The 57671-nt window shown below is 37.0% G+C and carries 59 protein-coding genes and 1 pseudogene (2 of these 60 cut by a window edge); 34 read left to right on the top strand and 26 right to left on the bottom strand.

Annotation, left to right across the window (positions count from 1 at the left end; all coding sequences use genetic code 11):
* Positions 1-2850, bottom strand: the 5' portion of a protein-coding gene (locus O4O04_RS09270) for an RHS repeat-associated core domain-containing protein (RefSeq protein WP_272535601.1). 4368 nt of this gene lie to the left of the window's left edge; the window shows 2850 of its 7218 coding nt (coding positions 1-2850); its start codon is at positions 2848-2850; its stop codon lies beyond the left edge, outside the window.
* Between the two features lie 118 nt (positions 2851-2968).
* Between O4O04_RS09270 and O4O04_RS09265 the strand changes: the two genes are divergently transcribed.
* The 4 genes from O4O04_RS09265 (at position 2969) to O4O04_RS20470 (ending at position 6368) form a co-directional block, all read left to right on the top strand.
* Positions 2969-3877: an LA_3334 family protein gene (locus O4O04_RS09265; RefSeq protein WP_272535599.1), complete on the top strand. Its 909-nt coding sequence runs from the start codon at positions 2969-2971 to the stop codon at positions 3875-3877.
* Positions 3874-5286, top strand: a complete 1413-nt coding sequence (locus O4O04_RS09260) for a Kelch repeat-containing protein (RefSeq protein ID WP_272535597.1) — start codon at positions 3874-3876, stop codon at positions 5284-5286. The genes O4O04_RS09265 and O4O04_RS09260 overlap by 4 nt, the downstream gene beginning before the upstream one ends.
* A complete protein-coding gene (locus tag O4O04_RS09255) occupies positions 5283-5870 on the top strand; it encodes a hypothetical protein (RefSeq protein WP_272535596.1) in 588 nt (195 codons plus the stop codon). The genes O4O04_RS09260 and O4O04_RS09255 overlap by 4 nt, the downstream gene beginning before the upstream one ends.
* 393 nt (positions 5871-6263) lie before the next feature.
* Complete coding sequence (locus tag O4O04_RS20470) at positions 6264-6368, top strand: STAS-like domain-containing protein (protein ID WP_442915957.1); 105 nt, start codon at positions 6264-6266, stop codon at positions 6366-6368.
* 630 nt (positions 6369-6998) lie between these two features.
* On the opposite strand, the gene O4O04_RS09250 is transcribed toward O4O04_RS20470, so the two are convergent.
* From O4O04_RS09250 to O4O04_RS09230, 5 genes are all read right to left on the bottom strand, one after another.
* Entirely contained in the window at positions 6999-7364 is a 366-nt protein-coding gene (locus tag O4O04_RS09250) for a hypothetical protein (RefSeq protein ID WP_272535595.1), read from the bottom strand.
* A 40-nt stretch (positions 7365-7404) separates the two neighbouring features.
* Positions 7405-7677: a hypothetical protein gene (locus O4O04_RS09245; protein WP_272535594.1), complete on the bottom strand. Its 273-nt coding sequence runs from the start codon at positions 7675-7677 to the stop codon at positions 7405-7407.
* Entirely contained in the window at positions 7670-9145 is a 1476-nt protein-coding gene (locus O4O04_RS09240) for a transposase (RefSeq protein ID WP_272535593.1), read from the bottom strand. The genes O4O04_RS09245 and O4O04_RS09240 overlap by 8 nt, the downstream gene beginning before the upstream one ends.
* 456 nt (positions 9146-9601) lie before the next feature.
* Positions 9602-9967, bottom strand: a complete 366-nt coding sequence (locus tag O4O04_RS09235; RefSeq protein ID WP_272535592.1) for a hypothetical protein — start codon at positions 9965-9967, stop codon at positions 9602-9604.
* Positions 9968-10014: 47 nt separating this feature from the next.
* Positions 10015-11136 (bottom strand): Lcl C-terminal domain-containing protein, encoded by a 1122-nt coding sequence (locus O4O04_RS09230; protein ID WP_272535591.1) that lies wholly within the window; start codon positions 11134-11136, stop codon positions 10015-10017.
* Between the two features lie 88 nt (positions 11137-11224).
* On the opposite strand from O4O04_RS09230, the gene O4O04_RS09225 reads away from it, so the two are divergent.
* The 3 genes from O4O04_RS09225 to O4O04_RS09215 all read left to right on the top strand — a co-directional run bounded on the left by O4O04_RS09225 (position 11225) and on the right by O4O04_RS09215 (position 13364).
* Positions 11225-11578, top strand: a complete 354-nt coding sequence (locus tag O4O04_RS09225) for a hypothetical protein (RefSeq protein ID WP_272535590.1) — start codon at positions 11225-11227, stop codon at positions 11576-11578.
* Between the two features lie 81 nt (positions 11579-11659).
* On the top strand, positions 11660-12430 hold the full coding sequence (locus O4O04_RS09220) for a hypothetical protein (protein WP_272535589.1): 771 nt from the start codon (positions 11660-11662) through the stop codon (positions 12428-12430).
* A 49-nt stretch (positions 12431-12479) separates the two neighbouring features.
* Positions 12480-13364, top strand: coding sequence for an NADase-type glycan-binding domain-containing protein (locus tag O4O04_RS09215; RefSeq protein WP_272535588.1), 885 nt, complete (start codon positions 12480-12482; stop codon positions 13362-13364).
* A gap of 21 nt (positions 13365-13385) precedes the next feature.
* Here O4O04_RS09215 and O4O04_RS09210 read toward each other — a convergent pair whose 3' ends face one another.
* Entirely contained in the window at positions 13386-14510 is a 1125-nt protein-coding gene (locus tag O4O04_RS09210) for an LBF_2804 family protein (protein ID WP_272535587.1), read from the bottom strand.
* A gap of 141 nt (positions 14511-14651) precedes the next feature.
* Between O4O04_RS09210 and O4O04_RS09205 the strand changes: the two genes are divergently transcribed.
* Genes O4O04_RS09205 through O4O04_RS09195 form a run of 3 tightly spaced genes read left to right on the top strand, consistent with a single transcriptional unit; the run spans position 14652 to position 16666 of the window.
* Complete coding sequence (locus O4O04_RS09205) at positions 14652-15044, top strand: hypothetical protein (protein ID WP_272535586.1); 393 nt, start codon at positions 14652-14654, stop codon at positions 15042-15044.
* Positions 15044-16051, top strand: a complete 1008-nt coding sequence (gene argC, locus O4O04_RS09200; RefSeq protein WP_272535585.1) for an N-acetyl-gamma-glutamyl-phosphate reductase — start codon at positions 15044-15046, stop codon at positions 16049-16051. Before O4O04_RS09205 ends, argC begins: the two co-directional genes overlap by 1 nt.
* On the top strand, positions 16052-16666 hold the full coding sequence (locus O4O04_RS09195) for a nucleoside phosphorylase-I family protein (protein ID WP_272535584.1): 615 nt from the start codon (positions 16052-16054) through the stop codon (positions 16664-16666).
* Here the strand turns inward: O4O04_RS09195 and O4O04_RS09190 are convergent, their stop codons facing one another.
* A complete protein-coding gene (locus O4O04_RS09190; protein WP_272535583.1) occupies positions 16667-17050 on the bottom strand; it encodes a hypothetical protein in 384 nt (127 codons plus the stop codon).
* A 94-nt stretch (positions 17051-17144) separates the two neighbouring features.
* On the opposite strand from O4O04_RS09190, the gene O4O04_RS09185 reads away from it, so the two are divergent.
* Both O4O04_RS09185 and hisC read left to right on the top strand, forming a co-directional pair.
* On the top strand, positions 17145-18647 hold the full coding sequence (locus tag O4O04_RS09185; RefSeq protein WP_272535582.1) for a 2-isopropylmalate synthase: 1503 nt from the start codon (positions 17145-17147) through the stop codon (positions 18645-18647).
* Positions 18648-18653: 6 nt separating this feature from the next.
* Entirely contained in the window at positions 18654-19727 is a 1074-nt protein-coding gene (hisC, locus tag O4O04_RS09180; RefSeq protein WP_272535581.1) for a histidinol-phosphate transaminase, read from the top strand.
* A 41-nt stretch (positions 19728-19768) separates the two neighbouring features.
* On the opposite strand, the gene O4O04_RS09175 is transcribed toward hisC, so the two are convergent.
* Complete coding sequence (locus O4O04_RS09175; RefSeq protein ID WP_272535580.1) at positions 19769-20158, bottom strand: Hsp20/alpha crystallin family protein; 390 nt, start codon at positions 20156-20158, stop codon at positions 19769-19771.
* 16 nt (positions 20159-20174) lie between these two features.
* Positions 20175-20621 carry an Hsp20/alpha crystallin family protein gene (locus O4O04_RS09170; protein WP_272535579.1) on the bottom strand — a complete coding sequence of 149 codons (447 nt, stop codon included), beginning with the start codon at positions 20619-20621 and terminating at the stop codon, positions 20175-20177.
* 159 nt (positions 20622-20780) lie between these two features.
* Here O4O04_RS09170 and O4O04_RS09165 point away from each other — a divergent pair, with 159 nt between their 5' ends.
* Both O4O04_RS09165 and O4O04_RS09160 read left to right on the top strand, forming a co-directional pair.
* Positions 20781-21239, top strand: coding sequence for a RidA family protein (locus O4O04_RS09165; RefSeq protein WP_272535577.1), 459 nt, complete (start codon positions 20781-20783; stop codon positions 21237-21239).
* On the top strand, positions 21236-21775 hold the full coding sequence (locus tag O4O04_RS09160) for a hypothetical protein (protein ID WP_272535576.1): 540 nt from the start codon (positions 21236-21238) through the stop codon (positions 21773-21775). The genes O4O04_RS09165 and O4O04_RS09160 overlap by 4 nt, the downstream gene beginning before the upstream one ends.
* Positions 21776-21817: 42 nt before the next feature.
* On the opposite strand, the gene clpA is transcribed toward O4O04_RS09160, so the two are convergent.
* From clpA to O4O04_RS09130, 6 genes are all read right to left on the bottom strand, one after another.
* Complete coding sequence (gene clpA / locus O4O04_RS09155; RefSeq protein ID WP_442915956.1) at positions 21818-24103, bottom strand: ATP-dependent Clp protease ATP-binding subunit ClpA; 2286 nt, start codon at positions 24101-24103, stop codon at positions 21818-21820.
* Complete coding sequence (locus O4O04_RS09150) at positions 24103-24432, bottom strand: ATP-dependent Clp protease adaptor ClpS (protein ID WP_272535574.1); 330 nt, start codon at positions 24430-24432, stop codon at positions 24103-24105. Before O4O04_RS09150 ends, clpA begins: the two co-directional genes overlap by 1 nt.
* Positions 24425-25588 carry a GNAT family N-acetyltransferase gene (locus O4O04_RS09145; RefSeq protein ID WP_272535573.1) on the bottom strand — a complete coding sequence of 388 codons (1164 nt, stop codon included), beginning with the start codon at positions 25586-25588 and terminating at the stop codon, positions 24425-24427. The genes O4O04_RS09150 and O4O04_RS09145 overlap by 8 nt, the downstream gene beginning before the upstream one ends.
* Positions 25589-25626: 38 nt before the next feature.
* Positions 25627-26424, bottom strand: coding sequence for a hypothetical protein (locus O4O04_RS09140; protein WP_272535572.1), 798 nt, complete (start codon positions 26422-26424; stop codon positions 25627-25629).
* A 74-nt stretch (positions 26425-26498) separates the two neighbouring features.
* The gene (locus O4O04_RS09135; protein WP_272535571.1) at positions 26499-29621 is read right to left on the bottom strand and encodes a SpoIIE family protein phosphatase; all 3123 of its coding nucleotides are present in this window, start codon (positions 29619-29621) and stop codon (positions 26499-26501) included.
* Positions 29622-29754: 133 nt separating this feature from the next.
* Positions 29755-30396 carry a DedA family protein gene (locus O4O04_RS09130; protein WP_272535570.1) on the bottom strand — a complete coding sequence of 214 codons (642 nt, stop codon included), beginning with the start codon at positions 30394-30396 and terminating at the stop codon, positions 29755-29757.
* A 63-nt stretch (positions 30397-30459) separates the two neighbouring features.
* Here O4O04_RS09130 and O4O04_RS09125 point away from each other — a divergent pair, with 63 nt between their 5' ends.
* The 5 genes from O4O04_RS09125 to O4O04_RS09105 all read left to right on the top strand — a co-directional run bounded on the left by O4O04_RS09125 (position 30460) and on the right by O4O04_RS09105 (position 35050).
* A complete protein-coding gene (locus O4O04_RS09125) occupies positions 30460-30903 on the top strand; it encodes a hypothetical protein (protein ID WP_272535569.1) in 444 nt (147 codons plus the stop codon).
* 4 nt (positions 30904-30907) lie between these two features.
* Complete coding sequence (locus tag O4O04_RS09120) at positions 30908-32032, top strand: AI-2E family transporter (RefSeq protein ID WP_272535568.1); 1125 nt, start codon at positions 30908-30910, stop codon at positions 32030-32032.
* Between the two features lies 1 nt (position 32033).
* Positions 32034-33314: an exodeoxyribonuclease VII large subunit gene (xseA, locus tag O4O04_RS09115; RefSeq protein ID WP_272535567.1), complete on the top strand. Its 1281-nt coding sequence runs from the start codon at positions 32034-32036 to the stop codon at positions 33312-33314.
* Positions 33304-33579, top strand: a complete 276-nt coding sequence (locus O4O04_RS09110) for an exodeoxyribonuclease VII small subunit (protein ID WP_272535566.1) — start codon at positions 33304-33306, stop codon at positions 33577-33579. Before xseA ends, O4O04_RS09110 begins: the two co-directional genes overlap by 11 nt.
* Positions 33580-33664: 85 nt before the next feature.
* On the top strand, positions 33665-35050 hold the full coding sequence (locus O4O04_RS09105; protein ID WP_272535565.1) for a high affinity choline transporter 1: 1386 nt from the start codon (positions 33665-33667) through the stop codon (positions 35048-35050).
* Here the strand turns inward: O4O04_RS09105 and O4O04_RS09100 are convergent.
* On the bottom strand, positions 34992-36110 hold the full coding sequence (locus O4O04_RS09100) for a D-alanine--D-alanine ligase (RefSeq protein WP_272535563.1): 1119 nt from the start codon (positions 36108-36110) through the stop codon (positions 34992-34994). The genes O4O04_RS09105 and O4O04_RS09100 overlap by 59 nt on opposite strands.
* A 59-nt stretch (positions 36111-36169) precedes the next feature.
* Between O4O04_RS09100 and O4O04_RS09095 the strand changes: the two genes are divergently transcribed.
* From O4O04_RS09095 to ptsP, 6 genes are all read left to right on the top strand, one after another.
* The gene (locus O4O04_RS09095; RefSeq protein ID WP_272535562.1) at positions 36170-37585 is read left to right on the top strand and encodes a hypothetical protein; all 1416 of its coding nucleotides are present in this window, start codon (positions 36170-36172) and stop codon (positions 37583-37585) included.
* The gene (locus tag O4O04_RS09090; RefSeq protein ID WP_272535561.1) at positions 37582-38358 is read left to right on the top strand and encodes an MlaE family ABC transporter permease; all 777 of its coding nucleotides are present in this window, start codon (positions 37582-37584) and stop codon (positions 38356-38358) included. Before O4O04_RS09095 ends, O4O04_RS09090 begins: the two co-directional genes overlap by 4 nt.
* Before the next feature lie 5 nt (positions 38359-38363).
* Complete coding sequence (locus O4O04_RS09085; protein ID WP_272535560.1) at positions 38364-39134, top strand: ABC transporter ATP-binding protein; 771 nt, start codon at positions 38364-38366, stop codon at positions 39132-39134.
* A 56-nt stretch (positions 39135-39190) separates the two neighbouring features.
* Entirely contained in the window at positions 39191-39973 is a 783-nt protein-coding gene (locus O4O04_RS09080) for an MlaD family protein (RefSeq protein WP_272535559.1), read from the top strand.
* A gap of 230 nt (positions 39974-40203) precedes the next feature.
* Positions 40204-41109 carry a UDP-3-O-acyl-N-acetylglucosamine deacetylase gene (gene lpxC / locus O4O04_RS09075; protein WP_272535557.1) on the top strand — a complete coding sequence of 302 codons (906 nt, stop codon included), beginning with the start codon at positions 40204-40206 and terminating at the stop codon, positions 41107-41109.
* A 48-nt stretch (positions 41110-41157) separates the two neighbouring features.
* A complete protein-coding gene (gene ptsP / locus O4O04_RS09070) occupies positions 41158-42897 on the top strand; it encodes a phosphoenolpyruvate--protein phosphotransferase (protein WP_272535556.1) in 1740 nt (579 codons plus the stop codon).
* Here the strand turns inward: ptsP and O4O04_RS09065 are convergent.
* Complete coding sequence (locus tag O4O04_RS09065; protein ID WP_272535554.1) at positions 42875-44044, bottom strand: deoxyguanosinetriphosphate triphosphohydrolase; 1170 nt, start codon at positions 44042-44044, stop codon at positions 42875-42877. The two genes, ptsP and O4O04_RS09065, sit on opposite strands and share 23 nt — an antisense overlap.
* A gap of 94 nt (positions 44045-44138) precedes the next feature.
* On the opposite strand from O4O04_RS09065, the gene O4O04_RS09060 reads away from it, so the two are divergent.
* Together O4O04_RS09060 and O4O04_RS09055 are read left to right on the top strand one after the other, a co-directional pair.
* On the top strand, positions 44139-44753 hold the full coding sequence (locus O4O04_RS09060; RefSeq protein ID WP_272535553.1) for a DedA family protein: 615 nt from the start codon (positions 44139-44141) through the stop codon (positions 44751-44753).
* Positions 44750-45274, top strand: coding sequence for an LIC11661 family lipoprotein (locus O4O04_RS09055; RefSeq protein ID WP_272535552.1), 525 nt, complete (start codon positions 44750-44752; stop codon positions 45272-45274). The genes O4O04_RS09060 and O4O04_RS09055 overlap by 4 nt, the downstream gene beginning before the upstream one ends.
* On the opposite strand, the gene O4O04_RS09050 is transcribed toward O4O04_RS09055, so the two are convergent.
* From O4O04_RS09050 to fliS, 3 genes are read right to left on the bottom strand one after another with little or no spacing between them, the layout of a single operon-like run.
* The gene (locus tag O4O04_RS09050) at positions 45242-45805 is read right to left on the bottom strand and encodes a J domain-containing protein (RefSeq protein WP_272535551.1); all 564 of its coding nucleotides are present in this window, start codon (positions 45803-45805) and stop codon (positions 45242-45244) included. The two genes, O4O04_RS09055 and O4O04_RS09050, sit on opposite strands and share 33 nt — an antisense overlap.
* Positions 45784-46179: a flagellar protein FlgN gene (locus O4O04_RS09045; protein WP_272535549.1), complete on the bottom strand. Its 396-nt coding sequence runs from the start codon at positions 46177-46179 to the stop codon at positions 45784-45786. The genes O4O04_RS09050 and O4O04_RS09045 overlap by 22 nt, the downstream gene beginning before the upstream one ends.
* Before the next feature lie 11 nt (positions 46180-46190).
* Entirely contained in the window at positions 46191-46631 is a 441-nt protein-coding gene (gene fliS, locus O4O04_RS09040) for a flagellar export chaperone FliS (RefSeq protein WP_272535548.1), read from the bottom strand.
* Between the two features lie 87 nt (positions 46632-46718).
* On the opposite strand from fliS, the gene purN reads away from it, so the two are divergent.
* Genes purN through fsa form a run of 5 tightly spaced genes read left to right on the top strand, consistent with a single transcriptional unit; the run spans position 46719 to position 51300 of the window.
* Positions 46719-47351, top strand: a complete 633-nt coding sequence (purN, locus tag O4O04_RS09035) for a phosphoribosylglycinamide formyltransferase (RefSeq protein ID WP_272535547.1) — start codon at positions 46719-46721, stop codon at positions 47349-47351.
* Positions 47348-48889 carry a bifunctional phosphoribosylaminoimidazolecarboxamide formyltransferase/IMP cyclohydrolase gene (gene purH, locus O4O04_RS09030; protein ID WP_272535546.1) on the top strand — a complete coding sequence of 514 codons (1542 nt, stop codon included), beginning with the start codon at positions 47348-47350 and terminating at the stop codon, positions 48887-48889. Before purN ends, purH begins: the two co-directional genes overlap by 4 nt.
* Positions 48890-48894: 5 nt before the next feature.
* On the top strand, positions 48895-49869 hold the full coding sequence (locus O4O04_RS09025; RefSeq protein WP_272535544.1) for a hypothetical protein: 975 nt from the start codon (positions 48895-48897) through the stop codon (positions 49867-49869).
* A complete protein-coding gene (locus O4O04_RS09020; protein WP_272535542.1) occupies positions 49866-50642 on the top strand; it encodes a hypothetical protein in 777 nt (258 codons plus the stop codon). Before O4O04_RS09025 ends, O4O04_RS09020 begins: the two co-directional genes overlap by 4 nt.
* A 13-nt stretch (positions 50643-50655) precedes the next feature.
* The gene (fsa, locus tag O4O04_RS09015; protein ID WP_272535540.1) at positions 50656-51300 is read left to right on the top strand and encodes a fructose-6-phosphate aldolase; all 645 of its coding nucleotides are present in this window, start codon (positions 50656-50658) and stop codon (positions 51298-51300) included.
* 237 nt (positions 51301-51537) lie between these two features.
* Here the strand turns inward: fsa and O4O04_RS09010 are convergent, their stop codons facing one another.
* From O4O04_RS09010 to O4O04_RS08990, 5 genes and pseudogenes are all read right to left on the bottom strand, one after another.
* Positions 51538-52131, bottom strand: a complete 594-nt coding sequence (locus O4O04_RS09010; protein ID WP_272535539.1) for a precorrin-2 dehydrogenase/sirohydrochlorin ferrochelatase family protein — start codon at positions 52129-52131, stop codon at positions 51538-51540.
* The gene (cobA, locus tag O4O04_RS09005; RefSeq protein WP_272535538.1) at positions 52079-52882 is read right to left on the bottom strand and encodes a uroporphyrinogen-III C-methyltransferase; all 804 of its coding nucleotides are present in this window, start codon (positions 52880-52882) and stop codon (positions 52079-52081) included. Before cobA ends, O4O04_RS09010 begins: the two co-directional genes overlap by 53 nt.
* A 71-nt stretch (positions 52883-52953) precedes the next feature.
* Positions 52954-54180 carry a sulfate adenylyltransferase subunit 1 gene (locus O4O04_RS09000; protein WP_272536058.1) on the bottom strand — a complete coding sequence of 409 codons (1227 nt, stop codon included), beginning with the start codon at positions 54178-54180 and terminating at the stop codon, positions 52954-52956.
* 1 nt (position 54181) lies between these two features.
* Positions 54182-55105, bottom strand: a complete 924-nt coding sequence (cysD, locus tag O4O04_RS08995; protein WP_272536057.1) for a sulfate adenylyltransferase subunit CysD — start codon at positions 55103-55105, stop codon at positions 54182-54184.
* A 9-nt stretch (positions 55106-55114) separates the two neighbouring features.
* Positions 55115-55837: pseudogene (locus O4O04_RS08990) on the bottom strand (phosphoadenylyl-sulfate reductase); the annotation flags it as partial.
* A gap of 355 nt (positions 55838-56192) precedes the next feature.
* Here O4O04_RS08990 and O4O04_RS08985 point away from each other — a divergent pair.
* The gene (locus tag O4O04_RS08985; RefSeq protein WP_272535537.1) at positions 56193-56828 is read left to right on the top strand and encodes a peroxiredoxin; all 636 of its coding nucleotides are present in this window, start codon (positions 56193-56195) and stop codon (positions 56826-56828) included.
* A 140-nt stretch (positions 56829-56968) separates the two neighbouring features.
* Positions 56969-57671: the beginning of a diflavin oxidoreductase gene (locus tag O4O04_RS08980; protein ID WP_272535536.1), read on the top strand. The gene runs 1289 nt beyond the window's last position; 703 of the gene's 1992 nt are visible here — the first part of the coding sequence; the start codon lies at positions 56969-56971; its stop codon lies off the right edge, out of view.

Below are 57671 nucleotides of genomic sequence, written 5' to 3'. Positions count from 1 at the left end.
CTTTATTCCTGATAGATGGGTAAAGTTTCCCAACCCATTTCCAAGATAGATTTCGTAGTCCCTACCATGAACACCTGTTGGTACGAGAAAATCTACCTCTCCATCCAAGTTTACATCAGCAAGCTGGTATCCTCCAGAATTCTTTGCAAAACCTGAACTGATTGCAGTTGCGGTTGCAGTTGATGAGAATCTTCCACCTTCGTTTAAGCGTACAATCAATTCCACATCGATTAACTTGAGAATTTCATTAAAATTATCATCCATAGAAAATGGATTGGCTTTACTCAGATGATTGGTAAGGCTCACAAGATCAGGTAAACCGTCTCCATTTACATCTAGAAGCCAATTCATTCCTGCAAGACCTAAAGTATTGATATCTTGAGTTTCTTGCCTAACAGCAACGCCATTCGGAGAGAAATAGGTCACCACTGCAACAAAGGAATTGAACTCAATTTTCAAATCAGCTAAACGATTTTGTTCTTCTTCCAATCTAATTCTTTGATCATTGACTAAATTTTCAATTTTAGGTCCAATAAAAAATGCATCAAAGGATGCAATAAAAGTCTGCTCAAGTGCGGTATCCATTTCCACCTCACCTGCAATAAACTGATCATAAGTCTCCCGATCAGATTCTCGCAATTGACCTCTCGTCTCAGCAATTTGTCCTCCAGAATAATTTGCTGGGTTTGAAAGTATCCCTAATAATTGGTTCTTTTGTGGAGCAAACTCAGCTTGCTTTTGTTCTAACTCAAGTTTATTTTCTGCATTGATCTGATCAAGGATACTATTGAAACCTCCCACTGGACTTGGTCTCATCATCACATGCTCTAAATTTCCATCTCCATCCATGTCGGCAAAGCCTGACAATCGATGCGAACTCGTTGGATTTTCATCCTTGGTAATAATCTCAATAGGTTCAAGTCCAGTTAGATCATAGGTTTTCTTCGTCGCAAAATTTCTACCTGTCGACAGATACACATTTACATACTTACCTTCCACATGGACAAAATCTGTCCGTCCATCGCGATTCCAATCCATTAGAAAGTCACTAGGTTTATATTCATCTACACGAGTAAAAATCAGGGGCATATCTTTCAGTGCAACATGATGAAATACTAAAGGACTTGATAAATAAGTTCCTTCCGAGAAAGCAACATGCAACTTTCCACCAAACGCATAAACAAAATCTGTTCGTCCATCTCCATCAATGTCTGCAACATCCATATACGTATTGTAGCGAATTGGAAGATTGGGGAGAACTGTATCTCCAAATGCACCTGTCTCGTCATGAACATGCAATGCCATAGATGCATCCATCCGTCCAAGCAATCGAGAATACTCTGTTATTCCATCACCATTGATATCGGTTGGAATTACCATTGCTATTGGAGCGTTGATACCATTTTGGCAAGAATCAAATCCTCCAAAAAATAGAAACTGCCCACAATAATTGATCACCTCAGTATGACAACCAGGCACAACTGCTGCACAGACACAGGCGATCACTCCCCAGTCACAGGTTTTCCGATCTTTTATCGGATAACGACCCACTCCCTCTGTGCTCATATTTTGGAATTCATGGTCATTGTTCGTGGGAGGGTTGCTTGGAGGTGCCACTGCATCCTGAGCAATATTTAAGTAGATCTCTCCAAGACTAGTATACGGAGCAATACTACGCTTCAATCCACTCTGAAGATTTTTAGGGAATCTTCCTGTTGCATTTGTTGCACTCGTTCCTGATAAGGTCGAAATAGTTCCGTTAAAATTTGCAGTCGCAGACCGTTCGAAAGAATTCATATTTCCACGCTTTGCACCTGCTTGAACTTGACTCATCATTTTCTGGAAAAGGATTTGTTTTACGAGTTCAAACAATCGATCTACTGTATCGATAAGAACTCCATACCCATTAGTTTGGATATCTTGTGTTCCAAATTGATCCAAAAAGCCACGAGGTTTACCGGTCTTCTGGAAGCTAATCGGTATATGAGTATTAGTATAGCTGTCAGCCTTATACAAGATCGAATTTAAAGAGAAAACATTCCGTGTATTATCAATATCATATGTAAAATCGTAACTATGCGACTTGCTTCCATCCGTATAGAAACGGATTTCGGATAAAATTTTAGTCTCCTTGCGTTGATTTCTCAGCACATAACTAATCTTATCATCACTAAAATCTTCATAGCTAAACTCAATAGTTCTTCTTCCATTTGCATAAATAATTTCTTTAGGTAATAGATTTCCATCATTTTTATAATATTCATATTTGATTTCATTTCCCAGAACATCCTGTTCGGATTTAATCGCCCATACCCAGTTCTCGGCAGAATCCATAGATGCAATCGTATGATCTGCACCATCTCCATAAACCTTCCAATCGCCATCAGCTGAGCGTTCTATCCAAGATGCAGGATTGTTAGAGTTACCTTGTGGCTCAAGCCTTGCAAAATTCTCAGAACGAAACCCGTATTTCCCCGTTCCATTTATATGAAATAAGGAACCATTATAACTATGCGAATATTTTTGTTCCTTATAAGAATCCAAATCCGCATCTCTGCGAATTTCAGGCAGTCCAGATAATACCCAACCCTTGCCTATCGAAGCCGAACCACCTTGGGAATGATAGCTTAGAGAAATCTGAGGTGTCATACCACCCGTCCCTTCAGGAATTTCTAAGGGAAAAGCCATAGTTAAATTACCATTAGCGTCTACAGAAGGCTCAGGCATTGCTTGGGGAAGCGGTGCTGTGGAGGAAAAAAAATTAAAAGCTAAGCCAATAGAAACAAAAACAAAAAAAGTAATCCCGTAGGAAATTATTTTATAAAGTATTTTATCGTTAATTATTTTCAATTTTATATCCAACATACATTAGTCAAAAGAGCTATTTTATTATATTTAAAAGCAAAATAAATTTTTTTCTGCAAAAAGGAATATTTTGTAGTTGATACTTTTAAGAATATTCTAATTCATGTCAATACAAATGATGAAAAATTTGCAATATTTATATTTTTTTGCGATATTTATGTTATCTGTGCATAATTTATTTGCCGTACAATTAGTATTTCCCAATGGCGATCTATTTATAGCTCAGCTAGAATCCGAAGACTCCAAAGAAATCATTGTTAAATATAAGGGAATCACATATAAAATAATTAAATCTGACCTCGAATCCATTGATAATTCCAAGCAAGGATCGGACAATTCGTACACTATAACAGAAATAATACTAGAAGATGGCAGTAAATTCCGAGGTCTATTCGTCGAAGAGAATGATACGGAGATAATCCTAAAAACAGGAATCGGATTCGTAAATATAAAGAAATACCAAATCAAACCACCGATTCCGATTAAACCAAGCCCTCCCGACTTTCCAGAAAAATACAAATTAAAAGTAGCAAAAACACCGTTAACTAAGATGGGAATTGCTGCGTCCAATATAGCGAATATTCCTGCTTGGTCACAAGATCATCTCAGTTATTCCAAGTTTGGTTTTTATATTGAGCCTGCTTTTGTGAGTTTCCGTGATATAAATTTTGGTCTGAGACTCGATTATCTGCAATTTTTTCCTGATTCAAGTGCACAAGGAATAGCCGGTCAAATCTATATCAATTATACATTCTGGGAATCAGAAACCAAAGAATTAGCACTCTACGGGAATTTAGGCGGTGGAATTGCAAATTTACTGTTTAATACAAGCACTGGATCGGGTTCCAATCGCATAGGTTCGCTCCCCATCATTCAATTCGATCTAGGTCTAGAATACAAATTTCATGAATATGTATTTCTAAGGCCTGCAATTCAATCTATCTGTTTCATTGAACAAAATCAAAATAAATGTGGCATGGGAATCGAAATATCAGGTGGTGTTAGATTATGAAGAACCGATTCCTTTGCACCAACTCTAGATTCTCATTCTATATTTCCGTTTTAATACTCAATTGCATCTTAATGCTTACTACCAATTGTACGAATTCATTTATTGATGAAGCAGTTGCCTCCAAGAATCCAAGCCTAGAATGGGTCATCGTTCCTCAAGTAAACGAGACTAGTGCAATCGTTGTATGGAAATGCAATGCAGAAGTGGAAGGATTCATTCGATACAAAGCATTAGAGGGAAACGATACATGGCTAAGTAGTTTTATTCCAACCGATATTCACACTTTATCTATTGGAAATTTCCCAAGCAATGAAACTATTTTTTATCAAGTGTTTTGCGGACTCAGCGAGAATGGAATAGGTCCAATATTCTCATTTTTATCACAACCAAGCAATTCTGATATATTAAATCGTTCCATTTGGATTGTAGGCGGAACAGGTTCCAACAAACAACCCGTCGGTGCAATCGATGCCTATGATCCAATTGAAAATAGATGGTATGATGCAATCACGACAGTTCCTACACCAAGAATCAATGCCCAGATTCTATCTTTCAACAAGAAGATTTATGTTATAGGCGGAATTACCGTTACGGGTGTTACAACGATAACTTCAAATCTTACCGAAGTTTATGATCCTTTTACAAATACATGGACAACAATGAATTCAATGCCGACCACATTACAAGGTGGTGTTGCTGGAGCTGTCGGTGACTCTATCTATATCATTGGTGGAACAACATCCATAGATATGACTACTGGTACAATACTGGATACAGTGCTTAGATTTCAGCCAACCTTTAGTGAGTTCGGATTGTGGTCTTCGTATACTTCTGCAAATTCAATATTTGCTCGAGTAGATATGGCTGGATGTGAGTTCAATGGTTCCTTATATTTTACAGGAGGAAGATTTTATCAAACAGGTGTAGCACAAGCAACGACTGATAGTTTCATTCCGTCCGCAAATTCAACCACAGCAAAAATTGAAGCATCCAATTCCCTCGCAAGACATGGCTCCGCTTCTGCTTGTTATAAACCCAGACCCGGTGATATATCAGCAAACGATCCAAGTCTACTCCTACTTGCCGGTGGTTCTACTTCAACCGATATCAATCAACCCGTGGGTGCCATTGTTCCGTCCAATCGATTCGAATTCAGTGTTCTCGGTACGCAAACCAATAGCTTTGTAATCGGCTCAAACTTACCAGAGAACTTATATTACCCAGCTATGGAGATCTCTTATGAACAAAGAAAAGCTTATCTATTCGGTGGATCTCAAGAAATCAATCTACCCGTTGAGACAATCTATAGCATTGATTTAGCAAGTCCAAGTGTATCGCCATGGCAAATAACTAACACAACCATGCCTCGTCCACGTTTTGGACACAAAGCGGTAATATTAAACAGATGAAACTCTTCTATTCATTCTATCCTTTTTATTTATTCAAAATTGCAATCTTCTTATTGGTTGCGTATTTACCATTATCAATCACAGCAGAAGTAAGCAACAAAGACCAATCTATAATACGGTATCATATCAAAAATGGGGAATACCAAGATGCAAAAAACCTAATAGAACAATTGTCCATCGTTAATTTTAATGATCCCCAACTAGAACTCTTTGCAACGGAAATTTTGATTTTAGAAGCAGAGAATGCTTACAATAAAAAACTCTATAAAACTTCTTACGAAAAATTCATGAAAGCAAATGTAAAATGGAGCACTCATCCACTTGTTCAACAAAGACTTTCCGAACTACAAAACATTAAAATAGTAGACAACACCAATGCTAGTTTCAGAAAACTACCCATAGATTCTGTTACCGAACAACCAATCACACCCGACCAACTTCAATTCTTACACTCACGCATATCTTTCTTAGAAGAAATGATCTTGGAAGAAAAAAAAATCTATAGGATTACGACAAGTGCTCTACTCGGTACATTCTTCTTGGGAATTCTAGGTACACTACTTCTTTTTTCTAGAACTAAATAAGACCACCTATTGCCATAATCTGAATAATGCTTTCAATAATCATAAGGGTAGTAAATTTCAGAAAAAGTAAATTCAATCAATTAAGAAGACAAAAAAATAAGTTGAGCAAACCCGAATGTAAAATCTAATAAAATATGCTTAATATTCTATTTATTCATAAGTAACCGAAGTTTCTTCTACAACCGATCAAATAAGATGGGGTTTCATCTCATAGAGTATAGTTTTTTTCTTAAGTTAGTTATAAATTATGAAAATCGACAGTAAATCAAGAAATTTTAAAATCTGCATAGCTGGAATCTGTGAACGATGAATCAGAAAACAATCCATTTTAAAAATTCATATTTGTCTTCTAGACAAGTAGCTTCTGAATTGAGAATTACCGTTTAAAAGGAAATCTGCAAAGGAAATAAGATTATTTTTGACTTTTCTAAAGTGGAATCGGTTTCACATTCTTATTGCTATGAACTTTTTGCTAATTTAGTTTTAAAAATCCGTTAACAAACATTTTCAGAACAAGTATCTTTTATTACCAATGAAAGGGATCTGAAAGAATCTGTTTCAATTGCAATTGTATTCTGCCCTGATCCCAGTTTAGTTGACCCGCTTTTTGTATTCAAATCTATCAGGATAAACATAACCTAAATCAGAATGAATTTTCTTAAAATTATAAAAGAGATCTATACAAATAAAAATTTGAAATGATACTTCCTTGATATTATGGAAAGCATTGGAAGGCATTTCTCTTTGGATCGTTGGAAAAAAAGCTTCCGCCACAGAATTGTCCCAGCAATTTCCTTTACGGCTGTTACTTCTACTTTTTATTCTAGTGAATATTTTCCAGGTTTTATCATTGCGCAACTCTGACCATTTTCGTCGAAAAAGATTTCCGTTTTTATGGAATCAGACTATTTGATCAATACATCAGAACCAATCGTAAGTTCAATTTCGACATTGAGCCAATTGCTATCGCAAAAATATTTAGGGCTTCCTGGATATAGATAACCTAATATCTTAAAATCTAAATTAGCAAAAGTAGAATTAAATTTTCACATCCTTTATCTAAAATCCTTAACCTAGACAAAAATGTTTCAAAATAGAAATTTTGATTATTTTATATCTTTATTTTTTTCAATCAAATTTGCCTCGATTAAGCTTTGACCACAATATATTCTCTATTTGATGATTATTTCGATAATAACTGGTAGTCAATGTGAGTGAATGAAATGCTTTTCCTTCTATGGATTTAAATTTCTTTCTTTTTTCAGTTGTAAGAGACTTAGAAAGAGATTTACAGAGTTCTACTTCTTTCAGTTGCCATTTCAGAAAGTAATTATTGAAGTCAGAGAGAAGTTTTCTGACTAGCAAAGTATATTTATCAGTTTGATATCCATTAAAACGCTGTAAGTTAAGTCTCTTCTTCTGAATATTGAAAAAGTCTCGCCAAGTTTCAGCATCACCTACTCTTCTTTCTCTCTTTAAAAGATAAGTTCTCAAGGAAAGCTTCCTGGTAATTGTCTGAACCAACAAAGTCTCTCTATCCATGAAGTTTTACAATTGCCTTGCAGATATCTACGATTTCATCCATAGAACATTCTCGTTTTAAAGATTTCAGTTCCTTCCGAACAAATACTATGTTCTCTGGTAAATGGTCTCCATTGTGTTTTTTACCAAGAGGTATTAAATGCTCTGCTTCTGTATTATAACTATCCAAAGGAAGCCCGGAGAGGTAACATTTGAACTCTTGTTTACCTAATTGTTCTCTAATGAATTTCGTAGTAAATTTTGATTTTTCTTTCTTCCTAGTCATACCTTGATCCTTTTTTAAATCCTCTATATTTTGGTTTCGCCTTATACCTTGTAGCTTTTCGATCAAACTGTTTCTTTAGATTATGAAATTCGCCGATGTTGCTAGTAAGAATTATTTTATAAAAAATAGCTACTTTTAGCTTTATTCTTACTTTTTCCCTTTCGTTTCCGGTTTGATAAATGACAGTATCTAAAATTCCAACGAGAGTAAGCTTCTTTATGATGTGTAAAGCTTCTCTATAGTTCACATTAGCTATACGAGCAACATCTTCTAATGTATTCCATTCTCCGATATTCAAACAAGAGAGTAGTTTCCTTTGTGAAAACTTTAAACTTCTTTCACTTCTTAGCCTTGATCCTCGTAAAGTAGCTACTTGCGTATCATTTTTCTTAATAGCATCTTGTAAAAGTTTAGGAAGTTTAGATAATTCAGATATTGATAAATTATTCCTTAGATTCCCTACTTCTCCCAATTTTCTTTCTTCAGTAGTTATTGGCCTATAGGTTAAGTTTTTGAGTAATTCTCTTATGGAGTTATAATTATTAGGTCGTATCTCCCTTATCTTTTTTCCGCAATTTTTTGATGTATCTCCAATTCCAAATATAACATTCTTCTCTGCATCAAAGAAGCGTATATTCTTACCTACTGCAAACTCATTCAAATACAATTGACTATATTTACAATTGAACCAGTTGTATTGTTTCATAGCTTTCTTAAGAATTCCATTTGATCCTTCTACTACATTACTATGAACTCCGTCCTTACTCCATCTCTCCCTTGAGAATACATGTATCTTTTTATTCGCCCGTCGACTATGATTGATAGTTCGAATATTTCTATAATGACCAAACAATCCTTGGTAAGCTTCATCTGCCATCAATACATTCTCGGGTGTTATTACTTTCTCAAGATGACTAAGAGCGTAATCAGTATTAGTCAAAGGATGGGATTCATAAAAACTAAGTGATCCTTTAATAGTAATATTGCTTGCAAGAGTTCCAACTTGTGCCCCACCAACTTTCGCCGATTGATAGATTGATGAAGTTATTCCTCCATGTCTATATCTACTTCTAAACTTATTTGCTCTAACTCCGACTGAGAATATAGCCAAGGTATCAACGTTAGTAATTATCCTACCTTTGATTGAATCAGATACATCTCCACTAAATGGCATTTTCGATCCCATATTCATTGATGCTTCTTGAGATAGAGCTTCCTTAGTTTGTTCCATCATAGAATCATTTAAATGAGTCATGAATATTTGAATTCGTTTCTTAAGTAGCCACGCTGAACTATAACTTTTGAGAACTAGTTTCTTTTGAATCGCTTTAGCAGTTAAAACACTAGGATATGCAATCAGTATCTCTTGGAGTATGTAAGAGAAGTAACTCATAGGAAGATGAAGGTTCATCAGTGGAGTTCCTTTAGCAAGTGACTTCTGAGCTTTACAGATAGGACACTGACCCATCAGTTGTCTACCTTTGATCTTTCCCGGCGTTAATAAAGTAGATGTATGAGTGTTACAATATGTAGGATAAAAAGCTTCAAGTATCCTATAAGTTAAACCTGTATAGTGATCCTTTATCTGTTTGTTGGATGATATGAGGTTAACCTGTAAAAGTTGCTCCTTGTTGATTGTAGAAGGATTTAGAAGGTTATCTAGGAGCTTACGCGGAAAATTCGGGGAAATTGATAAAGGAGGTAAAAACAGGGAAGTATCCTGTCTGGGATGCCCATGATCTGAGGCTGAGGAAGCGTTAGCTGAGTCTGGCTCAGATAGCGGGCTTTTGTGGTTTGTAGATAGGTGCCTGTTTTTTACCTACTTTTTTAATTTCTTTTTGAATATTTCATCGGATCAAAAATACCCTGATTGATAATCCTATCTGTTCAAATTAAAAAACCAGTTTATATTCGCTACAGAAATTCATTTTTTGAAAAGACTAGGCCTGACATTATTGTTATGATACCATCGTTGGAATCGGTAAGAAGAAGTAATTCGTTCACTCCGATTTCTTTCTAAACTCCGCCGTGCAACATATTCGTCCATAGCTCTAACTTGCAGCGGAGAATTGTATTGGGGAATTTTTATTGGAATCGGATGATTGAGATGATACAAAAGGTAAGGATCAATAAAAGGATTGACTTGCCATTTTCGCTTTTGAATTCTTATTTCGGTTCGAGTCAATTCATCTGACTGAATATCTTGCGGAATATTACAATAAAGAATAGTCGACAGAATTCCAATAACAAGCAATCGAGGATAATGAAAAAAGCCACTAATCCTATCCATAATAATATTAGACTGATAAAAATATAATTTGTTAGAATAACATAGATTTAATCGCTAGTTACACATCTTACAGTTTCCCCATTCCCTTTTGCAGAACCTGTGGATCCATCTCCAGCAAATCGTCCGACAAAAGCACCTGTCCCTGTGGTTGTGGAAGACCATGAATTGTTACTGGGCGCAGCACTCGAAAAATAATTTACATCAATTGCAGGCGCAACGTTTCTCGTAAAATCCAGTATAGAGAAAATTTCGTTTCGATTCGGAAGTCTCCAAGTTTTCCCAGCAAGTGCCAAACCACTACAAGTTCCTATAGCTGTTGCCCAAGCGTTTGGGATAGGTCCGCCAGTGCAGATTCCACCGTTCGTCTGTCCAAATGCACAACGCATCCAAGTAAGGTTTGTTACTGTATCAGTTATTGTATCATCACCATTGTCAACATAACTATGATTCGTTACATGAGTTGGCCCTCGAACACATCTAACAGAATATTCGGTTGATTTAGCAATAGATTGAACCCATCCATCACTAAATCTTTGATTAAAAGATTCGGTTGTATTGATCTGATTCTCGGTCGAACTATGATATTCATTTTGAGTATTGGGAAAATAGGTTCCATTGATACGAGGAGTTGCTCCCATATCGATCAGAGTAGCCAGTTCCTGTATGGTTGGCAATCTCCAGTCTGATCCAACAGCGGCACATTGGGATACAGCATCATTCCAAGAATAGACGTCGCCAGGTCCGGTGCAACCTGCATCATTCGTCTGTCCTAAACTACATCTTTGCCAGATCAAACCTGTGACCAAGTCTTCAATTGTATTATCCCCATTGTCAGCGAAACTTCGAGCCAATGAAAATGAAATTTGATCGCCGTTGTCTCCAGCTTGAAAAGTTGTTGTCTGCCCTGTTTGCAGACGACCTAAGATATTTGCACCTGGTTTAACTTCATCGTCGTTTGCAGTCTCTTCGGAACTATCATCAGATTCCGCTTGGGTGCTAGCTTGTGTTGATAGAAGAAATCTTAAGATTTCCGTTTCTTGATAGCTTTTGGAAGTTGGGTCAGCCGGACTATTCATCTCGACTCTGCAATTATTGCTAAATATTGCAATAATAATATATATTAGAATATATGAGAATACTCTTGCATTCATGAAGTATAAATATTTCATTTCCATTTCAAAAATCAACCACTTTTTAAAAATAATTTTTTAACTAAATCGCCTTTTGAATGTCACAAAGATTTGGTAAAGTCAATTCATGAAAAGCAAACATATCAATACAATTTCAAATCTATTCAATTACAAACTGATTCTAGACTATGAAGAAAAGACCTATCCAATGGAAATACTTTATACATTGGAAAATTCTATTATTCTCAAATCATTTGACAAATTTCAAAAACTATGGTCTGATCGAATTTCTGGAATTCTAATCCATGCAAAAGATAAAATTTGCATTCCAGTTTCGGGAACAATCAATGGTTGTAAACCAGCGTATCCTATCGAGAGTGTATCTAATTTGGATTCAAATGAATGGCTTCTTGAAGTTCAAGTACCTAATGATTCAGAAATTCCTCCCGAATGGATTGCATTTTCGATTGCTAGGAATTAATTAATGGATTTTTTTTTCTTTTTATATATAAATATATCAATAAATAGTTGTTATATTTATATCAAAATTTGAGATCAATATATGAATAAAATAAAAATTTTAGTAAGTGTGTTCATTCTCACTGGATTTTCTGCAATATTTGCAGAGGAATCAGACAACAAGAATAATTGGGCAATCCAATACAGTTTCGGTTCTGGAAACGGCGAGGCTACCAATTTTAGTGGAGGTGGCGGTGGAGATATATTTCCATTATTGCTACTTAGTGGATCAAACAATATAAACCCGCTATTTTTATTGTCGAGTTTAGAAACCGATTCAGCTGCGAAAACCAGCATTTACACTTCTTCTTTTCATGCAGAATACTATCCGAGTTGGTTTGGCTTTGTATTTGGTGTTTCTTCCCACCAATATGATATAACACCGGCATCAAATCCTTTAAATGATTTTCTACCTTTATTATTATTGTCGTCTAGCTCAGGATCATCTTCGGGTTCATCATCTACATCTTCATTTATTCCTTTACTCCTCATCTCAAGTATGTCTGAATCGGATAAATTGAGCTTTATTGGTTCCACACTAGATTTTGGTATGAATTTTCATATGAATCGAACTGGAACATTCGATCCATATTTTGGTATATTATTTGGTATTGGGACAGCTGGAACAGGGACAACTATAGGAAAAGCGGAGGCGAAATTAGGTCTGCGAATAAATATTGGTGATTCTTTCTATTTATTTGGAGAAGGATATGGAGCTGCCCATTCACTTGAAATTAGTGTTGGAAATGGCGAGACAGTTAATTCTAGTATTTCTGATACAGGTGGGAAATTGGGATTTGGTATTCGCATCTAGTCCAGAATTTATTTGACAAATAATCATCTTTTTATCAGTCTTAGCGATTATGTTTAGAAACATTTTCGCTTTACTGGTTTTTGCTTCTTCCCTTACTGCTCAATCGATATCTGATCTTACAGTGGGCGATACTGTTCGTGAACTAGATGACAACAGAAACCGATTCCTTCTAGATCATCTAACGGACAAATCGTCCTCTCCTTGGTGTATTAATGGCAAAGATTGGGACACTCGATCCAATATTGAAATCAATCTAGAATCTAAATCTACAATAAAATCCATCTTTATAGCAAATGGCTTCTACGATTCAAAACTTTTTGCTATGAATGCAAGACCTTATAAAATAATTCTCAAATCAAAAACTGGAGAAACAAGACAGATTTCCTTAAAAGACGTTCATACCGTTCAGAAATATGAATTTCCAGATCTATCTACAGATACATTGGAAATAAGTTTCCCCGAGATAAAAAAGGGAAGTAAATTTCAGGATCTATGTCTATCGGAAATTTCTTTTGAACCCATCACAGACAGTGGGCTCATAGCAAAACAAAAGTCAGATCTCAATGAAGCGAACCAAATTATAAAAAAAGAAATGCTATTTAAAAATCCAAATGAAGGAGACGAAGATTTTTTTAAAATTATTCCAAATGGAAATAAATTATCGATATCAACAAATCCAAAAAAAAATAAATTTATAATTTTATACAATATGTTTGAACCTGTTACATTGATTCTCGATCCTCTTCCAAAAATAAATCTTATCTCGGCAAAAACTGATTACGATAAAGTCGCAATTGAAATTGACGGTATCTGTGAACAAATGAATAAAAAAGATAATTGTAAAATCTATTTCAATCCTATAGATTCTAGTTTCAAAGTTTATAAAAAGAAAGAACTAGTTTACAATTCAAATCGACAAGAAGACTTTCAATAAAATCGTTTTATGTTGAAATTTTTAAATAGAAAGAATTTGTTCTTTTAATTTGCTAAAATTTCCTTCCTGCATAAGGCCGATAAGAGTTTGAATATTTTGAATATTTTCTTTTGAAGATAAAAGTTTCGAGTCATTGATAGCATTTTTCTCATATTTGGAAAGTTTTCCAATCATCGATAAACATAGGTTAAAGGTTTTTAGAACTTTCAGTTGTTTGTCTTGACTCAAATTATCAACTCTTATCAAAAAATTATCCCAATCATCAATTGGGTCATTTTTATTTATCCTATCCTCGAATCGATCATACATTTTGAGAAGTAAATATTCCAAATTTGGATGAAACTTCTTGTCCAATACTACAGCATTTGCGATTGCTCGAATATTCAAATCGATTACTTCATTATCCATGGTTTCTGCTGTTTCCAGAAAATGTTCAAAGTATAGCTCAGTTAAATTTCTTGTAAACAATCGAATTTTCATTTTTTCGAGAATATAGTATGTAATCAATGCATCCCAAACACCGGTAACTGGTGCGATTATGTATTCCGCATAAACTCGCAGGGTTGTTCGACTCAGGATTTTGCGAAAGATTAATTTCGCTGCATAATTGGAAAGAAAGACTTTCGATTTATAAAGAATCGTTCGAAAGAATAAACCTTTTTTATTCAATCTTTTATAAGGATCAACTCCAAGTAATTTCAGTCGATGATCTGGAATTTCCAATACCATTCGAGCCAAGATATTTTTATTCTTGGTAAGTATGATCGGATCATCATCTATACTCATTCCCGACAAACAAGCAAGCTTTGCAACGCTATAGAAACCAACTCTATAAAGGAAATAAAATTCCAAAAAAGTAAAAATTCCTAGAGCTGAAATTATCCATGTCCATTTTTCATAAAACGGATTTGACCAAGGTATTGTCTCGTGAGAAAAACTACTTTCAATATAAACGATGATAGCAGTGGGAATCAGTCCGATAAAAAAAGAAAGAATTGTTGCGAAATATATTATGCTTTTCGAATTCTCATAAAATCTATCAATATCTGCCAGTATAAACTGTTTTCTTATCTTATTAAAATCTTTGTAAATTACTTGGATTCCCCATCTTTCAAGAAACCCCTGATTCAATTCAACTTTTTCCATTTAGAAAACCCATTTTTGAGAAATCTTCAATTAGCACAGCAACGAAATTTTAATTTCTATGATTTGGTGTTCAAGATTTCTAGACGAAAATCCTTTCTTCCTTGACTCACTAGTAGTTCACAATTCCCATTGATCTGTACTATGAAATTTTTCTTAATTCCAATTCTGATTGTAGTCGCGAATTGCATTGGCTTTGAAGGACCTGATGTAATTCGCGGTGATAAAATGGTTGATGCGATCACAAGAGAAATTCAAGCAAGAGTCGCTGCTTGTAGAATTCTTGAAAACACATTGAGTCCATTACCAAATCTTGGCTACACCCTCAATTACAATCAAAGAGTATTCTATAAACGAAAAGATATGGATCAATGCCTTGAAACCATTCGACTCGTTCCTTGTGATTCTCTACCTCAAATTGTTGCAGGTGAGATTCGATTTGTAGACGTAGTTGTTCCGATTTTTTGTAATGATTTTGAACCCAATGCATTTTATGAAAATCCTTATCCTCAAGGTAATTTTTTAGGGAGCCCATAATGGTAGAATTGAGTATCATTGGAGCCGGCGGATTAACCGGTCGAGAGTTGATTAAATTATTAAATTACCATCCAAAATTTAAACTAGTTCATATAACAAGCAATCAATTGAATGGAAAGAAATTTCAAGAATGTTATCCACAAGATAAATTTAAAAAAGAGATGAATTTCCATTCTCACACTGATCCCATCCCAAAAGATTCGACAGTTGTATTGGCTACTCCGAACGAAGTGTCCATGGAGATGGCACCACGTTTATTGAAGCAAGGTCATAAAGTGATCGATCTATCTGGTAGTTTTCGACTCCACGATAAAGGATTATTTGAGAAATACTATAAATTTACCCATGCAGAATTTGATTTGATGGAGAAGGTCGTATTTGGAATTCCGGAAATCTATCGAAATGAATTAAAGCTCTCCAATTTTGTAGCTAATCCAGGCTGTTATGCAACGGGTTCCCTTCTTCCTATTCGACTTCTGAGTGATATTCATAACAAGATAAGCGGATCAATCATTATAGATGCAAAGTCTGGAGTCAGTGGAGCCGGCGGAAGAACTGAGGATATTGGATTTTCTTTTACCAATACTGCTGAGAACTTCCGAGCATACAAAATTTTGGCACATCAACACGAACCTGAGATCCAAGAATATGCAACTGCAAATCAGAAAAAAATCGATATAGTTTTTACGCCTCACCTACTCCCTGTTTATAGAGGTATACTTGCGACGATTTATATTCAGACAGATTCCGAAACTGCCAAGAAAATTCCAGAAATATTAAAAACTAAATGTGAGTCCGAAATTTTTCTACGCTATTACAACTCACCTGAAGAGATTGAAATAAAAAATGTACAAAATACTAACTACCTAGATATGTCTGCAAAAGTTAGAGACGGTATGGTTGTGATTGTATCGGCGCTTGACAACTTACTTAAAGGAGCAGCTGGACAAGCTCTGCAGAATTTAAATCTTATGCATGGATTTGAAGAAGACTTGGGACTTCTGTAGTTGATTGTATCTTTAGATAAAATACTTTTTTGTAGTGCTATCGCAATTGAACTGGGTGATCTACAAGATTTTGTTCCCCATTCTAAAGATCTGGGTGTGGGGAATCTGGAAGCTTCGATTCAATTAAGCAGAATCCTTCAAACCAATCCCAATATTCAAGAAATTGTTTTCATAGGATCTGCTGGAACTTACGATCCAAGTAAACTTTTTTTTCCAAGTTATGCAATCGGAAGAAATTACTACTATCGAGAAATTTCTGTCTGGAAAAAAGAATCCTATGCTCCGGATCTTTTGCCTCAATTCATTCAAACCGAATCCTCTGATTTCGGAGTTAAAATTGTAAAATCAAATAATAATTTTGCGATTGCTGATGTAAATTCACCTAACTCTATCACATTGATAGATCCACAATCTTTACCTATTTGGGTAGAGACTCCAATGATAGAGAATATGGAAGCTTTTGGGATTGCACGAGTCTGCCAAATTATGAAGAAAAAATTTACATCCGTATTCGCTATTACAAATGCTGTTGGTCGAGATGGAAGTCAGGAATGGAATAAAAACCATAAATCTATGGCAGAAGAACTAATCCAAATTATTAAAAGATTCATTTAGCTAATTCAATTCACTGTATACAAACCAGATTCTATTGTAGTTTGCATCGATCCAAGACTCATAATTCTTCTTGGAATCCTTGTATTCTGTTTGGAAGTTTTGCTGCCAAATAGGATTTTTGTAGATTTTGTTTTCGAGTTCATTTCGAGAAAGTTCTAAGGTTAGAGTTCCTGGATTGGTTGGACAATTCCCGTCAATCTTATCGATAAAAAGTTGAATCTTTGGTTTATCGACGATGCTGAGAGATGCATGCTTCTCGGAAAGCGCGATAATTTTCCAACCAAAAATCTCGTGGTAAATCTGAGCGGTCTTAGTCACATCGTCGGAATGAAAATTGATTCCCATCAATTTGAGATTTTCGATTTTAAAAGATTTTGAGCTCATGATGCAAGCTTTAGAAACGATCAGCAGAACCAAAACCAAATTTTCTTTTCCCTTGACGCATGAGAGCCCAGGATTCAATCATTAGAATTGAACTATGAATCCAGACTATGTAAAGATATTTGATACAACTCTTAGAGATGGTGAGCAATGCCCGGGCGCTGCTATGAGCGAAGATGAGAAAATAGAAATCGCTCTCCATCTAGCCAAAATGAAAGTAGATGTAATTGAAGCTGGTTTTCCGATTTCTTCACCAGTTCAATTCCAGGCAGTTGAGAGAATCGCACGAGAAATTGAGGGACCAATCATCGCAGGACTTGCCCGAGCGATGAGAGCGGATATTGAATCTGCAGGTAGAGCAATCGCTCCCGCAAAAAGAAAAAGAATTCACACATTTATAGCTTCATCACCCATCCATATGAAGCACAAGCTTGGTAAAAATCCAACTGAAGTTTTGGAAATGGCAAGACAAGCTGTTCGCATTTCAAGAGATTTAGTTGAGGATGTAGAATTCAGTGCAGAAGATGGAACTCGTTCTGAGTGGGAGTTCCTGCGCGAGCTCACAGAAGCGGTCATAGAAGAAGGTGCAACAACTATCAATATTCCGGATACTGTAGGTTATACGACTCCAGAAGAATACGGAAAACTTTTTGAATTCCTAAAACAAAATGTCAAAGGTGCCGACAAAGTTATATTCAGTGCCCATTGTCACAACGACTTGGGTCTTGCTGTTGCGAACTCATTGTCCGCAATTATTAACGGAGCACGGCAAGTTGAATGCACAATCAATGGTATTGGCGAACGAGCTGGCAACACTGCAATGGAAGAAATTGCAATGGCTCTTCGAACAAGAAAAGATTTTTTCGGAATAGAAACCAACTTGGAAACCACGCATATTGCAAGGGCATCTTACCTTGTAAAGACGATCACTGGAATGGTTGTTCAACCGAATAAAGCAATTGTTGGAGCCAATGCATTTGCTCATGAATCTGGAATTCACCAAGATGGTGTAATCAAAAATCGTGAAACTTATGAGATCATGAAGCCAGAATCCATTGGTTTGAAATCTAATCGAATGGTTCTCGGTAGACACTCAGGACGAGCTGGATTCAAAGAACGAATTGTAAAATTGGGATTTGATCCTAAGGCGGAAGACTTGGATGCAGCCTACCAACGTTTCCTAGAAATTGCTGACCGTAAGAAAGAAATTTTTGATGAGGATTTACTCGCTCTATTTAGTGATGAGGTTCGAAGATCAGACAGTGATCAATTTCAGTTAGTATCCTTCGAAATAAAAACGGGAACGGATTCCATTCCAACTGCGACTATAAAGATCAAAATATCCGATCAGATTCGAGAAGAAACATCAAAAGGTGATGGTCCAGTCGATGCAATTTTTAATTCGATTGATCTGGCTACAGGTCACTCTCCCCTACTATCTCGACTATTGATCTCACCAGTAACTGAAGGAGCCGACGCCCTTGCCGAGGCATCGGTTACCCTAGAGAATTCAGGCAAGCGAGTAGTCGGTAAAGCGAGCTCTACTGATATAATAGAGGCTTGTGCGCTTGCCTATATCAATGCTCTAAATCGATTGTAGAATATTATGAATTCGTATTTTAGAAAAGATTTAATTGAACTCACACCCTATACTCCTGGCGAACAACCAAGTGGACTTCAGAAAATAATCAAACTGAATACCAATGAGAATCCATATCCACCAAGCTCAAAAATAAAAGATTCTGTTCTAAGCATTTTGGAATCAGGGAATCTTCGCAAATATCCACATCCAACATCAGATGGACTTAGGGATGCGATAGCAAAACTCTATGGAATCGATCGAGATGAGATTATCATAACAAATGGATCTGATGAAGCGATTCGATTGCTATTTACTGCCTGCCTAGAAAAAGGAGATTCGATATTAAGTCCAGATCCAACGTATTCTGCCTATCCAGTATATGCTGATATAACAATGCAAGGAATTGATCATGTTCAAATTCCTCTACTTTCCAATTTACTTTTTGATTGGGAAGCAATGGCAAAAGTAAAAGCAAAACTTTGTTCTTTTGCGAATCCTAATGCTCCAACGGGAATCCTAGAACCTAGAGAATCAGTCCTCAAATTTGTACAAAACTTTGATGGGCTAGTTCTCTGTGATGAGGCATATATCGATTTTGCTTCAGATTCAACTTCTGTCATTCAAGAAATTCAAAACTATCCAAACCTTTTGGTATCGCGCACTTTCTCTAAATCTTATTCACTTGCGGGACTTCGTGTTGGCTTTCTATGCGGCAATAAGGAGCTTATAGCCCTTTTGCACAATCTTAAAGATTCTTATAATGTGGGAATGCTCGATCAAGAAATTGCTAGAATCGCTATTGAAGATCAGGATTATTTTAAATCCTGTTGCAAAAAAATCATAGAGACCCGAGAATATTTGAGTAAGGAATTGGATAAGTTAGGTTTTTTGGTAATTGAGAGCTCAACAAATTTTATCTTTGCCAAGCCAAATACCTCTTTATCAGCATTCGATTATTTTAATGAATTGAAAAGAAGAAACATCTATATTCGATATTTTGCCAAAGGAATTGCTTCAGAATATATTCGAATCACAATTGGAACTTTGGAAGAAACAAAAATTCTTTTAGATAATATAAAAGAAATATCCCTTAGCTAGATTGCTAAGGGATATAAAATTTGCTTAAACAATTCAATTGTTTAGGAATTTTGAATGGTAATTTTTTTCTTCTGCGGCTCGACTTTAGGTAGAGTCAGTTTCAAAGTTCCGTTTTTCCATTCTGCTTGTGCTTCATCCACATTTACTGGTTTGCCAATCGTAAAGCTTCTACGATAAACAGTTTGTCTTCCTTCTAGGTATTCCGTTTGGTATTCACTTCTAAGTGAATCCGCATCAACCTTACCTTCAATCGAAAGACTTCCCTTCTCAAAGCTTATATCTAGTGATTGAGAATCAACACCAGGCATCTCCAAAATAAAAACCGCAGAATCTTTGGTCTCATAAACATTAGTTCTTGGAGAGTAGACAATTTCTTTCTTAACGGTTTCTTTCGTTTCGATTTTATCTTTTGTTTCTAATTGTGTAGCCATATATTTCTCCTCTCAACTATTGATTCGCGATCTTAATAGCGATTTTTTTTGGTTTGTCTTCTTCGGCCCGAGGAACCAATATTCCTAGAACTCCGTTTTTATAACTTGCTGTTACTTTATCTGCATCGATTCGGAATGGGAACTCAACAGATCTTGAAAAATCACCGTTGAATATTTCTCGCAAATATACTTCAGTATTTTCAGCTAAGGCTTCTTCTTTCTTAGTTCCACGAATTACGAGGACGTTGTCTTTTGCAGAAAGGTCAATGTCTTCGATAGTCATTCCTGGTAGGAAGGCATATACAAAAGCATCATCCTCTTTTGTATAAACATTCAATGGTGGATAAGAATTGGGTCTTACTGGATCTTGCTCTAGGAACGAACGAGTCAGCGCCTCATTCAATCTGTCAAAATCTCTCCAAATTGTGTTGGTCTTTCCATTTTCTAAAAATTTATACAACATAATTGTATCTCCTTTTGGCAGTCCTTGTTGTAGTCTGCTATTCTTATTAGCAATCTATTACTTAGAGTGCTAATTTCTGTCAAATGTTTTTGTAAAAAATCAAAAAAATCAAAAAAAATTTCATTTTCATTAGAACAAAGAATAGAGATCAGTATTCCTATGAGTTTTGAGACCCAATTGGAATCCCTCGGATATAAACTTCCACCTTCCCCCAAAGCATTGGCTAGCTACATTCCCGCAATTCGATCCGGTAATTTTATTTGGACATCTGGACAGTTGCCCATGATCGATGGAAATCTAGGCCTTACAGGCAAATTAGGATATGAAGTTTCTATTGAAGAAGGAATGAAGCAGGCAAAAACAGCTCTTCTCAATGCTCTTGCTTGCATTAAAGCGGAAATCGGCGACTTAGACCAAATCCAAAGAGTATTGAAGCTTGGAGTATATGTTGCAAGCATTCCCGATTTTACGGAACACCACTTGGTTGCAAACGGTGCGAGTGATGCTTTGCAGGCGATCTTTGGTGATAAAGGTCGCCATGTCCGATTTGCCATTGGAGTTGCGAGTCTTCCGCTAGATGCTTGTGTCGAGTTAGAATTGATGGTAGAACTGAAATGATCATTGTAAATTTTATAGATACTTCTTTCCAAGCGATTCAAATTATAGTTCGGGGTTGGCTCCATTTAGCATTGCAGTTTTATAATAAAATATTTGGTTTTTTTGCAAATAAATCCTTACCCGAAAAGCTGTTTTTCTGTTTTCTTATTATTCAAATGCTTTCTAGCGGACTTGGCTGGATCCAATATGAAATAAAATTCAATGATACAATCGAACTCGTTTTTGTATCTGCAAGATGGAATGTGATCTTTATATTAGCTTCCCTTCTAAATTTTTTCTTCACTGGATTTTGGAGAAGCAATTGGGTATGGTATATTTTTCTATTTCTGCAAACTCTAATCTTGATTCTTTTTGGAATTGCTACAAACAATCCAAGTGTAGGTTTTACAGATATGATTGAGCCAAAAGATTATAGTTTCTCAATCGCTTACTGGATATTCGCTGTTAGTGTCGTTTGCGCTTGGTGTCTCGGTGTAGCGGTTTTTCGTGAGGATCTCATTCGAAATAAAAAGCTCCCCACTATAAAACCGAATTAGACTTTTTTTGAATCCAGCAAATGCAAAAACAGAATTAAAATTTCATTCAAACTGGAATGTAATTTCTGATCCATAGTCAATTTTTACTTTTCCGCCGTTTACTAACTTGCCAAAAAGAATTTCTTTAGAAAGTTTTTTACCGATTTCTATATCAATAAATCTTGCTATAGGTCTTGCACCTAGATCCGGATCGAATCCCTTGTTGGCTAAGTAGGAACGCGCAGTTGATGTGAGTTCAATACTCACTTTTTTAGGCTTGAGCTTAACTTCGAGTTCTGTTATTATTTTTTCGACGATTTTCTCCACTTGCTCCATCTGTAGAGAATTAAACCGAATAATGGATGTTAATCGATTTCTGAATTCTGGACTAAACATCCTCTCTAGTGCCTTCATATCTCGATCGTCATCTACTCGCTCTCCGAATCCAAGCAATACAGTCGATTTTTCTCTCGCTCCAGTATTGGTTGTCATTATAAGAACTGCCTTTCTAAAATCCGCTTTCCTGCCCATAGAATCTGTAAGAGTTGCATAATCCATAATCTGCAGAAATAGATTGAATACATCCTCATGAGCTTTTTCTATCTCATCTATTAGCAAAACCATATGTGGATTTTTTCTCACTTCATCGGTTAGAAGAGCAACTTCACCGTGCCCGATATAACCCGGTGGAGATCCAATCAATCTCGATATGCTATGCCTTTCCATGTATTCACTCATATCAAAGCGAAGTAGAGGTACATTCATAGATTCAGCCAGAGTCTTAGCGAGTTCGGTTTTACCTACACCTGTAGGTCCAGCAAAGAGGAAACTTCCAATTGGCTTGGATTCATCTCCAAGTCCTGCACTTGAATAAAGGATAGATTCATTGAGCTCTTCAATCGCTTTATCTTGACCGAAAATTCTACTCTTAAGTATAGGTTCGAGATCTTGAAGTTTCTTTTTGTCCGAATTGCGTAAAGTTGTGATCGGAATTTTTGCCATGCGAGTTACAATATTTTCGATATCTGATGTGCTCACTTTAGGAAGCGCTACTGGTTCTGGTTTCGCGTCATTTCGAAGCTTCACTAAAGCACCTGATTCATCGATAATATCTATCGCTTTGTCTGGTAATTTGCGATCCAATATATACTTAGCTGACAATTCAACAGCAGATTGAATTGCTTTCGGACTATAAACAACTTTATGGAATTCTTCGTATTTGCTTTTCAATCCGTTGACAATTGCAATGCTTTCGGATTCGGTCGGCTCATCTACATCGATTTTTTGGAAGCGCCTCGAAAGAGCATGGTCTTTTTCGAAGATAGATTTGTATTCACGAAATGTAGTAGTTCCTACAACTCGAATATTTCCATTAGAAAGTGCAGGCTTTAGCAAATTGGATGCATCTAGAGACCCGCCCGAGACACTTCCTGCTCCCACTATAGTATGAATTTCATCAATGAAGAGAACAATATTTGGATCAGAAGAAGCTTTATCTATGATAAATTTTAATCTCTCTTCAAAGTCTCCACGAAATTTCGTTCCTGCAATCATAAGCCCCATATCCAAAGAATAGATGCGAAGAGATTGGATTGACTTTGGAACTTGTCCCTGTGAAAGCTTCAGTGCAAGCCCTTCCACAATTGCTGTCTTACCAACTCCTGCGTCCCCAACAAAAATCGGATTGTTCTTTCTTCGTCTCGCAAGAATATGAATGGTTCTTTCAATTTCTTCATCTCGTCCGATGCAGGGATCAATTTTGCCATCGTTTGCTCTTTGGATTAGATCAACAGTAAAAGCTGCAAACGGATCCTTGTTAGAGTTCTCTCCACTTGCTCCATTTCCAAAGTCTTCCATAGATTCCGAATGGCTTTCATCCAAAGATTCGTCATGACTTTCGTTTGATGTATTGGATTTCGATACGCCATGTGAAATAAATCGCAGTACATTGTATCGAGTTATCTCTTGCTTGTTAAGATAGTAGATTGCATGTGAATCTTGCTCGCGAAAAAGTGCAACCAAGACATTAGAAGCCTTCACTTCCGTGTTCCCTGTTGACTGAACATGCAATGCAGCAAACTGCAGAATGTATTGAACCCCAACAGTATATTTGGGTTCAATGTTGTCACCTAGTCGCACGATTGCTGATAGCTCTTCATCTAAATAATTTTCTAGATCTTTACGCAACATTCCAATATCTGCATGAAGAGATTGTAAGATATTTTTTACTTCATCGTTCTGAGTTAACGACAAAAGCAAATGCTCCAATGTTATATATTCATGGCTTCGTTTAACAGCCTCAGCCGTTGCTAATTTTAAACTTTCTTCTAAATCCATTGATAAAACCATCATTCCTCCTTTACTGCTTCAATTCTGCATTCAAGCGGAAACTCATATTGATCCGCTAGATTTCGAACTTGAAGTACCATCGTGTTGGCAATGTCTTTTGTATATATTCCGCATAAAGCCTTACCTGTTGTATGCGCTTCCATCATGATCTGATTCGCTTTTTCCAATGACTTAGCAAATACAGTTTGTAACAACCAAACCACAAAATCTCGAGGCGTATAGTCATCATTTAGAATTACCACTGCATATTTTCCAGGTTTTTTCGGTTGTAACTTGGTTCTCTCTTTTAGTAGAACTGAACCATCTTCTCTTGGTTTATTCTTATCCATGATCCTGTAATCCTTCACGGAAAATTTTCAAAGGTGACTTAAGATTCCATTCAACTATTGACTCTCTCATATGGCTTGCTTCAGAAACCAAATATCGATTGATAGCGACACCTGCATCTTTATTATAAAAGTAGTGAGAACTATAAATTGGAACTACTTCAAAACCTCTCATATATTTATGCTCACCCTGCGCACCAGCTTCAAATTTCTGAAAGCCATTTCCAATAGTATATTCAATCAAAGCATAATAACAACATTCGAAATGTAAATTAGAAACATCTTCTGTTGCACCCCAATATCTTCCAAAAACTGTATTCTCACCCTTGAAATTTAGACTTCCGGCAATCGGTTTTCCATCTTTGAGCGCAAGAACCAAAACCATTTTATCACGAAATTCTTGAAAAATCTTAACAAAGAAATCTTGTGTAAGATATGCCTGTCCCCATTTCCTAGAGTGGGTATCTTGATAAAATCTCCAATACAATCTCCATAATTCAGGATCTATATTATCTGATTCCAAAATTTTAACTTCGATTCCCAACTCTTGCAGGGACTCTCGTTCTTTACGAATGGTTTTGCGTCTGTCTTTCTTTAAAGCTTGGAGGAATTCAGCAAAAGATTGGTATCCTCTCTGTATCCAATGATACTGATGAGTAAGTCTTGGATAAAATCCCATCTCTTTGAGAATCTCAATCTCATCCTCTGAATGAAAAAGAAAATGGATAGAAGATATGCCAAGACCTGCTCCATGCGAAATTGTTTCATTCAAAAGTTTATAACCTAACTCTTTCTTACGAGATTGATCTCGAACCAAAATTTTGTCACTAGTTGCTGGAGTGAATGGAATGGCGGATGTAAGTTTAGGGTAATAATTGATTCCAGCACGATTGAATGCATTTGCCCATTCAAAATCAAAAATATATTCTCCGTAAGAATCAAGCTTGATAAAGAAAACTAGAATTGCTTCAATGCGATCATTTTCTCTGTAGATCAGCGGATGCGGTTGCCAAGTTAGCTCCGAACCTATGGAATGCGATGATTCCAAATTTTTCAGAAACCTCAAATCGTAGAAAGGATTGTCTAGTGGAATAATCGAATTCCATTCATCGGAATCGATAGAGTCAAAACTATTGAGCCATTGAAATTTATACGACATAGGTTATAGCCTTAGACTATGACCTGATGTCGAATCGCTTAGTATTTCAAAGAATCTCTTAGAACTCGGATATTATTTCTATAATTGTCATTTCCATCGCGATCATTGAAGCTAAAAATTTTACTGAACAGCTTATCGAATTGATCCACATGTTTGAAATAATATTTTTTCTTAAAGTCGTTGCGAATATCATGAGAAGTACTGTTTTCTACAACTGACAAATTATAACGACCTACGCCTTTTTGTGCCGGGTTCTCTTCTGTTCCATGAAATGGATTACCATTTTCTTGAAAGAACAAAAAGAGATTTTTATTATCCAAGGGTTCTGTTCCAGGAGATTCATCTGTGATTTCAGAAATGATCAATTCCCCATTGATAAAATCATTCATATACACTCTTGTGAATATTTTTTCAATATCACGTGGAGGAACTTTTCTCGGATCTGATTCCGCAGGAGCTTGACCTGCGAAAAATATCGTAAGAGCTTTATTCAAAGAACCTAGACTCTTTGCGCTAAGACCTCTTTCCGAGTCCTTGAAATCATATACTTCTAAATGAATGCAATTATTGTCTCCCGCTGTTTGATCAGGGGCAATTATACATTTATCACCATCCCCTTTTCCTTTGTAGAATACAGTTTGTGCGGGCAAAACTTTAGTTCTCATTACAAGAAGCTTCGAATGGTTACGAAGTCTTTTATTAACTTGAGAAATTTGAAGATCCATAGCTCTTTCAGTTGCAAGAACAGCTTCCGAGCTTTGGAGGTCAACTTTTTCCTCTTGGGCACTCAAGGTGGATGTAAGTATAATTAATATTAATAAAAACCAGTTTCTCAATTTAAAACCCTCCGAGATAAGCAAGAAAACCTCTTCTTCTTAAATCGGAAGGTTCTGAAATTTAAGTCAAAAAATTATGTACTCGAAACTCTTTTTTTAGTAAAAAGTAACATTTTACGAATTCCTGGATGTTCTGGTAAACTTAAGCTCGCTTCTTCCAGCAAACCGTACGCTCTGTCCATGTTTTTGAGTAGAATATGTGATTTAGCAAGGTTTAATAGATTCTCGCCATAATGTGGCATCCTGAGTCTTACTCTCTCGCCCAAGTCTACAGCAATTCCATAATCTCCAGTTTTTCTCGCGGAATAAGAAGCCATAAAAATGGATTCCGTATCTTGCGGCTCTCTATCTATATATTCCAAAAGAACATCCTTGGATCTTGTATAATTCCTAGCTTTTAGATACATGAGACCAAGTTTTTTTAGAATCGCTGGTTCTCGATCTGACAAATCAAGAGCTCTCTCCAATTCATCGATTGCCTGCCCAAGTTGATTGTTCTGCCAAGCAACCTTGCCTCTTGAGTAGGATTTTTTTGCATCAAGAGAAATCATAGATGAGTCTTTTGAATTAACTGGATCATACGTGATTTTGAGAAGGGAAATATCGTCAGACAATGGTCCAATCTCAAGTAAGTTCTCAAAGGATTGATTTAGATCTCCATTGGATTTTTCTAATATTCTTAAGAACAATGTCTCATCTTCATTGATTACTCGAGTTCCATCATCATGGGTTTCCAAAATAATATCATCTCGACCATCAGATCCAGCGATCAAAGAATCGCCTGGTTGCATATGAAATGTTCGAATAGAAATAACACCGCTAACTCCTGCGGTTCCAAGTTTTCTATACAAAAATTCTTGTTCTATAAACTCAGCTTTTCCATCTCTAAACAATATTGTAAAAGGATGCTCTGCATTGATATAATAAACAATTCCTGTCGAATCATCGACCAAACCCATAACGAGAGAGATCAACATGGATCCGTTAAAACTCTCAAACACTTTATGCAATTCTATGAATGTGTTCTTAAGCCAGCGTTCTGGGAAATAATTTTGTGCTTCACGAGAAACCTTTGTTCTCTCCACGATGGATTCAAAAACTGACCCTATTACTAGAGCTCCACCTGCTCCTTGCATTGATTTACCCATCGCATCCGCATTGAGAAATGCTGAAAACTTTCTACCGCGCAATCGAATTGAAGATGCAATATTGATATCTCCACCGATTTCTTCTTGGTATTTTCTAAATGCAAATTGCTTTTTCTGTTTTATGAAAAATTCAACTCTAACATTATCAGACGTTACATGATTCGAACTCAATGGCTTAATCAATAAAGAAGTAAGAAAGTAATCACCATCCTGTTGTGTTTTTAAATTTTGAACTTCATTTAATGTGAGCTTAAGTTCTTTTGTTCGTTCTTCAACTTTGTGCTCAAGGTCTTGTGCATATTCTTCTAATTTTTTTCTTGCAGCTTGGATAGAACGAACCATTTTATTGAATGATCTAGCCATAAATCCGATCTCATCTTCCACTTTTACTTTGAGTCGAACTGTTAGATCTCCCGAATTCACAGACTTAAGTCCTTCAACCACATCATTGATCGGATTGACCAATGCACCTGAAAAGAAAAATCTAAAACCAACTCCGACAAGAATGATCGTTCCTACAATGATATAAACTAGTATTCTAGCAAGACTATCGATATAACGCATATAAGCATCATAGGAAAAACCCACTTCATAGATTATGTTTTTTGCAATGGAAGGAATAAGAAAGCTAACGTATTTCTCAGGTTCAAGATCCTTTCTGCCTGATTCGAAATCTCCTCTATACCTTCTCGATTCTGGAACTTGAAAAGGTGCAAAAAAACCAGTTAAACTAGCTATATCGGTTATCTCATGATTCGTTACGATTCCCGTTACAAAGACTCCGAGCCAGTTGTCTGAATTCCTATTTTTTTCAATCCAAGAAGCAAGTTCTGACTCATTTAGAGCACCCAATTTATTTTTATTGTATGTGATCTTTCGATTCAATGAATCAAAATAACTCAATAGTTCGGATGCATTCAGCTGGTTTCCATTGTCTTTATTTCTATCCAAATAATCCAAGACTAAAGCCTTGTATCCGGAAAATCCAGGATGGGAATTTTCCAATATTGCTTTGGTCTCTGCCTGGAAAATCTCAGGGTCTCTTGACTGAATAGTTGCAATTCGACTCCACAAAAACGTATTCAATATTTCATTTTTGCTTTTTTTATAATCAGGCAATTCATTTGAATTTTTATAAAGATAAGAATTTGCACCATCTTTAATATCATAGACAAATATATATTTCATGTCATCTGGATAAACTTTATCAACTAATGCAAGCTTGGCTTGGTTGTATTTTTGCATGTCATAAGTTTTCTCTTTGTCGGAAATTGCAAAATAGCTTACCATCTGGAGAACAAGAAGAAAGGTTGCCATGGTGATTCCCGTAATCCGAGACATGATTGTGGTTTTGTCTTCTGTATTATTAATATAAACGACGGATAAACAAAATAACCCAATAACGACCGATAAGTCAACAACGATGATATAGATCTCTCGACTAATCGCTCCATCACGAGACAAAGCATTCAGTATTCCGGGAAGAATTGTGATAAATAAAATAGAAGCTAGGATAACTAAGGTTGTGAATCGATATTGTTTCTCTACTTTTCGATAATTACGAATTCCAAAAAAAGCAAAAACTATAAAATACACCATCACTACAATCGAGTAGAATTTATTAAAAGCATGTAATTTAAAATCGAAGTAATGTGCAGATGGAAAATAGAGACGAATAGCATCAAAGCTTATAAAAACATAATAGATTGAAATCCCAATCGCAATCGTATACAAAATAGAAGCTACAATTTTGTCTAATTTCTTAGAGTCTTTTATCTGATAGGCTATAAAAAATCTAGAAAATTCCAAGGCTCCAAACATTGCCCCTGGTATAACTAAATATTTATGATACACAGAACCTGGACCTTCTGCAATAAAGCCCCAAGCATATCCCGTGTGAAAAAGGGCTAACCAAAAATTGGAAAAACCAAGATGGAAAGTTGCTTTGGATTTATCTTTTAAAACTAAAAATAGTATAGCAATATAATATGAAAATATTGCGCCGATGATGGAACCAATTGCAAAAAAATTAAAATGTGTGTAGTGCATAGTTGTAGCTTAAGTTATAATCCTGTAAAATCAAAATACCGAGACATAGTTCAAATGCTTGAATCCAATTTCAATATCAATCTGTTTCCAACCCAAGAAAGATAGAAATAGAATAATAATTTTCTGGACTCAGTCAAGTCTGTTTTTTTGTAAAATGATTAAATGTCCAGATTAGAATTCCAAGGATAATCAAACCAAATATGAACTTATTGTACATTGCCAAAATATTCAGCACCTGTTCCCAGTTTCTTCCTAAGGAATAACCACCACCAATCAATAACCCACACCAGACAGAAACGCCGACGGTAAATAGACTGAAGAATAAGATTGGATTCATATGAACCATTCCCGCAACAATCGATACAAAAAATCGAATCCCCGCTGAGAATCTTGAAATCAAAACAACAAGAATCGAATTTCTCCGGAACCAATCGAAGGTAGATTCAATTTTCTCTTCGCTATAGAGTTCCTCTTTGAAAGGAAAGTTTTTATTGCGTACCCATTGTAAGAAACGATGTCCAAATCTATACATGATATAGCCGCCCGCTAGGTTTCCAAGAAGGGTACTGGAAATTAGGCCAATCATTCCAAATTGAGATGGGTATTCTTCACCATGAGCAACAAAAAAGCCGCCAAAAACTGTAACTGTATCGCCTGGCCAAGGTGGGAAAACATTCTCCATTAAATTGGAGAGAAAAAAGAAAATCCAAATGAATATCTTATTTTGAACGGTGATCCAAGCTAAAATCTGATCTAAATACTCTGCCCAATCCATAGTTTAAGTCATCCTTCGATTAAAAAAAGATTTGTCACCAAGCAAAGTTTTCGATTCACTGAAATGGTGCTTAACAAAAAAACATTATTCATTTTCTTAACCTTCTTTGCAGTTCATATATGGGCGGCACAAGAACAAGAAGTATTTTCTCTTGGTAAGTTAACTGCAATTGCAAACCCAGAAAAGAACCCTCCAGCAATACCCGCATACCTTGTTTTAGAAGAATCTGAATTGCTTATGTCGACAGACTTACGCAGTAGTTTTTTTTCAAGTATAGAAGCCGTTCTTATTTTCAAAAATTCTAAATCAAGAAAGGAAGTGGAAGATTTCTATCTAAAAAATTTCCAAGGAAGAGAATGGAGATTACTTCAGTCTGAGAACAATGAGAACCGTACTCTGCTACTAGCGGAAGGATTTTCAAGAAAGGTTTTGACCATTGTTATACGAGATGATGGAAGTAACGGAAGTATTGTAAAAATTTATTTCAAAAAAAATAGTAACTATTAAACCATTGGACAGTAACTTATTAAAAAAAAATAAAAACCAAATTTTTCTTACAGTCTTACTTGGAATTTTATTTATCACAGCTTGCTTTTTGGTTTATTTCGTATTCAAACCCTATCTATGGTCAGCAATCATTGCAGGAATTTTCTATGTTGCATCCCGTAAAATCCACAAAAGACTCAAAGAATGGCTAGGTTTAAAACTGCAATGGGCTTCACCTTGGATAATGGTTTTGGTTTTATTAACAATGGTTGTACTACCAAGCATTTTTATTATAAGTACATTAATCAATGAAACTGTCTATTTGGTTTATCAAATCCGCCTCTCATTTACAGAAGACAAAATTATTCATACGCTGATTCGATTCAGTTCGATTACAGATTTTATCACGGATAGTGAATTTTTCTGGCTCAAAATTCCAGTCATCTACCGTGAATTCGTTGGTAAATACATAGACATCCTCAATCTGGATAGCATCTATGGAATACTTAGAAATTCCTCCACATCCGTTTTGGGTAGCTTAGATCTTCCTACTGGTTTTATATTCAATGCATTTTTTTCATTTTTGTTGTTATTCTTTTTTTACAAGGAAGGAAAAACCGTTGAAAAATGGATTTTCCAATCTCTACCTTTTCCCAAAGCACTAGAAGATAAAATTGGCAGAAGGATTGAGTCTGCCGTACAAACTGTAATGATGGGCAATTTACTCGTCTCACTTGTACAAGGTGCTTTTTTATACATCATGCTTTTAATTTCTGGAATATCCAGCCCATTTTTGTATGCAAGCATTGGAACTTTCTTTTCATTGATTCCTGTTCTTGGCACTGGAATCATTTGGATTCCCATTGGATTGTATTTAGGCTTTATCGAAGCGAATTGGCTTCTTGCGATATTCTTTATGGTCGGCTCGTTTAGTGGATATCTAATATTAGAAAATTATGTTAAACCAAAACTTTTGGATAGAAAATTGAAAATCCATCCATTTTTGATATTTCTATCTCTGATCGGTGGACTAAAAGAATTTGGATTGATTGGAGTGATAATAGGTCCAGTTGCTCTGACTATCATTATTATCTTATGGGATTTCTGGAAATTATTCAGAGAAAACGCCCTTAATTTTCAGGACGAATGAAATGAGCAATGATAGACCGATAACAGTATCGGAACTCAATAAACTCATATCCAACGCACTCAGTTCCAATCCAAGTTTTAAATCAATCTGGGTAAAGGGTGAAATTTCCAATTTCAATATTGCTCCATCTGGGCATTTTTATTTCTCTTTAAAAGATAGCACAAGTAATCTTCGCTGCACTTTCTTTCAAGGAAGAACACAAAGTTATAGCGGACGTCCATTAAAGAATGGAATGGAAGTAATGGCTTATGGAAGCGTTAATGTTTATGAACCGAGAGGTGAGTATTCACTCAATGTTTTCAAAATTGAAGAAATTGGACAAGGTGATATCCACTTACAAGTTGAAAAATTAAAAAAGCAATTGTATGAGAAAGGAATATTTGATCCTAACAGAAAAAGACCACTACCACGCCTCCCCAAAACATTGGGAATTGCAACTTCACCAACCGGTGCTGCAATTGAGGATATTATAAGAATTGCAAGAACGAATTATCCGAATATAAATATATTAGTATCTCCTTGTGTAGTTCAAGGTGTTGATGCACCCAATTCAATAACAGAAGCTATTGAACTTTTGAACAATCCAAAATGGGAAGTTGATGTGATCATCGCTGGACGTGGTGGCGGAAGCTATGAAGACTTAATGGCATTTAATGACGAAAAAGTTATTATGGCTTATTACAATTCACGAGTTCCTATCATCTCAGCTGTTGGACATGAAATCGATAAAGTTCTTACCGACTATGCAGCGGACGTAAGCGCACCGACACCTACGGCCGCAGCAAAAATCGCGATACCTGAAGTTGAGACTATATTTGCATATCTAGAAGAAACCGATCGCAGGCTTACTCTTGCTCTCAAGCATAGATTGCAATATCTTAGAGATCGTTTGGGAAAAGCACTTGATAAAAGATCCCTTACTGACCCGAGCCATTATATTGAAGAAAGATATATCGCTTTGGATGAAGTGCTTTCAAGAATCCATCTAATTGGTCGGAATTTTCTCTCCCAGAAAAAAGAAAAATTGTCAGTCTTTGAGAGAATATCATTTCGCTGGGAACAAAGCCTCGAAAGAAAAAGCAATCGATTGAATCTAGCTTCGGGAAGATTAGAGAACTTCTCTCCACTTTCTACTCTGAGCCGTGGATACAGTGTTATACGAAATCATAAAAAGAATGTAATCAAAGCTTCAAACGAAGTAAAAATAGGAGAAAAATTGGAATTGATTTTAGCGAAAGGTAGCTTAGAAGTCAATGTTCAAAATATTAGCAATGAAAAATAAAACCGAAGATTTGAGTTTTGAAGAAGCAATTCAAGAACTAGAAGAAATTGCAGAAAAATTGGAAAAAGGACAGATATCGTTAGAAGATTCGATCCTTGCCTACGAGCGCGGTGTAGAACTCAAAAAAATCTGTACGAACAGACTCAAAGAAGCTGATACTAGGATTGAAATCTTGAATAAGGCACCTGATGGTTCTGCAAAAAAAGAAACCGCAACTCGCAAAACCAAAAAGTCCGACACAGAAGAAACAGAAGAGTTATTTTAAGAAATTTGAAAATATATTTGATTAAATTTACATTCAAAAATGTAAATATTTACAATCTCAAGATATTTATAAAATATTCTAACTCATGATTGCATTTGTAGTTATATACCTATTAGTAACAATATCCATTGGATACTATGCAAGCACAAGAGTCAAAAACACCAAAGATTTTATTTTAGCTGGACGTTCCCTTCCCCTTTATATTTCAACAGCCGCACTATTTGCAACTTGGTTTGGATCTGAGACCATTCTTGGAGCATCGTCTCAGATGGCATTGGAAGGATTTCCTGCCGTTATCCAAGAGCCATTTGGAGCAGCATTGTGTTTATTTTTGTTAGGTGTTTTTTTTGCCAAACCTTTGTATCGAATGAATATTCTCACGTTTGGTGATTTCTATCGAATTCAATACGGCAAAAAAATGGAAATCATCTCAGGAATCTGCCTTGTTTTATCTTATCTCGGTTGGATTGCAGCTCAGATGGTTGCGCTAGGAATCATTTTGAATTCTATAACTGGTATAGATATTGTTACGGGAATCTTACTTGGTTCAGGAATTGTTATATTCTACACATATCTTGGTGGGATGTGGTCCATTGCTCTTACTGATTTCATGCAAACTATTATGATCATCCTTGGTCTATGTCTGACTCTTTATGAAATGAATGCAAAAATTTCTATAAGCGAAGTATTCAATCTCACACCCATTGGATTCTTTAACTTTTTGCCTGAGCCTGGAACAACGGAATATATCAATTACCTTTCTGCATGGATGGTGATTGGACTTGGATCTATTCCTCAGCAGGATTTATTTCAACGAGTAATGTCCGCGAAATCAGAAAGAGTAGCAATCATTTCATCCTTACTTGCCTCGTTTTTCTACTTAAGTATTGCTATGATCCCACTCTTACTTGCTTTATACGGTAGAATCTTATTGCCAGATGTTTTAGAAAATAATTCTCAGATGATCATTCCCAGCTTGGTAAAATCATTCACCTCACCAATCGTTCAAGTTTTGTTCTTTGGTGCGATGCTCTCAGCAATCATGTCGACTGCAAGTGGAGCAATCCTTGCACCAGCTTCCATTCTTTCTGAGAATTTATTGAAATACTTAACTCTCAATCATTCATGGGGCGAGAAAAAACTTCTTCGGTATTCGAGATTCTCAGTCGTATTCATTGCAATGGTTGGTCTCGTTATTGCACTTGGAAGACAAGATATTTTCGTGTTAGTCGAAGAATCCTCAGCCTTAAGCTTGGTATCTTTGTTTTCTCCACTTGTCTTCGGATTGTTTTATAAAAAATCCACAGAAAAAGCAGCTATCCTATCTCTATTCTTTGGAATGGCTTCTTGGTTATTCGCAATCTGGTTCGATACTTCCATCGAACCACTGTTTTATGGATTTGTAGCAAGCCTCATTCCTCTGTCCATGGAATATGTCTTCTTTCAAGTCCGAGGCGAATCAACCAAGTAAATATCTGCTTCATCTCTATCCCAACTGCAGCTGCTTGTTGAGGAATCAAACTAGTTCCCGTCATTCCAGGCAAAGTATTCGTTTCCAAAATCCAAGGTGTTCCATCCTCGGTAACTATAAAATCTGTACGAGAATAGCCAACGCATCCGAGAATTTCGTGCGCTCTCATACTGTATTCTTGAATTTTGGATATCCATTCAGGCGGCATATCTGCTGGAGTAACTTCATTGGATCCACCGGGAATGTATTTAGCAGAATAGTCAAAAAATTCCGAATTAGGAATAATCTCCGTAGGCGGCAAGGCAAAAGGCTCCCACAAACCATGGAGTGGTTTTTCGATAACCCCACAACTCACTTCACGACCTTGGATATTTTCTTGAACAAGCATACGTCTCTCGGTCTCAAAAATGATTCGAATTTTTTCTTCCCATTCCTTTGCATCATTTGCACGAAATGTTCCTACACTAGAACCTCCAGTGGATGGTTTAGAAAATACCGGAAAGTTCATTCCCATATTCGCGCACAACCGATCCCATGCGTGACCTGGACGTGACGCTTCATACTCAAACAAAAACCTATCCTTTGTTAGATCAATAAATCTTGCAACGGGAATGTTTTGGCTTTCGAAAATGATATTGGATCTGAATTTATCCATTGCAAGTGATGATGCAAGAACACCAGAACCAGTATAAGCAATTCCTGTTGTTTCCAAAAAGGCTTGGATACGTCCATCTTCTCCTTCTCCTCCATGCAATCCCAGAACGATCAGTTTGCATCCACCGCAGGAAGGATCGGTCCAAGAATTGTAAGGTTGCGCTTGGGTTTGGTTACAAAATGCACGCAAAACTTCATCCGCATATAACTCTGGATTGGTCACACTTGGGACTTTCCATTCAACATTCCAATGATTTGGATAGAACCAATCCCCATTTTTGGAAATAAGAATTGGCTTCACTTGAAACCGACTACGGTCTATATTGTTATAAATAAAACTACCAGATCGAAGAGATATCTCATGCTCCGTTGATCTCCCACCAAAAACGACTCCAATTTGAAACACCAATTTCTCCTGTATAAAGACTTGCCTGTATCTTGCTAAAATTCAAGATTGAAGCCAGCGTGAATTTTTACATTAAAAAAAAGCTAAGCGTTTTTATCTTATCATGCATACTTATCACACCTAGTTTGGTTTTTGCAAAGATTCCAGACAAACCACATGGAGACTTAGCTTCTGACTATGATCAGTTTTGGTTTCTCTATGAATCAGAGACAAGGCCTGGTCAAAACTATAAAATGTTCCGTCCTTTCTACTCTAGATTTAGCGAATACGAAACAGCCTATCTTCAACAAACAATTCTATTTCCGGTTTATTATCGTGAAGAAACGAACTATTGGTATACTTGGTCGGTGCTTTTTTTCTTCACGGGAACATCAATTCAACACCCAGATACCTCAGAAGATGAGGATTTCATTTCACCTCTATTCTTTTGGGGAGGTGGAGAGACTGAGAAGGAAAAGTATTGGGGATTCTTTCCTTTTTATGGACAGGTTCGGAATAAGTTAGCTTGGTCTGAGATTAATTTTTATGCATTTCCCATTTATGCGAATTGGCAACGAAAAGAATACAAAGCTCATACAATTCTCTGGCCCTTTGTTATGTGGGGCGGAAGTGATGTAAGAGAGGAATTTCGAATCTTCCCCTTCTATTCTAAGAAAGAGCATGTTGGCAAATATTATCAATACACTATATTATGGCCTTTTTTCCAATGGGGTCAAAAATACATGGATAAGGTGGAACCGATAGAATATGGAGTCTTTTTTCCTTTTTATTCCTACAAAACCTCTGCAAGTGGGAATATGGTTAGTCGCGGCATTCTATGGTTTCCAATCCTTGGCTCACTTGTGGGCTACGGATATGATAAGAAGACATCGGAAGTAGATTATAATTTTTTGTTTTTTCTTTTCCAATATGGCAAAAACAATGATATGGATTATCGAAAGTTAATCTTTTTTCCTTTTTATGGACAATATGAATTTGCGAGCAAAAAAACCTTATTCATCACTCCATTCTATTTTCAATTGAAGACGGATAGTCTCCATGTCAAATCTGAATACAATTTCCTCCTACCCTTTGTTAGTGTTATGAAACAATACTTTCCGGAGCTTGACCGATCTGATAGATATTTGAAAATTTGGCCACTCATAAAATACCACAAAGATACAGAAGGTTCTGTGGATTGGAATGCATTGACACTATTTCCGATGCGGTCTGATGAATTGGAGAAAACTTGGGATCCGATTATTTCCCTTATTGAATATAAAAGTCTATCCAATGGCGAGAAAAGAATCTCTTTTCTATTCAGGCTCTATAGCCAACACTGGTCGGAAGATAAATTTGCGGTTTACATTCCGCTATTAACGGACTATAAGTCTAAGGGTGATGATATGGAATGGAAATTTATGTATGGACTACTAGGATATAAAAAGGAAGAAGAAAAGCGAACTTTCCAATTATTTTGGTTTCTTGATCTATGATTCAAAAATTAAAAAAATCCATCACATCATTGCTAGAGGGCTCTGGATATACGGTTTTGTTACTTATTCAGACAATCGGGCAATCAAGGCATGCTTGGTTTAAGAAAAAAGAAATTCTAGATCAAATGTATATTTCTGGAGTGGGAAGTTTATTCGTAGTTTCGATTGTTTCTGTTTTTACGGGAATGATCATGGGCTTGAATACTGGTTTGGGACTAAGAGATTTTGGCGCTGAAGGACAAATCGGAATTTTACTTACGATCGTACTCACTCGTGAATTTGCACCGTTTATGACATCACTTATATTAGCGGCATCGGTTGGATCATCTATGGCAGCAGAAATTGGAACGATGAAAGTTTCCGAAGAAATCGACGCATTAGAAGTGATGAGCATAAACCCAGTTCGTTATTTAGTTCTACCTAGAATTTTAGGATTTTCACTTATGGTTCCAGTTTTATGTGTATACGCTTCCGTATTGGGAATATTAGGTGGAGCAGTGGTTGGCAATTTTCAGCTAGGAATTGAATATCGTTCTTATTTTCAAGATGTTACAGAGCGGGTGAGTTCTATAGCCGGACTCAAAGATTTATATGTTGGACTTTTCAAAGGATATGTTTTTGGAATACTGATAGCAACAATATCCTGTTCACAAGGACTCCGAACAACTCAAGGAGCCATCGGTGTTGGTAAAACGACTCGCAAAGCTGTTGTTACATCATTCTTGATTGTAATATTCTTTGGATATGTACTTACAGCCTTATTTTTTAATTAGAAATTATGAGCAAGATTATTGTAGAAATGAAAAAAGTCCACAAGTCCTTTGGATCAAGACATATCCTAAAAGGAATGGATCTGCAGGTGCGACAAGGCGAAACGATGGTTATCCTTGGGCCATCCGGAACTGGAAAGAGTGTGTCTCTTAAGCATATCACTGGGCTGCTCGAACCGGATTCTGGAGATTGTTATGTGTTCGGACAGAAAATTTCTGGTGAGAGTGATGATGCCAAATCAAAATTGCGAGCAAGAATGGGTGTTCTATTCCAGAGTGGAGCCTTGATCAATTGGCTTTCGGTCTATGATAATGTTGCCCTCCCACTTCGAGAGCACAAGCTTGCGAACGAAAAAGAAATTGATCGTTTGGTAATGGAGAAATTGAAATGGCTGGATCTCATTCCCGCAAAAGATACATTGCCATCGAATATTTCAGGTGGAATGAAAAAAAGAGCAGGACTTGCTCGAGCACTCACCACCAACCCAGAAATTGTAATGTATGATGAACCTACATCTGGCTTAGATCCAGTTATGTCCAATGTGATAAACGAGCTTATCATTCGTCTCAAGAAAGAATTGGGTCTAACTTCCATAGTCGTCACCCATGATATGTCGAGTGCATATATGATCGCAGATCGGATCAGTTTTATATATGAAGGTCAAGTGATTATGTGCGGAACTGTTGAAGAGATTCAAAATTCTCCCAATCCTCTGATTCAACAGTTTATACATGGTCGAACAAAAGGTCCCATGATTCTAGATCATTCCGATAAATGAAAAAACATTGACGAAAAGCAGTTAACAGACAACAACTAAGGAAAAGTTTTAATAGCATGCAAGCATTCAAATACTCAATAGTCGGACTTATATTTATCTCATCCTTAGCGATAGTCGGGTATTTTACCATTCTCACGGAAGGAGGACCCCTTCAGAGCAAAGGCGTAGAAGCTATTATACATTTTCCCAACGCAGACGGTATCAAAATTGGAAACCGCGTGACGATTCATGGAGTTCCTTATGGCTATGTATCCAAAGTAGACCTAGTCCAAATTGACGAAGAAGGCAAAATTCTACCAAAAGGCATTCCAGGCGTGGGCACAAAAGTGGAAATCACCTTAGCTCTCAAAGGCCCAATGAAAATCTATGAAAACTATGAAGCTACAATCAAAAACGAATCTCTATTATCAGGTAGAATCATATCACTCAATCCAGGTTCCCGATATCCAAAAGATCCTAAAACTCAAGAATTAGATACGGATGGTCAAGAGTATCTAGTTTTGAGCGATTTTACCATGGAACCCAACAAATCCAAACCGAACTTGTCACTCCGAGGTACTGTGACCGAAGACCCACTGGTTTCGCTCTCAGAGCTGATTGCAGAGAACCGAGTAGATATCCGAAAAACAATGATCAATGTTGCTTCTATTACATCCAAAATCAACAACGGCGAAGGAACATTAGGCCGATTGATCAACGAACAAGAAATGCACAAGAACGTGAATACTACTCTAACGGATGCCCAGATCGTACTACGTGAACTGAGAGAAGGACTCGAAGACCTTCGCGAGCAGGCACCAGTAACGAGCTTTATACGAGCTGCACTCAGCGCGTTCTAAGAATATTGCAAAGAATTGATAAAAATGTCTTGTTGCGGATTAGAGACAGTGTTGTAAAAATGAGACAATTCCCGCAGAAAATCCTGAATTTTCGCTATTTTGGGACGGAAAATTATGAATTGGAAGCCTTCAAATTGCCTTTTTGAGACAAAATGCTGTTTTCAAGCTTAGAATCGAACTTGGCACGCTAATTGCAATTACTGGTATAGAGACATTTGAACTAATAACCTATGCAAACATTATTTAGAAAAACTGTAAAAGAAACCATTCGATTGAAAGGAATTGGTCTGCATTCGGGCAAAACCGTCCGTTTGAACATTCATCCAGCCGAGTCCGGGCATGGATTGAAGTTCAATCACTCGCAACCAACGCATTCTACTATCATTCCAGTACATGTGGATTATGTTATCGATACTGGAAACGCAGTTACACTAGGCAAAGATCAAGTTAAGATACAGACAATCGAGCATTTGATGGCGGCTTTGCACACTTTAGGAATAACAGACGCACTCATCGACATTGATAGCACTGAAGTGCCAATCATGGATGGATCTTCCCTTCCTTTCTTAGAAGCGATCCAATCAACTGGATGGATCGAGTCCAAGACAATACTTGAACCAATTCAAATAACAAATCCAATTTGGGTAGTGGAAGGTGATAAATATCTGGTACTACTTCCTTCCGATGAACTCAAAGTAACATATAGCATCGACTTCAACCATCCTTTACTTCGTGGACAATCCTTTACTACAAATCTTGATCAGAAAACTGTATTGGAAGATATCCTTCCCGCTAGAACTTTTGGATTTTTGAAGGATGTAGAACAGCTTCAGTCCAAAGGTCTTGCTTTAGGTGGTTCTCTGGACAACGCAGTTGTTCTTACAGAAGACGGATATCTAAACGATTCTCTCAGATACGAGAATGAATGTGTCAGACACAAAGTCCTTGATTTGATTGGAGATTTAGCGGTTCTAGGAAGACCTTTTACTGGGCATCTAATTGCATCCAAAGCTGGACACGGCTTGGATATTTCTCTCGCGCGTTGCATCCTAGAACAGGAAAAAGCGAACGAAATGAAGAATTTTCGCCAAAATAAGAATTTTTCCCAAAAATCGAATCAACAGAAGCAAGCTTAGAATATTTTTGTCTTTTCTTTTTTAGCCTACCACGGATAATTATGGGCTATGGTGGAAGAGAAATCATTATTTACCGGGATTTCTGCTTATCCGGGCTCTATTTACGCTCGATGCAAGAAAATCCAACCCCAAGGCGGAGACGAAATTGTCCTTCGCACTGGGCTTTCTCTACCCGACAGACAGACAGAAGAAGAACTATTCTATCAGAGTCTGGATCGCACCGAAAATGAAATCAATTCCATCATTCATGAAAACGAAAATGTAGCAGGATCTTTTGAATTAATAGAAATCCTCAATTCGCAGAAAGATATGCTAAGGGATCCTCTTCTTGTCGAAGGTGTACTTGAGAGAATTCGAGAACTGGGTGACAATGCGGGTCTTGCTGTTGAGAATACAATCCAGAGAATTTATGAAGACTTTCTCAATCTAGAGGATGAATTTTTTCGAGAAAGAGCAGATCATATTCAAGATATAGGTAAAAGAATCTCCAAGAATTTATACAATCGACTCAATGCTAACAATGATGTGTTGCAATTGAATGAACCCGTAATCTTAATTGCTAAAGACCTTACACCGTCGGAGATGATTAGTCTAGATAAAACCAAAGTTCTTGGAATTGCCACAGACCATGGTGGCAAGACTGGTCATATGGCAATTATTGCACGGAATTACGGGATTCCGACGATCGTTGGACTCAAGAATATTTCATCCAATGTTGATGATGGAGAATTTTTACTTCTAGATGCGGATCGAGGATTCGTCAAAAGATTTCCAGATATCGAAGAACTAAAGTTATATGGACCTAGATCTAATTTAATTCAGAGGCAACAGAATAAATTACGAGGCGAACTAAAAACTCTAGATGGTGAACGAATTGTTCTTAAGGCAAATTTAGAAACTGCATCAGGTTGTGAAGAAATACTAGAAAAAAAAGCAGAAGGTGTTGGACTTTTTCGATCGGAAGTACTTTTTCTAGAAACCAAAAATCACAATCCAACAGAAGAAGAACAATTTCGAGTTTATAAAAAAATCCTACAGAAAATGAACGATAAACCAGTCGTGATTCGAGTATTCGATATTGGTGCAGATAAATACGAAGTAGGTTCTCATGAAGACAATCCTTTTTTGGGCAATCGTGGAATTCGTTACCTACTTCGCCATTCTAACTTTTTTAAAGAGCAACTTCGTGCTCTACTCCGAGCTTCCATCTATGGTAGACTTCAGATCTTATTGCCAATGATTACTGTTATTTCGGAAATTCTAAAAACAAAAGAATTGATCGAAGAATGTAGAAGCGAATTGAACTCCGAAGGACATGAAGTTTCATCGAAAATCGATTTGGGTATCATGGTTGAGACTCCTGCTTGTGCAATTGGTCTAGAAGATTTCATCAAGCATGTGGACTTTTTATCAGTAGGAACCAACGACTTGCTTCAGTATCTTATGGGAGTCGATAGAAACAATTATACGATTTCTGATTTGTACAATCCTTTTCATATTGTATTCTTACAAACTTTGGAGCGAATCGCAATAGTTGCAAAAAAGAAAAAAATACCCGTAAGCATCTGTGGAGAAATTGCAACTGATCCAGATATGACGGGAATTTTGATTGCGATGGGCTTTCGTGAATTGTCGGTATCGCCTCCTTTCTTACCGATCATTCAGGAGAGAATCTATCAATGCAAATTGAAAGATGAGAAGAACTTTCTAAAAAAAGTAAAAACTCTTTCAATGGCAGAAAAATTCTTTGAACTAGAAACACTTCTTAGGGAAAATTCAGCGGGTTAATCAATTGAAGATCCAGTGCGATCTCTTCGGCATAGCGATCGGTCATTCCGGCTATATAATCACAAACGACTCGATATTTTCCATCAGAATCCAATCTAGTTTTGTAAGAATCGGGCATGAGATTTGGATTCTTTATAAAATGATTAAAAAGAACTTCAATAATTTCTTTACCAAAATTGCTCAGCTCTAAGACATCAGGATGTTTGTATAATTTAGCATGGAGGAATTTTTTGAGTTCTACAACTTTTTGCCTCATACTTTCAGAGAAAGATACCAAGCGCACTCCATTTTTCCAACTAGTCGCCAAATCTTTGCGATTTATAATATTATGAAAATTGAGATTGAAATCAATCTGATTGATGAGATCGGTAACCATCGAATTCATCATAGCCCGAGTCGTTTCTCGAACTATGGAAGTATTTAGAGCATTAGGATATTTGCTTTTGGCATATAAAAAATTCTCATTCCATATTTCGATATTTGATAAATCACCTACTTTTAATATTCCAGATTCAATTCCGTCTTCAACATCATGATTATTGTAGGCAATTGCATCGCATAGATCGGTGATCTGAGCTTCTAAAGATGGGCCTGCTTCTTTTCTGCCTTGCAATTCCTGAGAATCTTCATAATCTCCTCCGTGTTTCATAATTCCCATCATAGTTTCACGGCATAGATTCAACCCAGGAAAGGCAGCATACCGGTTCTCAAGAAATTGCACAATACGAAGAGACTGTTTGTTATGCTCGAATCCACCATGACCGTCCATCATCTCTGCAAGGATATCCTGACCAGCATGTCCGAATGGAGCATGCCCCAAATCGTGCGCTAAAGCTATACTCTCACTTAGAAAAGAATTGAGTCCAAGACTTCCAGCCACAGTTCTTGCAAGTGCAGATACCTCTAAAGTGTGTGTCAATCGGTTGCGGTAATTATCACCAATTGAGGCTATAAAAACTTGAGTTTTGTATTCGAGCCTACGAAACGCACGCGAGTGAATGATTCTATCTTTGTCTCGTTGAAAGGGTAAGCGATACGCGTGATCCTCTTCCTCGTGTATCCTACCACCATTCTCTATATTTTTTAAAGCATAGGATGCAAGTTTAGAATCTTCGTCTTTTATAAGATCTTGGATTTTTTTAATCATTTGTCATTTCGATCTAAGAATTCTGTTTTCTTTTAATTCGACCCTTCCCAACCTAGTATATGAGTCAGGGAAAGACAATAATCATTTTTTTTACATGGAATTATTAACAGAATTAGTTACATTTTTTTCGGGTTATGGCTACTGGGCAGTCTTTGGAATATTGATTGCCTGTGGATTTGGACTTCCTGTACCTGAAGATATTTCTTTGGTTGCAGGTGGCGTAATATCAGGACTTGGTTTTACAAATGTTCATATCATGTTTGCTGTCGGAATGGCCGGAGTCATGATCGGTGATACGGCGGTTTTCTTAGTCGGTTCACGCTACGGAGAACGCGCCTTAAAAATCAAATTCATAGCAAGAATTCTAACTCAAGAAACCTTCGATAAGGTTCGTGAGAAATTTGAAAAATACGGTATATGGGTGGTCTTTTTTGGAAGATTTATGCCTGGGCTAAGAATGCCAATTTATTTTTCTGCTGGAACATCCGGTCGTGTAGGACTCATTCGATTCTTTGTAACAGATTTTCTTGCGGCAATGATCAGTGTGCCTATTTGGGTCTATCTTGGATATTTTGGTGCTAACAATTTTGACGAATTGCTTGGCTGGGTAAGACAAAGCCAAATAACCTTGCTCATTACAATCGGTGTGATTCTAATCGCACTCATTGCCTTCTACTATCTCAAAAAATCCATAACCAAAAAGATATGAGTTCTCAATTCAGTAAAATTTTTTATTCCTATAGTCGAATATTCTTATCTTTAACTCTAACTTTGATACTACTATTTGTAGTATTAGGTTGCACGAACTTCTCTGCATCTAGATCTAACACAGCTCCTCCAATTCTAATCAGTGCAGTCAATAACGGGGATGGCACTTTTACGATCGTAACTCGCGCACAGAACCCCGAATTACTTTTTCAAGGATACAGATTGTATGCGGGTGGAACGGTAAATGATTCAAGAAATCCACCTGATTTAAATTTTGGAGTGGATTGTCTTCGAGGATTCAATCAGCCAATCATACCCAACTTGCCAACGGAATATACAATTTCCATTGATCCAAGTACGAATCCACCAGGTCCGGGTATAGCCTGTAAATTTCAAATAGCTTTGGGTTCAGGAACTTTTGTGACTGTCAGAAGCATTCTACTTGCTTTGAGCTTGAACTCGGCTTCAGGTGGTGGAAGCTTTTCTTTGTCAGGTCCGTCCAACACCATCATCCTGCCGTAGACTGTCATGCTTCGTCCATTTGCTGAGACGCTTCAAACTATCACTTGCATCACTCGCCCATATACTCTCAGGATAAATATCAAGAATCCGTTGATAAGATGTGATAGGAAAATGTAACTTTCTTATAAGCTCTCGAAGAGGAGGATTTTCTTCTGCGCTAAGAAATATATTATTTCCCTTAGTTTGATCAAAATACTCGATGATTGCTAAGTTTTCTTTTTCCTTTGCAAGCTTGTAAATCTCATACGACGGATCTATTTTTTTTGCTTTGGATACTTGTGCTTCTTGAATTGGCTGAGACTTGTTGATTGATATTTCATCTTGAATATTCGATCGATTCGCCAAGTAACTTTCTAAGACGGACTTCGAGCGGGTTAGTTCGTTGAATAGAATTGAGCTTGTGTATTCACCTGTATCTGGATGGAATTTTTTTGCGAGGTCACGAAATTTTTCCCTGAACTCATCTTCTGTAAAATCTGGATTCAATCCAAAGAAATCCAGAGAGCTTACTAGCAGATCCTCTTCTTCCAATCCAATCCATCCTTGTTGCGTAGTATCATTTTCAATTGTCTACGAACCGCAACTTCATTCAATTCATCTCGAGCATTGTCTCGTTCAATTTCTAATAGCGCATGCACTCTCTTCTGGATCGCTCTCGCCTCTTCTAGTACATGAAAAATCGAACTAGATAAAGAAATTTCTGATTCACTGAATGGAAGGCTATCATCAGAAGATTCTATTTGTTTATCTATTTTTTCTAATTTCTGTAGTATCTTTAAATTCTCTTCTTCCCATAGCAAAGCATGATCTGCATCACCAGCAATCAAAAGTTCTTCTTCTTTTTTAAGATTCATAAGCATAGCCGTGAGGAGAGCTTGCTTCTTAGAAAATAATTTTATGTCCATATGATTATTGGTTAACCTGTTATGGAGATTCCAGTATTTCTTGCAGGAGAACTGGATTTTTCTGAGACATCTTTGCGATCTAACTCATCCCAGGCTGACTTCAGCTGACCTAGTAAGTCAATCACTTCATTTATAATCTTGGTCTCTTTCTTCATGTTTGCTTCAAGAAGTCGCTTCTTCATATAAACATAAATACTCAATAAATTGTTCCCAACCTCTTTGCCGTCCTCTAAATTGAGAGAAAGCATCAATTCAGTGATAATATCCTGAGCCTTAATGATATTATTATTCACTAAATCATATTTTCTTGGCGTCATGTTCTCGCCTGCTATTTTGAGAAAGCGCATAGCCCCTTCATACAACATGACTATCAATCGGGTCTGAGAGACAGTTGATATCTCATTTGCCTTGTAGGCGTTTTGGTTGGAATAAGGATTACCGGCTCTTAACATTTTGCTCTCCTAACTACCTTTTCGACATAAAAGGTTGGTTGCTTAATGGACATGACCCTATCCTTATGGTGGGGAAAGGAAAAAAGTTTGGCAAGCCTATTTAGAAAAAAATCCCAAAAGCGGGTAGTTTTTCTTGCCTCAGGACGAGGTTCGAATTTTGAGGCTTGTGCTGTCAAAATCAAAGATAAAACACTTAGCTGCGAGCCAGTTGGATTGATTACAGACAATGCAGAAGCAAAAGCGATTCTTATAGCGAAAAAGTATAAGATTCCAACCTATATTGTAGACTACAAAGGATTTGGAAACCGATCAGAATTCAACTCTGCGCTTGCGAATCAATTGGATGAGCTCAGACCCGATTTGATCGTAACGGTTGGATTTATGAAAATTTTACCGCAAGAAATTGTAAAAACTTATAAAAATCGAATCATCAACATCCACCCTTCTCTATTGCCAGCTTTTCCTGGCATTAATTCTCAGCGTCAAGCTATCGAATACGGAGCGAAAATTTCGGGTTGCACGGTTCATTTCATAGATGAAGGTGTGGATACTGGCGCAATCATTCTACAATCTCCTGTCACCATAGAATCGGGAATGACAGAATCCCAACTATCTCTAAAGATCCTAAAAGAAGAACATAAAATATTGCCCAAAGCAATTCAGTATTTTTTAAACGATAAAATAAAAATTGAAGGAAGAAAGGTTAGATTAATCAAGTGATCCAAGTACAAAGAGCACTCATATCAGTAAGTGACAAAACAGGTGTTGTAGAATTTGCCAAATTCTTGGTAAGCACAGGAGTAGAAATACTTTCGACTGGTGGAACATTGGACGCTTTGCAAAAAGCAGGAATCAAAGCTCTCGGTGTTGATGACTACACTGGATTTCCAGAAATCCTTGGCGGAAGACTCAAAACATTGCATCCATTAATTCACGGTGGTCTACTCGGAGATAGATCCAATCCACAACATGTTAAGGAAATGGAAGCCAATTCTATCAAACCAATCCAGCTTGTGATTGTTAACCTCTATCCATTTGTAGAAACTGTAAAGAATCCAGATGTAAAGCTTGCCGATGCAATTGAAAAAATTGATATTGGTGGTCCAACCATGCTTCGCTCTGCTGCTAAAAATTACAAAAATACTGCTGTGGTATTGGATCCATCTGACTACTCTTTCGTTCAAAAAGAACTAGAAGACAACGATATGAAAATCTCAGAAGACACAGCTCTTATGCTTTCAGCAAAAGTGTTCTCCTATACTGCATACTATGACACAGCCATTTCAACTTACTTAAATGATAAAAGAGGAAATAAATTTCCAGATATCATATCATTTGCTTTTACCAAAAAACAAAAACTTCGCTATGGTGAAAACCCTCACCAAGAAGCTGCCTACTACGAACCAATTTTTTCTAAAAGTGATTTTGCTCCATTGCAAGGTAAAGAACTGTCATTCAATAATATGTTGGACTTGGATGCGGCTTTCCATATTGCAAGTCTACTTCCCAAAAACGCAGTATCTATTGTAAAACATTTGAATCCATGCGGAATCGCCTATGGCAAAACGGTTCATGAATCTTTTACTTTGGCAAGAAAAACAGATCCCATTTCCGCATTCGGTGGAATCATCGGTGTTCATGGAACAGTTGATAAGGATACTGCAACTGCAATTACAGAGAACTTTGTAGAAGGAATCGTTGCCGAAGGATTTAGCGACGAAGCATTGGAAATATTTTCTAAGAAGCCAAATATCCGATTGATACCAATTTCTAAGTTCCAAGAAGCACTGGGTGAAATGGATCTTCGCCCTATCCATCATGGTATGTTGGTCCAAAATCGAGACTATGATTTGGTTCAAAAATCAGATCTCAAAGTCGTATCCAAACTAAAACCGACTGACGAAGATATGGAAGGATTGTGGTTTGCATGGCAGTGTGTTAAGTTTATCAAATCCAATGCAATCGTTTATACAGATACGAATTTTACATTAGGAATTGGTGCGGGTCAAATGAGTCGAGTGGACAGCGTGGAACTTGGAGCATCTAAGGCTCAGAAAGTGGGCCTTTCTGTTGTCGGTTCCTATGTTGGATCAGATGCATTTTTCCCTTTTAGAGATGGAATAGATGCAATTGCAAAAGTCGGAGCCAAAGCGATCATACAACCCGGCGGTTCCATTCGTGATGAAGAAGTTATAGCCGCGGCGGATGAACATGGAATCATCATGGTCTTTACTGGAATGAGACATTTCCGTCACTAGAAAATATGGAATTTCTTCTCTTTTTATTATTTATCCTGATCAACTTACTCTTGGTAGGTTGCGTTTCATACTATGCAAGAATTTTATTCTTTCAAAAGAAAAGGGAATATGATAGAGAAGAAATTGTTGCTCTAGGAAGATCGATTCCATCAGAAATATTAAGAATTTTCGAATCCGGTGGAAACTTGGGAATCGGTGCAGGAATATTTTTATTCGGGTGCATTTTGGTTGGACTCTGGGCAAGGCTCGGAGGACTGATCGGTTCACCACATTATGCTCATGCAATGGGAAATTATATATTTCATTTCCCGTTGTTTTTTATAATATTCACTTTTGGTTATACGTTTCTACATTCCGCTTTAGGTGGGAATTCTCACAAGGAACCCAGTAAAACCTTTTGGGCAAATTGTCTCCCATTTGCTGCGGGTCTTGGAATTGGATCCATATCCAAAAGTCTCTCCAGTTATGGAGCCTTCCATGAAATGTATTTTATTTTCGTGATTGCTCAGTATCTGATAGTTGGAATTATCTCTGCTTTTCTCTGGAACTCTAGAAAATTTTTCGGAATTTCCCTTACAAAAGAAATATTAAGGGATGATTACGATAGAGATTTTGATGACTATTCGGATGATTATGATAGAAGCTATGAAAACGTTTCCGACGACTACGATGGTTACAGTTCGCACGGCGACGACGACAAAACACCAAATGATCAGAGTAATTCACAAAATTCTATTTCGAAATTTGAAAAATCTGCAAAAATGGAAAACTTGCCGAATCGCAATGTTTCCGATTTAAATTCATCAGTAAATAAAACAAAACCCAATGCTGATCTACTTGATGATGATTTTGGAGTCAATTTGGATGCTTTTCCTGAACCGAGTGCGACTCCTACGCCGGATTCAGATTTCAATCCAGATTTAGATTGGGGAAATGATGCCCCCAGTTGGGACGATTTGGATTCTGAGGAATTCAAATGAGCATTTTTCCAAAAAAACGAAGCTCAACTTTTTTAAAAATTTCCGATACTTTAATTATGAAAGTCCGCCATTTCCTCCTTTTCACTGCAGTTTCCGTTTTAGGTCTGGGTTTACTTGGAACACAGTCAGTTTATGCCCAAGGTCAGCCCGTGGAAAGAGATGCGCCAGGTCCTCTTGAAGGATTTGCTGAAGCATCTTGGGGAATGAGTTATGAATTATTAAGAGAGAAATTTATTTCTCTAAGTACTGACCCAAATGTGGATGAAGAAATTGAGATCCTCTACGAGAAAAAAGATGCCTTGCTACTTGTGAAAAGAAATGGCATTCAATATATGTATCGCTTTTACAAAACTCCCGAAATCGTAAAAGATGCAAGACCCAAACAAAATGTAAACAATCCGGAATACGATCCAGCTGTTGATAGCCAGACCGAATACCGCGAAAATGGAATTCTTTTCTCAGTCGGAGTGATTTTCAATTTTGTCGAAAGTGAGAAAATTCTAGACAAAATGGAAATGAAATACGGAAAACCTAAGAAGCAAGCTCTAGATGACAAAAAAGTTGGCGGTGCTGCTGTTTGGGAATTGGTTGACAACAGAGAAGATCCACCTCGCGGCGGATTCATTCTTATGTGGAGAGAACCGTACAAAAAGAATCCATATACGAGACGGATTGACTACTTCAGTCTTACAATTCGAAATATGATAGATAAAGAATATAAAGAATTCTTCAGCGTCCAAGAAACAAAAACCTTGCGTGATTTAATCCGTTAACCAGTCTATGTCCATGAACATCTTCTTGGATACAGCAAACATAGACGAAATTAAAAAAGTAAACGAACTCGGACTCTTAGATGGAATAACAACAAACCCATCCATCATATCCAAATCTGGACGTAAATTCACCGAAGTTATAAAAGAAATCGCATCGATCGTGGAAGGTCCAGTCAGTGCGGAAGTAATTGCGACTGACTATGAGGGAATGATCAAGGAAGGAGTAGAACTTGCAGCAATCGCTGACAATGTAGTTGTAAAAGTTCCGCTCAATATGGTTGGCCTCAAAGCAGTCAATGAATTCACAAATCGTGGGATTGCAACAAATGTAACACTTTGTTTTTCTGCGAACCAAGCACTACTAGCTGCTAAGGCGGGCGCTACCTTTATTTCTCCTTTCTTAGGTAGACTCGATGATGTTGGGCAAGACGGTCTTGAATTAATCAGCGAGATTCGAGAAATGTATGACAATTACGGATACGAAACAGAAATTTTGGCAGCTTCCATTCGTCACCCAATCCATTTCAAAGAAGTGGCTCTTCGTGGTGCAGATTGCGTTACTCTTCCCTATTCTGTTTTTGCACAACTTTTTCAACATCCACTCACTGATTTAGGTCTTCAAAAATTTATTGAAGATTCTAAATCAATCAACTGGTAAAATATGAAGATCACTTATCCATTTAATGCAAATTAGATGGATAAGTTACGATTTATCTCCAAGAATTTCGTAATTGGATTCAAAAAGAGCAAATCACAGAATCGGAAATTTTGAATCCCCCTTGTTTTATGGGATTGGCGATGAGTTGTTGTTGGATATGTAAACAAGCCCGGGGCTTAAGCCCCGTCCATCCGTCCCCATCCCCGTCCGTGTTCCGTTAATCCATTGAAGATATTTTTAAAAATACGATCGCCTTAGATCGGCGAGTAATGCAGTTAGAATTCTTTTTCTTTCACTCGGATCTTTTACTTTTAATTTCAAGGATTCTCTAAAATCAACTAAAGCATTCCATTCCTCATCAGTTTCTTCGGGCAAAATTTCATTGAGAACCGACTTAACCAATCCACCGAGTCCGGCAAATCTGCCATCGGTAGAAACTGCAATTCGAATTGGTCCCCTATCAAAAACGGCCGCTGAGTAAAAATCGCAATTAGATGGATCATCACAAGAGTTGATCCATATATTTAACCTATGGGCTTCATCAACCAATTCCCGATTGAGTTGTCCATTATTTGTCGCAGAGAAAATTAGATCTCGATTCTTAAGATCATCCATTTCTATTTTTCGTTGAATCTTAGTTATACTAGGATGGGTTGTTAAGAAATCAGTAACATCTAAGTTGAACTCTAAAGAAATAATAGTGATTTTTGCTCCAGAAGCAAAAACGGTAGGAAGTTTTTCTAGAGCTACATTGCCTCCACCAATTATAAGAACATTCTTATTTTCTAAATTGAGAAAAGCTGGATATTTCTTGGTTGTAGATCGATTCATGATAAATTTTTACTGATTCTCCGATGTATACAATGCCTGGACCTTTGGTTTCCTTACTTAGACCAGAACGAACAACTTCTTCGAGTGTAGAAAACACAGACTGGCTTATGGGTAAACTTGCATCTGTAACCATAGCGATCGGTGTTGTTTCGGGAACACCAGCTTCGACCAATCGTCTTGCGATTTCTTGAATGGTTTTAGTTCCCATAAGAAGACTAATCGTTCCTGAAAATTTCGAAAGCCACGACCAATCGATTCCATCTCGAATGATAGTGTGACCATCAAGAACAAGGAGCTGCCTAGAAATATTTCTATGAGTCAGTGGAATATTGGAATCACTTGCGCCCGATTGGATCGAACTCACTCCAGGAATTATTTCAAATTCAATATTTGCATTTCGAAGTGCCAAAATCTCTTCACCTGCGCGACCAAAAACAAAAGGATCTCCTCCTTTCAGACGAACGACTTTCTTATTAGCTCGGGCATACTGAATCAACAAATTATTGATTTCTTCTTGTGTTGCAGAATGTTCGCCTGACCGTTTGCCAACATATAATATCAGTGCATGATTTGGAAAAATTTCCAAAAACTTTGGATCGAGTAAGGCATCATAGAGAATTACATCTGCTGATTCCAAACGAGATAAACCTTTGCGAGTTAACAAATCTGGATCTCCAGGACCTGCACCCACAATAGAAACAGTTCCTGGACGGAACTCAAAAGGTATTTTGCTTATTCTAATTTCTTTCATATACGAATGCAGATGCTACCACTCTCACTTACCTTTAATATCATCGAACTTTTGCTGAATAATATCAACGACTATACAGGAAGATTCCCAATCATACCAGCTGCAACTGTTTGATTGGAATTTTCTTCAATCAAAAGAAAAGAACCAGTATGAGTATTTTTTGCATAATCATCCCAAGCAATGGGTTTAGCTGTGCGAACATGGATCAAACCTATATCATTTAGATTGAGGCTCCCGCCTGGATTTGTTCGTGTTGCTGTAGATATATCTAGCTTGGTTTCTATACGGATTACTTCTGCTCGCACAGAATTCGTTCCTTGCCTCAAAATAAACCGATTGGTCTCGTAGAGTGGACTTGGATCCATCCAGCAAACTGCTGCAGTAAAACTTGTTCCAATTTTTGGAGTGGGACCGGGTCCTGCAATTAAGTCACCTCGACTGATATCGAGATCTTCTTTCAATCTAAGGGAGAGTGACATACCAGGAACTGCTTCATCCCAGTCTTGGCCATTGAAATCGATATGTTCTATGGTAGTTTGCAAACCCGATGGGAATACTGTGATTTTGTCTCCCTTATGCAGAACTCCTCCACTCAATCTTCCCGTATAACCACGATATTCTGGTTCATTGCGAATTACATATTGAACGGGTATACGAGCAGAACCATAACTATCTTCTTCTGCAGGAACAGTTTCCAAAGTCTCAAGAAGAGATGGACCTGCATACCAATCCATAAAATGACTACGTTGAACAATATTATCGCCTTTCAAGGCAGATACAGGAACTGCATCGATTCTTTGGAAACCTAAACTTCCAGCAAATTGATTGAAGTCGGTCAAAATTTTATCGAATACATTTTTGTCAAAATCGACCAAGTCCATTTTGTTTACGGCAAGCAGTAATCTTGGAATTTTTAGAAGAGCTGCAAGCAAAGTATGTCTTCTTGTTTGCTCAATGACACCTTTTCTTGCATCAACCAGAACTATGATTAAATCAGCGTTGGAGGCACCGGTAACCATATTTCTTGTATATTGCACATGTCCTGGTGCATCCGCTATGATAAATTTTCTCACATCAGTAGAAAAATATTTATAGGCTACATCAATTGTGATTCCTTGTTCTCTTTCTGCTTTGAGTCCATCTGTTAGATGAGCTAGGTTAATATCCTCCCCATCTTGACCACCAAGCGATTCCAATTGATCAGCAAACACAGAATTGGTGTCATAGAGCAATCTTCCAATCAATGTACTCTTGCCATCATCAACGCTTCCAGCTGTTATAAATCGTAACATATCCATATCAGAAATACCCTCCCCTTTTGCGATCTTCCATCGCAGCTTCCGATCGCTTATCATCCAATCGACTTCCACGCTCTGTCGTCTTGGAGGATCGAATCTCTTCAATGATTGAGGACAGATTGTCCGCTCTAGATTCAACTGCTGCAGTGCAGGTCATGTCACCCACAGTTCTGAATCGAACTGCTTTTTTCTCGATCACATCACCTGGATCAATTCGAACAAATTCCGAAATAGGAAAAATCAAACCGTCTCTTAACATCACTTCTCTCTCATGAGTAAAATATAAAGATGGCAATTCAATATTTTCCCGTTCAATATATTCCCAGACATCCAATTCTGTCCAATTGCTAATTGGAAAAACACGGACATTTTCTCCATTGTGAATTTTACCATTGTAAATATCCCAAAGCTCAGGTCTTTGCAATCTTGGATCCCAACCACCAAACACATCTCTTACGGAAAAGATCCTTTCCTTTGCTCGAGCTTTTTCCTCATCACGTCGAGCACCTCCAATGCAAGCATCCGCTTTCATATTAGAGATTGTCTCAAGAAGAGAAACAGTTTGGATTCCGTTTCTGCTTGGAAACTTTCCTTTCTCTTCAACCGCAAGGCCTCGATCAATACTCGATTGAACGGATCCAACTTCTAATTTGAGTCCGAATTTTTTTACTAGATTGTCACGAAATTCTAAGGCTTCCGGAAAATTATGACCTGTATCAATATGAACTAACGTAAATGGAATTTTGGCAGGTTCAAATGCTTTTTTGGCAAGATAGACCAAGCAGATCGAATCCTTTCCACCAGAGAAAAGTAACACTGGTTTGTTGAACTGTGCTGCAACTTCACGCATGATGTGAATACTTTCCGATTCTAACTTATCAAGTCTCGAAAGACTACGTGTTGGTTTTCTTACAGCAGGTTCAATTTTTTCTTTCTTATTGGGAACAAGCTTACCATCCACCCAATGCAGTCCGCATTCTTTGGCATCTTGTGTCTCCCACCACCATCGTCCCGCTCTGGAATCTTCACCTGGTTCCACTGCTCTTGTACAAGGCGCACAACCAATACTTGGAAAACCTGCATCATGCAATTTATTGTATGGAACTTTATTTGTTTGGATGAAATCGCTAACTTGAGACTCAGTCCAGTCTAGGATGGGATGGAATTTGAATACATTGTGTCCAGGATTCCATTCCAATTGAGGGAGGACATTACGATCTTGCGATTGCTCTTTTCGAATTCCGGTCACCCATATCGTTGAACCAATGAGAGCTTTCTTTAGAGGTTCTACTTTTCGAATTCGGCAACATTCCATCCGGTTCTCTACAGAATTGTAGAATGAATTGGGGCCAAGCTCTGATACAAAACTTTTCACTTCCAAAGGATCTGGAAAATAAGTCTCAATAGGAATCTTATAGCGATCAACTGTCGTCTGATGCAATTCATAGGTTTCAGGAAATAGTCTACCAGTATCGAGTGTAAATATTCGAATTGGAATTTTGTTCTCGGCAATCATATGAGTAATCACTTGATCTTCGAGACCCAAACTTGAGGAAAAGGCAACTCTTCCTGGAAACTGTTCTGCAAGATTTTGAAGGGCTTCAACAGGTGATTTGCCCGAAATAAGGGGTGTGATTTCTTCTTCTTTTACGATCATAATATTTGTAGCCTATCCTAATTGGATTTTACTTCTAAATTCGCATCTACTTCCATTCTCTCTAATTTTTGACGGAATTTAAGGAGAATCATCTCAAATATCCGAATATTTTCTTTTATAATGGACAAAATGTAAAATATACCATACTATTCAATTGTTTTAATAGAAAAAATCGTATAAATCATCGAAAATCTTAGCCAATCAAAGAAAATTATGCGAAAATTTCCTATTCTTTGCGAGAAAATGAAAATTATTCCAAAAATTGTTTCATTTTACAGAAAAGACTCTTGAAAATATATAGGAAGTTTTTTATATTGGATATAAATTTCAATTTAACAGAAAAAGGAGACTATATATGTCACTCAGACTCGGCGATATCGCACCTGACTTCAAAGCAGATTCATCAGAAGGAACTATAGAATTTCATAAATATTTAGGCGATAGTTGGGGTGTTTTATTCTCACATCCAGCGGACTTTACACCTGTTTGCACAACAGAACTTGGACGTGTATCCAAACTCAAACCAGAATTCGAAAAACGAAACGTAAAAGTAATCGCACTTAGCGTCGATGGCGTAGACTCCCACAAGAAATGGATCGAAGATATCAACGAAACACAAAGTTGCAAAGTGGACTATCCGATTCTTGCAGATTTGGACAAAAAAGTTTCCACTCTTTACGACATGATTCACCCAAACGCAGATAACTCATTAACAGTTCGATCTGTATTTATCATTGGCGCAGACAAAAAGGTAAAATTGATCATTACCTATCCTGCATCAACTGGTAGAAATTTTGACGAGATTTTGAGAGTGATTGATTCTCTTCAATTGACCGCAAACTACAGTGTTGCAACTCCAGTAGATTGGAAAGATGGTCAGGACTGTGTGATCGTCCCTTCCGTATCGGACGCTGATGCAAAATCAAAATTCCCTAAAGGTTGGAAGGCAATTAAGCCTTATTTGAGACTTACTCCTCAACCCAATAAATAATTTAAGTTACAAAATACAAAGCCCAACTTTATCAATTTCAATAAAGTTGGGGTCTAGAAAACTTAAATTACTCAGTAAAAAAGGTCGATAATAGAAGAGTATATCTATTATTAGAAATTAAAAATCTCGGAAATATTGTAATGAAAAGAAATGTAAAAAATGAGTTTAAAGAATTGGTTCGAATCTCTACACCCAATGATAGATTCTGGATGTCCGGCTATCTAGATGCGGTTATTGAAGAAGATCCAGATACAATTGAACTTCCGAGAATTACACAAGAAAAAGATTCATCACGAGTTCTAGAAACAGCTCAAAAGAATATTCAAAAAACCGAATATATGTCGATGGCTGAGAATATCCAAGCACAGCCACAATCTCAAGTCTTACAAACTGCAATAGTCAATCCAAGCATCAATATTTCAGCTGGCAATCCAGCTCAATCTTTTACATTGCCTAAGACTGCGACTATAGTTTACGGAACCGAAACGGGTAACTCGAAAAAAATTGCATCGCAAGTTCAGAATCAATTAAAAGGTCTCGGTCTCAAAACAAAAGTATCAAGTACAAGCCAATACAAAGTAGACGACTTAAGCAAAGAAGAACTTCTAGTAACAATCATTAGCACACATGGAGACGGCGAACCTCCAGAAGCAGCTCGTAGTTTCCACACTGCATTATCTAAGTTAGATAAAAATTTGAGCCATTTAAAATTCTCAGTACTTGCGCTAGGGGATTCATCCTATCCACTATTTTGCCAAACTGGTAAAGACATTGATCAGTATTTGAGCAAAGCAAATGCTGTGCGAATTCATGATCTTGGACTCTGTGATGTGGACTATGAAG

Source organism: Leptospira sp. GIMC2001, from assembly GCF_028462125.1.
In the GTDB taxonomy this organism is placed as follows: domain Bacteria; phylum Spirochaetota; class Leptospiria; order Leptospirales; family Leptospiraceae.
The sequence above is the reverse complement of the archived record's forward strand: the minus strand, read 5'-3'. Positions and strand labels throughout refer to the sequence as shown.

Excerpts from the sequence above, each read along its gene's own strand:
- ptsP (WP_272535556.1), top strand. The coding sequence starts at position 41,158 with ATGGTGGAAGAGAAATCATTATTTACCGGGATTTCTGCTTATCCGGGC.
- xseA (WP_272535567.1), top strand. The coding sequence starts at position 32,034 with ATGAGCAATGATAGACCGATAACAGTATCGGAACTCAATAAACTCATA.
- O4O04_RS09130 (WP_272535570.1), bottom strand. The coding sequence starts at position 30,396 with ATGGATTGGGCAGAGTATTTAGATCAGATTTTAGCTTGGATCACCGTT.
- O4O04_RS09255 (WP_272535596.1), top strand. The coding sequence starts at position 5,283 with ATGAAACTCTTCTATTCATTCTATCCTTTTTATTTATTCAAAATTGCA.
- O4O04_RS09170 (WP_272535579.1), bottom strand. The coding sequence starts at position 20,621 with ATGTTGTATAAATTTTTAGAAAATGGAAAGACCAACACAATTTGGAGA.
- O4O04_RS09055 (WP_272535552.1), top strand. The coding sequence starts at position 44,750 with ATGAGTTCTCAATTCAGTAAAATTTTTTATTCCTATAGTCGAATATTC.
- O4O04_RS09105 (WP_272535565.1), top strand. The coding sequence starts at position 33,665 with ATGATTGCATTTGTAGTTATATACCTATTAGTAACAATATCCATTGGA.
- hisC (WP_272535581.1), top strand. The coding sequence starts at position 18,654 with ATGAATTCGTATTTTAGAAAAGATTTAATTGAACTCACACCCTATACT.
- O4O04_RS09210 (WP_272535587.1), bottom strand. The coding sequence starts at position 14,510 with ATGGAAAAAGTTGAATTGAATCAGGGGTTTCTTGAAAGATGGGGAATC.
- O4O04_RS09010 (WP_272535539.1), bottom strand. The coding sequence starts at position 52,131 with ATGAATCGATCTACAACCAAGAAATATCCAGCTTTTCTCAATTTAGAA.
- O4O04_RS09220 (WP_272535589.1), top strand. The coding sequence starts at position 11,660 with ATGAATAAAATAAAAATTTTAGTAAGTGTGTTCATTCTCACTGGATTT.
- O4O04_RS09230 (WP_272535591.1), bottom strand. The coding sequence starts at position 11,136 with ATGAAATATTTATACTTCATGAATGCAAGAGTATTCTCATATATTCTA.
- O4O04_RS09205 (WP_272535586.1), top strand. The coding sequence starts at position 14,652 with ATGAAATTTTTCTTAATTCCAATTCTGATTGTAGTCGCGAATTGCATT.
- O4O04_RS09265 (WP_272535599.1), top strand. The coding sequence starts at position 2,969 with ATGTCAATACAAATGATGAAAAATTTGCAATATTTATATTTTTTTGCG.
- O4O04_RS09225 (WP_272535590.1), top strand. The coding sequence starts at position 11,225 with ATGAAAAGCAAACATATCAATACAATTTCAAATCTATTCAATTACAAA.
- O4O04_RS09085 (WP_272535560.1), top strand. The coding sequence starts at position 38,364 with ATGAGCAAGATTATTGTAGAAATGAAAAAAGTCCACAAGTCCTTTGGA.
- O4O04_RS09215 (WP_272535588.1), top strand. The coding sequence starts at position 12,480 with ATGTTTAGAAACATTTTCGCTTTACTGGTTTTTGCTTCTTCCCTTACT.
- O4O04_RS09110 (WP_272535566.1), top strand. The coding sequence starts at position 33,304 with ATGAAAAATAAAACCGAAGATTTGAGTTTTGAAGAAGCAATTCAAGAA.
- O4O04_RS09065 (WP_272535554.1), bottom strand. The coding sequence starts at position 44,044 with ATGATTAAAAAAATCCAAGATCTTATAAAAGACGAAGATTCTAAACTT.
- O4O04_RS08985 (WP_272535537.1), top strand. The coding sequence starts at position 56,193 with ATGTCACTCAGACTCGGCGATATCGCACCTGACTTCAAAGCAGATTCA.
- O4O04_RS09260 (WP_272535597.1), top strand. The coding sequence starts at position 3,874 with ATGAAGAACCGATTCCTTTGCACCAACTCTAGATTCTCATTCTATATT.
- O4O04_RS09175 (WP_272535580.1), bottom strand. The coding sequence starts at position 20,158 with ATGGCTACACAATTAGAAACAAAAGATAAAATCGAAACGAAAGAAACC.
- O4O04_RS09245 (WP_272535594.1), bottom strand. The coding sequence starts at position 7,677 with ATGACTAGGAAGAAAGAAAAATCAAAATTTACTACGAAATTCATTAGA.
- O4O04_RS09235 (WP_272535592.1), bottom strand. The coding sequence starts at position 9,967 with ATGGATAGGATTAGTGGCTTTTTTCATTATCCTCGATTGCTTGTTATT.
- fsa (WP_272535540.1), top strand. The coding sequence starts at position 50,656 with ATGAACATCTTCTTGGATACAGCAAACATAGACGAAATTAAAAAAGTA.
- O4O04_RS09185 (WP_272535582.1), top strand. The coding sequence starts at position 17,145 with ATGAATCCAGACTATGTAAAGATATTTGATACAACTCTTAGAGATGGT.
- O4O04_RS09165 (WP_272535577.1), top strand. The coding sequence starts at position 20,781 with ATGAGTTTTGAGACCCAATTGGAATCCCTCGGATATAAACTTCCACCT.
- fliS (WP_272535548.1), bottom strand. The coding sequence starts at position 46,631 with ATGTTAAGAGCCGGTAATCCTTATTCCAACCAAAACGCCTACAAGGCA.
- cobA (WP_272535538.1), bottom strand. The coding sequence starts at position 52,882 with ATGAAAGAAATTAGAATAAGCAAAATACCTTTTGAGTTCCGTCCAGGA.
- lpxC (WP_272535557.1), top strand. The coding sequence starts at position 40,204 with ATGCAAACATTATTTAGAAAAACTGTAAAAGAAACCATTCGATTGAAA.
- O4O04_RS09090 (WP_272535561.1), top strand. The coding sequence starts at position 37,582 with ATGATTCAAAAATTAAAAAAATCCATCACATCATTGCTAGAGGGCTCT.
- O4O04_RS09145 (WP_272535573.1), bottom strand. The coding sequence starts at position 25,588 with ATGTCGTATAAATTTCAATGGCTCAATAGTTTTGACTCTATCGATTCC.
- O4O04_RS09135 (WP_272535571.1), bottom strand. The coding sequence starts at position 29,621 with ATGCACTACACACATTTTAATTTTTTTGCAATTGGTTCCATCATCGGC.
- O4O04_RS09020 (WP_272535542.1), top strand. The coding sequence starts at position 49,866 with ATGAGCATTTTTCCAAAAAAACGAAGCTCAACTTTTTTAAAAATTTCC.
- O4O04_RS09045 (WP_272535549.1), bottom strand. The coding sequence starts at position 46,179 with ATGGACATAAAATTATTTTCTAAGAAGCAAGCTCTCCTCACGGCTATG.
- clpA (WP_442915956.1), bottom strand. The coding sequence starts at position 24,103 with ATGGTTTTATCAATGGATTTAGAAGAAAGTTTAAAATTAGCAACGGCT.
- O4O04_RS09150 (WP_272535574.1), bottom strand. The coding sequence starts at position 24,432 with ATGGATAAGAATAAACCAAGAGAAGATGGTTCAGTTCTACTAAAAGAG.
- O4O04_RS09025 (WP_272535544.1), top strand. The coding sequence starts at position 48,895 with ATGGAATTTCTTCTCTTTTTATTATTTATCCTGATCAACTTACTCTTG.
- O4O04_RS09080 (WP_272535559.1), top strand. The coding sequence starts at position 39,191 with ATGCAAGCATTCAAATACTCAATAGTCGGACTTATATTTATCTCATCC.
- O4O04_RS09240 (WP_272535593.1), bottom strand. The coding sequence starts at position 9,145 with ATGGGTCAGTGTCCTATCTGTAAAGCTCAGAAGTCACTTGCTAAAGGA.
- argC (WP_272535585.1), top strand. The coding sequence starts at position 15,044 with ATGGTAGAATTGAGTATCATTGGAGCCGGCGGATTAACCGGTCGAGAG.
- O4O04_RS09060 (WP_272535553.1), top strand. The coding sequence starts at position 44,139 with ATGGAATTATTAACAGAATTAGTTACATTTTTTTCGGGTTATGGCTAC.
- O4O04_RS09000 (WP_272536058.1), bottom strand. The coding sequence starts at position 54,180 with ATGGATATGTTACGATTTATAACAGCTGGAAGCGTTGATGATGGCAAG.
- O4O04_RS09160 (WP_272535576.1), top strand. The coding sequence starts at position 21,236 with ATGATCATTGTAAATTTTATAGATACTTCTTTCCAAGCGATTCAAATT.
- O4O04_RS09190 (WP_272535583.1), bottom strand. The coding sequence starts at position 17,050 with ATGAGCTCAAAATCTTTTAAAATCGAAAATCTCAAATTGATGGGAATC.
- O4O04_RS09125 (WP_272535569.1), top strand. The coding sequence starts at position 30,460 with ATGGTGCTTAACAAAAAAACATTATTCATTTTCTTAACCTTCTTTGCA.